The 54,790-nt window shown below is 43.7% G+C and carries 53 protein-coding genes, 1 tRNA gene, 1 other RNA gene and 4 pseudogenes; 36 read left to right on the top strand and 23 right to left on the bottom strand.

Features of this window, described 5'->3' with window-relative positions; all coding sequences use genetic code 11:
- Positions 1-120: 120 nt before the first annotated feature.
- The 4 genes from LYNGBM3L_RS05360 to LYNGBM3L_RS37890 all read left to right on the top strand — a co-directional run bounded on the left by LYNGBM3L_RS05360 (position 121) and on the right by LYNGBM3L_RS37890 (position 3,138).
- Positions 121-513 carry a hypothetical protein gene (locus LYNGBM3L_RS05360; protein WP_044492303.1) on the top strand — a complete coding sequence of 131 codons (393 nt, stop codon included), beginning with the start codon at positions 121-123 and terminating at the stop codon, positions 511-513.
- Between the two features lie 147 nt (positions 514-660).
- Positions 661-1,103, top strand: an RNA gene (gene rnpB / locus LYNGBM3L_RS34655) — RNase P RNA component class A.
- 89 nt (positions 1,104-1,192) lie between these two features.
- On the top strand, positions 1,193-1,906 hold the full coding sequence (gene rnc, locus LYNGBM3L_RS05350; RefSeq protein ID WP_008179978.1) for a ribonuclease III: 714 nt from the start codon (positions 1,193-1,195) through the stop codon (positions 1,904-1,906).
- A complete protein-coding gene (locus LYNGBM3L_RS37890) occupies positions 1,903-3,138 on the top strand; it encodes a Gfo/Idh/MocA family protein (RefSeq protein WP_008179976.1) in 1,236 nt (411 codons plus the stop codon). The genes rnc and LYNGBM3L_RS37890 overlap by 4 nt, the downstream gene beginning before the upstream one ends.
- 39 nt (positions 3,139-3,177) lie before the next feature.
- Here LYNGBM3L_RS37890 and LYNGBM3L_RS05340 read toward each other — a convergent pair whose 3' ends face one another.
- From LYNGBM3L_RS05340 to LYNGBM3L_RS05330, 3 genes are all read right to left on the bottom strand, one after another.
- Positions 3,178-4,203, bottom strand: coding sequence for a tyrosine-type recombinase/integrase (locus LYNGBM3L_RS05340; RefSeq protein WP_008179974.1), 1,026 nt, complete (start codon positions 4,201-4,203; stop codon positions 3,178-3,180).
- Between the two features lie 289 nt (positions 4,204-4,492).
- Positions 4,493-4,933, bottom strand: a complete 441-nt coding sequence (locus tag LYNGBM3L_RS05335) for an NUDIX hydrolase (protein WP_008179972.1) — start codon at positions 4,931-4,933, stop codon at positions 4,493-4,495.
- On the bottom strand, positions 4,923-5,375 hold the full coding sequence (locus LYNGBM3L_RS05330) for a hypothetical protein (protein WP_008179970.1): 453 nt from the start codon (positions 5,373-5,375) through the stop codon (positions 4,923-4,925). Before LYNGBM3L_RS05330 ends, LYNGBM3L_RS05335 begins: the two co-directional genes overlap by 11 nt.
- A 190-nt stretch (positions 5,376-5,565) precedes the next feature.
- Between LYNGBM3L_RS05330 and folD the strand changes: the two genes are divergently transcribed.
- The 3 genes from folD (at position 5,566) to LYNGBM3L_RS05315 (ending at position 8,408) form a co-directional block, all read left to right on the top strand.
- Entirely contained in the window at positions 5,566-6,429 is an 864-nt protein-coding gene (gene folD, locus LYNGBM3L_RS05325; RefSeq protein ID WP_008179967.1) for a bifunctional methylenetetrahydrofolate dehydrogenase/methenyltetrahydrofolate cyclohydrolase FolD, read from the top strand.
- Between the two features lie 371 nt (positions 6,430-6,800).
- Positions 6,801-7,730: a geranylgeranyl diphosphate synthase CrtE gene (gene crtE, locus LYNGBM3L_RS05320; protein WP_008179964.1), complete on the top strand. Its 930-nt coding sequence runs from the start codon at positions 6,801-6,803 to the stop codon at positions 7,728-7,730.
- Between the two features lie 222 nt (positions 7,731-7,952).
- A complete protein-coding gene (locus LYNGBM3L_RS05315) occupies positions 7,953-8,408 on the top strand; it encodes a divergent PAP2 family protein (protein WP_008179962.1) in 456 nt (151 codons plus the stop codon).
- 59 nt (positions 8,409-8,467) lie between these two features.
- Here LYNGBM3L_RS05315 and LYNGBM3L_RS05310 read toward each other — a convergent pair whose 3' ends face one another.
- The 5 genes from LYNGBM3L_RS05310 to LYNGBM3L_RS05290 form a co-directional block, all read right to left on the bottom strand.
- On the bottom strand, positions 8,468-9,115 hold the full coding sequence (locus LYNGBM3L_RS05310) for a hypothetical protein (protein WP_008179960.1): 648 nt from the start codon (positions 9,113-9,115) through the stop codon (positions 8,468-8,470).
- Between the two features lie 54 nt (positions 9,116-9,169).
- Positions 9,170-9,493: an MgPME-cyclase complex family protein gene (locus LYNGBM3L_RS05305; protein WP_008179959.1), complete on the bottom strand. Its 324-nt coding sequence runs from the start codon at positions 9,491-9,493 to the stop codon at positions 9,170-9,172.
- A gap of 22 nt (positions 9,494-9,515) precedes the next feature.
- The gene (locus LYNGBM3L_RS05300; protein ID WP_008179955.1) at positions 9,516-10,238 is read right to left on the bottom strand and encodes a pyridoxine 5'-phosphate synthase; all 723 of its coding nucleotides are present in this window, start codon (positions 10,236-10,238) and stop codon (positions 9,516-9,518) included.
- A 241-nt stretch (positions 10,239-10,479) separates the two neighbouring features.
- A complete protein-coding gene (locus tag LYNGBM3L_RS05295; protein ID WP_131827221.1) occupies positions 10,480-11,391 on the bottom strand; it encodes an acyl-CoA desaturase in 912 nt (303 codons plus the stop codon).
- A 227-nt stretch (positions 11,392-11,618) separates the two neighbouring features.
- Positions 11,619-11,846 carry a DUF167 domain-containing protein gene (locus tag LYNGBM3L_RS05290; protein WP_008179952.1) on the bottom strand — a complete coding sequence of 76 codons (228 nt, stop codon included), beginning with the start codon at positions 11,844-11,846 and terminating at the stop codon, positions 11,619-11,621.
- Positions 11,847-12,371: 525 nt separating this feature from the next.
- Here LYNGBM3L_RS05290 and LYNGBM3L_RS42465 point away from each other — a divergent pair.
- The 5 genes from LYNGBM3L_RS42465 (at position 12,372) to LYNGBM3L_RS05270 (ending at position 16,397) form a co-directional block, all read left to right on the top strand.
- Positions 12,372-12,504 (top strand) — tRNA-OTHER (locus LYNGBM3L_RS42465).
- 418 nt (positions 12,505-12,922) lie between these two features.
- A complete protein-coding gene (locus LYNGBM3L_RS05285) occupies positions 12,923-13,765 on the top strand; it encodes a YaaW family protein (RefSeq protein WP_008179951.1) in 843 nt (280 codons plus the stop codon).
- Positions 13,766-13,896: 131 nt separating this feature from the next.
- Positions 13,897-15,093 carry an O-antigen ligase family protein gene (locus tag LYNGBM3L_RS05280; RefSeq protein WP_229414315.1) on the top strand — a complete coding sequence of 399 codons (1,197 nt, stop codon included), beginning with the start codon at positions 13,897-13,899 and terminating at the stop codon, positions 15,091-15,093.
- 218 nt (positions 15,094-15,311) lie between these two features.
- A complete protein-coding gene (locus tag LYNGBM3L_RS05275) occupies positions 15,312-15,926 on the top strand; it encodes a J domain-containing protein (RefSeq protein ID WP_008179949.1) in 615 nt (204 codons plus the stop codon).
- A gap of 198 nt (positions 15,927-16,124) precedes the next feature.
- Positions 16,125-16,397 carry a DUF3143 domain-containing protein gene (locus LYNGBM3L_RS05270; RefSeq protein WP_008179948.1) on the top strand — a complete coding sequence of 91 codons (273 nt, stop codon included), beginning with the start codon at positions 16,125-16,127 and terminating at the stop codon, positions 16,395-16,397.
- Here LYNGBM3L_RS05270 and LYNGBM3L_RS39780 read toward each other — a convergent pair.
- Positions 16,394-16,591, bottom strand: a complete 198-nt coding sequence (locus LYNGBM3L_RS39780) for a hypothetical protein (RefSeq protein WP_131827220.1) — start codon at positions 16,589-16,591, stop codon at positions 16,394-16,396. The two genes, LYNGBM3L_RS05270 and LYNGBM3L_RS39780, sit on opposite strands and share 4 nt — an antisense overlap.
- A gap of 549 nt (positions 16,592-17,140) precedes the next feature.
- On the opposite strand from LYNGBM3L_RS39780, the pseudogene LYNGBM3L_RS50125 reads away from it, so the two are divergent.
- Positions 17,141-18,408, top strand: a pseudogene (locus LYNGBM3L_RS50125) (RNA-guided endonuclease InsQ/TnpB family protein).
- A gap of 45 nt (positions 18,409-18,453) precedes the next feature.
- On the opposite strand, the gene uppS reads toward LYNGBM3L_RS50125, so the two are convergent.
- From uppS to lysA, 3 genes are all read right to left on the bottom strand, one after another.
- On the bottom strand, positions 18,454-19,203 hold the full coding sequence (gene uppS, locus LYNGBM3L_RS05260; protein WP_044492301.1) for an undecaprenyl pyrophosphate synthase: 750 nt from the start codon (positions 19,201-19,203) through the stop codon (positions 18,454-18,456).
- Positions 19,200-20,120, bottom strand: a complete 921-nt coding sequence (gene cdaA, locus LYNGBM3L_RS05255; protein ID WP_008179944.1) for a diadenylate cyclase CdaA — start codon at positions 20,118-20,120, stop codon at positions 19,200-19,202. Before cdaA ends, uppS begins: the two co-directional genes overlap by 4 nt.
- Positions 20,121-20,303: 183 nt before the next feature.
- A complete protein-coding gene (gene lysA, locus LYNGBM3L_RS05250) occupies positions 20,304-21,725 on the bottom strand; it encodes a diaminopimelate decarboxylase (protein WP_008179941.1) in 1,422 nt (473 codons plus the stop codon).
- Positions 21,726-21,798: 73 nt separating this feature from the next.
- Between lysA and rimI the strand changes: the two genes are divergently transcribed.
- From rimI to LYNGBM3L_RS05220, 6 genes are all read left to right on the top strand, one after another.
- On the top strand, positions 21,799-22,392 hold the full coding sequence (rimI, locus tag LYNGBM3L_RS05245) for a ribosomal protein S18-alanine N-acetyltransferase (protein ID WP_044492300.1): 594 nt from the start codon (positions 21,799-21,801) through the stop codon (positions 22,390-22,392).
- Positions 22,393-22,532: 140 nt separating this feature from the next.
- On the top strand, positions 22,533-25,001 hold the full coding sequence (locus tag LYNGBM3L_RS05240) for an ATP-dependent Clp protease ATP-binding subunit (RefSeq protein WP_008179937.1): 2,469 nt from the start codon (positions 22,533-22,535) through the stop codon (positions 24,999-25,001).
- A 355-nt stretch (positions 25,002-25,356) separates the two neighbouring features.
- Positions 25,357-25,560 (top strand): DUF751 family protein, encoded by a 204-nt coding sequence (locus LYNGBM3L_RS05235; RefSeq protein ID WP_008179935.1) that lies wholly within the window; start codon positions 25,357-25,359, stop codon positions 25,558-25,560.
- Positions 25,561-25,645: 85 nt separating this feature from the next.
- The gene (rbfA, locus tag LYNGBM3L_RS05230; protein WP_008179934.1) at positions 25,646-26,044 is read left to right on the top strand and encodes a 30S ribosome-binding factor RbfA; all 399 of its coding nucleotides are present in this window, start codon (positions 25,646-25,648) and stop codon (positions 26,042-26,044) included.
- Positions 26,041-27,801, top strand: coding sequence for a glycoside hydrolase family 3 N-terminal domain-containing protein (locus LYNGBM3L_RS05225; RefSeq protein WP_008179932.1), 1,761 nt, complete (start codon positions 26,041-26,043; stop codon positions 27,799-27,801). Before rbfA ends, LYNGBM3L_RS05225 begins: the two co-directional genes overlap by 4 nt.
- 821 nt (positions 27,802-28,622) lie before the next feature.
- A complete protein-coding gene (locus tag LYNGBM3L_RS05220; protein WP_008179930.1) occupies positions 28,623-28,865 on the top strand; it encodes a DUF4327 family protein in 243 nt (80 codons plus the stop codon).
- Between the two features lie 386 nt (positions 28,866-29,251).
- On the opposite strand, the gene LYNGBM3L_RS05215 is transcribed toward LYNGBM3L_RS05220, so the two are convergent.
- The 4 genes from LYNGBM3L_RS05215 to hemJ form a co-directional block, all read right to left on the bottom strand.
- A complete protein-coding gene (locus LYNGBM3L_RS05215; RefSeq protein ID WP_008179929.1) occupies positions 29,252-29,644 on the bottom strand; it encodes a hypothetical protein in 393 nt (130 codons plus the stop codon).
- Between the two features lie 13 nt (positions 29,645-29,657).
- On the bottom strand, positions 29,658-29,828 hold the full coding sequence (locus LYNGBM3L_RS42855; protein ID WP_154659683.1) for a hypothetical protein: 171 nt from the start codon (positions 29,826-29,828) through the stop codon (positions 29,658-29,660).
- A 34-nt stretch (positions 29,829-29,862) separates the two neighbouring features.
- Entirely contained in the window at positions 29,863-30,210 is a 348-nt protein-coding gene (locus tag LYNGBM3L_RS05210) for a hypothetical protein (protein WP_008179925.1), read from the bottom strand.
- A 205-nt stretch (positions 30,211-30,415) separates the two neighbouring features.
- A complete protein-coding gene (gene hemJ / locus LYNGBM3L_RS05205) occupies positions 30,416-30,997 on the bottom strand; it encodes a protoporphyrinogen oxidase HemJ (protein WP_008179923.1) in 582 nt (193 codons plus the stop codon).
- A 332-nt stretch (positions 30,998-31,329) separates the two neighbouring features.
- On the opposite strand from hemJ, the gene LYNGBM3L_RS49705 reads away from it, so the two are divergent.
- The 4 genes from LYNGBM3L_RS49705 to LYNGBM3L_RS42850 all read left to right on the top strand — a co-directional run bounded on the left by LYNGBM3L_RS49705 (position 31,330) and on the right by LYNGBM3L_RS42850 (position 32,971).
- On the top strand, positions 31,330-31,581 hold the full coding sequence (locus LYNGBM3L_RS49705; RefSeq protein WP_081431937.1) for a transposase family protein: 252 nt from the start codon (positions 31,330-31,332) through the stop codon (positions 31,579-31,581).
- On the top strand, positions 31,532-31,849 hold the full coding sequence (locus LYNGBM3L_RS33645) for an ISAs1 family transposase (RefSeq protein WP_131827219.1): 318 nt from the start codon (positions 31,532-31,534) through the stop codon (positions 31,847-31,849). The genes LYNGBM3L_RS49705 and LYNGBM3L_RS33645 overlap by 50 nt, the downstream gene beginning before the upstream one ends.
- Before the next feature lie 359 nt (positions 31,850-32,208).
- On the top strand, positions 32,209-32,469 hold the full coding sequence (locus tag LYNGBM3L_RS05195) for a hypothetical protein (RefSeq protein ID WP_008179918.1): 261 nt from the start codon (positions 32,209-32,211) through the stop codon (positions 32,467-32,469).
- 28 nt (positions 32,470-32,497) lie between these two features.
- Positions 32,498-32,971 carry a hypothetical protein gene (locus LYNGBM3L_RS42850; RefSeq protein WP_008179916.1) on the top strand — a complete coding sequence of 158 codons (474 nt, stop codon included), beginning with the start codon at positions 32,498-32,500 and terminating at the stop codon, positions 32,969-32,971.
- 327 nt (positions 32,972-33,298) lie between these two features.
- Here LYNGBM3L_RS42850 and LYNGBM3L_RS46980 read toward each other — a convergent pair.
- A pseudogene (locus tag LYNGBM3L_RS46980) lies at positions 33,299-33,449 on the bottom strand (transposase); the annotation flags it as partial.
- A gap of 319 nt (positions 33,450-33,768) precedes the next feature.
- On the opposite strand from LYNGBM3L_RS46980, the gene LYNGBM3L_RS05185 reads away from it, so the two are divergent.
- The 3 genes from LYNGBM3L_RS05185 to LYNGBM3L_RS42845 all read left to right on the top strand — a co-directional run bounded on the left by LYNGBM3L_RS05185 (position 33,769) and on the right by LYNGBM3L_RS42845 (position 36,052).
- Positions 33,769-35,157, top strand: coding sequence for an RNA-guided endonuclease InsQ/TnpB family protein (locus tag LYNGBM3L_RS05185; RefSeq protein ID WP_008179915.1), 1,389 nt, complete (start codon positions 33,769-33,771; stop codon positions 35,155-35,157).
- A gap of 185 nt (positions 35,158-35,342) precedes the next feature.
- On the top strand, positions 35,343-35,756 hold the full coding sequence (locus tag LYNGBM3L_RS05180) for a PilZ domain-containing protein (RefSeq protein ID WP_044492299.1): 414 nt from the start codon (positions 35,343-35,345) through the stop codon (positions 35,754-35,756).
- Positions 35,757-35,905: 149 nt separating this feature from the next.
- The gene (locus LYNGBM3L_RS42845) at positions 35,906-36,052 is read left to right on the top strand and encodes a hypothetical protein (RefSeq protein WP_154659682.1); all 147 of its coding nucleotides are present in this window, start codon (positions 35,906-35,908) and stop codon (positions 36,050-36,052) included.
- Positions 36,053-36,158: 106 nt separating this feature from the next.
- Here the strand turns inward: LYNGBM3L_RS42845 and LYNGBM3L_RS48375 are convergent, their stop codons facing one another.
- Positions 36,159-36,284 carry a hypothetical protein gene (locus LYNGBM3L_RS48375; RefSeq protein WP_267871986.1) on the bottom strand — a complete coding sequence of 42 codons (126 nt, stop codon included), beginning with the start codon at positions 36,282-36,284 and terminating at the stop codon, positions 36,159-36,161.
- Between the two features lie 527 nt (positions 36,285-36,811).
- On the opposite strand from LYNGBM3L_RS48375, the gene LYNGBM3L_RS05175 reads away from it, so the two are divergent.
- From LYNGBM3L_RS05175 to LYNGBM3L_RS33635, 5 genes and pseudogenes are all read left to right on the top strand, one after another.
- Positions 36,812-37,024 carry a HetP family heterocyst commitment protein gene (locus tag LYNGBM3L_RS05175; protein ID WP_008179910.1) on the top strand — a complete coding sequence of 71 codons (213 nt, stop codon included), beginning with the start codon at positions 36,812-36,814 and terminating at the stop codon, positions 37,022-37,024.
- Between the two features lie 382 nt (positions 37,025-37,406).
- Positions 37,407-38,099, top strand: a complete 693-nt coding sequence (locus LYNGBM3L_RS05170) for a PilZ domain-containing protein (protein WP_008179908.1) — start codon at positions 37,407-37,409, stop codon at positions 38,097-38,099.
- Between the two features lie 908 nt (positions 38,100-39,007).
- A pseudogene (locus LYNGBM3L_RS37885) lies at positions 39,008-40,141 on the top strand (IS630 family transposase).
- Between the two features lie 174 nt (positions 40,142-40,315).
- Positions 40,316-40,813, top strand: coding sequence for a hypothetical protein (locus LYNGBM3L_RS33640; RefSeq protein WP_048815169.1), 498 nt, complete (start codon positions 40,316-40,318; stop codon positions 40,811-40,813).
- 50 nt (positions 40,814-40,863) lie between these two features.
- The gene (locus LYNGBM3L_RS33635) at positions 40,864-41,334 is read left to right on the top strand and encodes an IS66 family transposase (RefSeq protein ID WP_008179902.1); all 471 of its coding nucleotides are present in this window, start codon (positions 40,864-40,866) and stop codon (positions 41,332-41,334) included.
- 118 nt (positions 41,335-41,452) lie between these two features.
- Here the strand turns inward: LYNGBM3L_RS33635 and LYNGBM3L_RS42840 are convergent, their stop codons facing one another.
- A complete protein-coding gene (locus LYNGBM3L_RS42840) occupies positions 41,453-41,602 on the bottom strand; it encodes a hypothetical protein (protein ID WP_154659681.1) in 150 nt (49 codons plus the stop codon).
- Between the two features lie 361 nt (positions 41,603-41,963).
- On the opposite strand from LYNGBM3L_RS42840, the pseudogene LYNGBM3L_RS37880 reads away from it, so the two are divergent.
- A pseudogene (locus LYNGBM3L_RS37880) lies at positions 41,964-43,063 on the top strand (IS701 family transposase).
- Positions 43,064-43,178: 115 nt separating this feature from the next.
- A complete protein-coding gene (locus LYNGBM3L_RS05140; protein WP_008179897.1) occupies positions 43,179-43,697 on the top strand; it encodes a choice-of-anchor E domain-containing protein in 519 nt (172 codons plus the stop codon).
- Between the two features lie 875 nt (positions 43,698-44,572).
- On the opposite strand, the gene guaA is transcribed toward LYNGBM3L_RS05140, so the two are convergent.
- Positions 44,573-46,216, bottom strand: coding sequence for a glutamine-hydrolyzing GMP synthase (gene guaA / locus LYNGBM3L_RS05135; RefSeq protein WP_008179893.1), 1,644 nt, complete (start codon positions 46,214-46,216; stop codon positions 44,573-44,575).
- Positions 46,217-46,646: 430 nt separating this feature from the next.
- A complete protein-coding gene (gene cbiD / locus LYNGBM3L_RS05130) occupies positions 46,647-47,786 on the bottom strand; it encodes a cobalt-precorrin-5B (C(1))-methyltransferase CbiD (protein WP_008179892.1) in 1,140 nt (379 codons plus the stop codon).
- A gap of 777 nt (positions 47,787-48,563) precedes the next feature.
- Between cbiD and LYNGBM3L_RS05125 the strand changes: the two genes are divergently transcribed.
- Positions 48,564-49,823, top strand: a complete 1,260-nt coding sequence (locus LYNGBM3L_RS05125; RefSeq protein WP_008179890.1) for an RNA-guided endonuclease InsQ/TnpB family protein — start codon at positions 48,564-48,566, stop codon at positions 49,821-49,823.
- A gap of 3 nt (positions 49,824-49,826) precedes the next feature.
- Here the strand turns inward: LYNGBM3L_RS05125 and LYNGBM3L_RS05120 are convergent, their stop codons facing one another.
- Positions 49,827-50,750, bottom strand: coding sequence for an alpha/beta hydrolase (locus LYNGBM3L_RS05120; RefSeq protein WP_008179887.1), 924 nt, complete (start codon positions 50,748-50,750; stop codon positions 49,827-49,829).
- A 531-nt stretch (positions 50,751-51,281) separates the two neighbouring features.
- On the opposite strand from LYNGBM3L_RS05120, the gene LYNGBM3L_RS05115 reads away from it, so the two are divergent.
- A complete protein-coding gene (locus tag LYNGBM3L_RS05115; RefSeq protein ID WP_008179885.1) occupies positions 51,282-52,493 on the top strand; it encodes an RNA-guided endonuclease InsQ/TnpB family protein in 1,212 nt (403 codons plus the stop codon).
- Positions 52,494-52,544: 51 nt separating this feature from the next.
- Complete coding sequence (gene moaA / locus LYNGBM3L_RS05110; RefSeq protein WP_008179882.1) at positions 52,545-53,531, top strand: GTP 3',8-cyclase MoaA; 987 nt, start codon at positions 52,545-52,547, stop codon at positions 53,529-53,531.
- A 384-nt stretch (positions 53,532-53,915) separates the two neighbouring features.
- Here the strand turns inward: moaA and rpsD are convergent, their stop codons facing one another.
- Positions 53,916-54,524 (bottom strand): 30S ribosomal protein S4, encoded by a 609-nt coding sequence (gene rpsD, locus LYNGBM3L_RS05105; protein WP_008179879.1) that lies wholly within the window; start codon positions 54,522-54,524, stop codon positions 53,916-53,918.
- Positions 54,525-54,790 lie beyond the last annotated feature (266 nt).

Here is a 54,790-nt window from a genome sequence, read left to right as displayed (position 1 = left end):
GTAAGCAGAAACTTGATGAAATAGAACGTGAGCACCCCGCATATGAATCGGTGATGTCAAAAGTTTTGGAGGACGCTTTTGCTTCATCATCTTCAAATCTTATTGGTAAAGGAGAAGTGAGTGACTGGATCAAATCCCTTCTCGATTGACACTGAAAACTCACAGAATTTTTATCGTTCTTTGAAAAAACTTGCCAAAGATCACAAAGTTCACAAAAATAGCTTTTTTTTGCTTGTCACGCAAGTCCTAGACAATTTAATAGAGAACCCATATCCTAGAAATTCCCGTCAAGAACCTTTCCCAAAAACGAGTAAGTTACCTGAAGGATGGACATTTCATAAGCTTGAGTTGAAGTTTGGCCAAGGCGCTTCTGGACAAATCAGATTGATGTATTTAGTTAATACAAGTAAATCAGTTATCAAACTTGTTTGGATTTACAGTCATAAACAGTTCACAAAACGCCCTGATGACAAAGATCTTAGGAGTGTAATCCAACAAATTCTAGAGGATTAGCTTTTGCGTTCGCGCAGCGGCTCCAACGTCCCATCGCATTTCCCTAGTTGCTGCTCCTGGGACAGATAATGCTCTGTGCCTCTAAATTGACTCTAACTCCAGCAGCTAACAACCAACTGCTAATCAAGTCTAAACTAGAGTAGAGAGAAAGTAGGCGCAGGTGGTTGCGGATTCGCATTTTTCTGCGAGTCTGAGGAAAGTCCGGGCTCCCGAAAGACCAAACTTGCTGGGTAACGCCCAGTGCGGGTGACCGTGAGGATAGTGCCACAGAAACATACCGCCGATGGGAAGGATAAAGGTAGAAGGCTCCAGGAAGAATAAATTCTTCCGGCCTTTTTCCTGATTCTTTCACAGGTAAGGGTGCAAAGGTGTGGTAAGAGCGCACCAGCAGCATCGAGAGGTGCTGGCTCGGTAAACCCCGGTTGGGAGCAAGGTCGAGAGGAACTACGGTTGGTCTTTTACCAGTTCCGGATATGGAGAACCGCATGAGGCGTCTGGTAACAGCCGTCCTAGATAGATAACCACCCTCTTTAGTAGCTTTTTCATTGTTGCTAGGGAGAACAGAACCCGGCTTATGTCCGACTTTCTCTCAATTTAGCTATTAGTCGTTAGTAATGAGTACTCCCAGCAGACTCTGGTTAGTCACAAAGGACTTTCCGACTCACGACAACAGACACCCATGACCATCAAAGATCCCCGTCGTCAGAAACAATTAGAGAAGTTAGTTCAAAAGTTAGGACTATCTAAAACTACAGCTGTGAATTGGTCGTTGCTAGATTTAGCACTGACTCATTGTAGTATCTCAGCAGAAGACAACTATGAGCAGTTGGAGTTTGTTGGTGATGCTGTAATACGTTTAGCTAGCTCAGAATGGCTATGGGAAAATTATCCCAACTCTTCCGTTGGTGAGTTTGCTGCCATTCGTTCCGTACTGGTAAGCGATCGCATTCTGTCTCAACTCGCTCGCAGCTATGGTCTAGAGCGTTATTTACTCGTTTCCAATAGTGCCGCTGGGGACAAAGTTGGCGAAACATCCCGCTTAGCTGATGCCTTTGAAGCAATATTGGGAGCATTATATTTAAGTACCCATACCCTAGAATTAGTCCGTCCTTGGCTAGACCCTCACTTACAAAAACTCACTACTGAAATTCGTCAAGACCCTGCCCGCCAAAACTACAAAGATGCTCTTCAGGAATGGACTCAAGCTCACTACAAACTGCTCCCAAAGTATCATCTGACCGAAAACCTACAAGTGCATGGGGCAAACAACCGCTTCACTGCCCAAGTCTGGCTACAAAATCGACAATTAGGTGAAGGTACAGGAAGATCGAAAAAAGCTGCGGAACAAGCAGCAGCCAAACAGGCATTTCTGGAATTGAGAGGCGAAAAATGAAACAAACCGGAGTAGCGATATTGGGAGCAGGTCGCTGGGGCAAACACTTGGTCAGGAATTTCTTGGCACACCCTGATGCTTGCTTAGTGGCAGTGGTTGATCCATACCCAGAAACCTTGGCAGCTATTAAAGATAAATATAACCTAGCTCCTGAGGTACGTTTGGCAACAGATTGGGAATCGATACGGGATCTCCCGACAATTGAGGCAGTAGTAATTGCTACTCCAGCAGTTACCCATTACACCATAATTAAGGATGCTCTAAACCAGGGGAAACACGTCCTAGCAGAAAAACCCTTAACCCTTGATGTGGCTGAGTGTCTAGAATTGTGCCACCTGGCTCAAGAAAACCAGCGACAGCTCATGGTTGACCATACCTATCTATTTCACCCAGCGGTCAAGCGTGCTCAAGAAGTTGTTCACTCGGGATGCTTAGGAGACTTACGCTATGGATACGCCGCCCGTACTAACTTAGGACCAGTACGTCAAGATGTAGATTCTCTCTGGGATTTAGCCATTCACGACATTGCTATTTTCAACCATTGCTTAGGACAGCTACCTGTTCAAGTCCAAGCTAATGGTAGGGTGTGGCTACAGTTTCAAAAAGAGTTTCAAGTTAGCCAGTTGCCGGTTGAAAAAGAGTTTCAAGTTAGCCAGTTGCCCGTTGAAAGTTCTGAAGATAACCAAGGCTGTAGTCAATCACTTACCCCTCAACAACCTGCTAACCTACCCTACGGGAACGCCAAAGGCGAACAACCTGCTAACCTTCAACCTGCTAACCTTCAACCTTCAACCCCTCAACCTTCAACTCCTCAAGGACTAGCTGACTTAGTTCAGCTCACACTTAGCTATCCCACTGGCTTTCAAGCATTTATTCATCTGTGCTGGCTCAATCCAGATAAACAACGGCGGCTTGGGATTGTAGGAACACAGGGAACCTTGATTTTTGATGAAATGGTTGCCCAAGCACCCCTAACTATCCAACATGGTTATTTTGAACAGAACGGGAGTACTTTATCCCTGCTGGTCAACATCGTGAAGTTCTTGATCTCGAATCACTTGAACCACTTTATTCAGTATGCGATCGCTTTCTTAACAGTGTCCGCTTGTCCCAACCTTCATCAATATCTTCTGGTCTGGGTTGGTGCTCAATTGGTACAGATTCTGAGTTGTTTAAGCCAATCCCTTCACCAAGGAGGAGTTCCAGTCACTGTTCCCCAGTTGCCAAAATAATTAGTTAGCTATTCATTTCCCCTCTAGATGATCACATGATCACGATAGGTTAATTCCCAGCTTCAATGCTGGATTATTTTCCCAGCGATCTGCGACATGGGCATAAATACAAGTTGTTCTGGGATCGGCATGTCCCAACAAATCTTGCACTTGCCGTAACTCAGCACCAGAACGCAGAGCTAAGGTACCTGCCGTATGTCTCAAGCTATGGGCTGATATAGTTCTTCCTGGTGTTTGCTTAAGGTTAGTTTGCTCTAAATAGCTATCTACAACTAGCCGAATCCCCCGCCGGGAAATCCGCTTGCCACCCGCCCTGTTTCCAACAGCTATAAATAAAGGACTGGATGGTTTGACCACTTCCCCATTTTCTGCCCTTGCTTCGAGATAAGCCATTAGCAAGTCAGCAAGATCTGGTGTTAATGGCACTATTCTAATATTACGCTTCCCTTCGACCCGAATTCCCAGATTACCCCCCTGCTTAACTACATCAGAGACATTTGCTCGATGTAACTCAATGCTACGGGGACCTTCCAATATCATGATTGCCAGCAGAAGTTTATCCCGCTTTGCCTTAAGGCTACCATCATTCACTATCGCTCCTAACAACTTCTCAACTTCAGGCTTTTCCAAATAGGTAATCCTTGCCGCCGGGTCCAGCTTTTCCCGTGGCGGTTTCACCCCAAGAGCTGGATTGATCGTAATCAGTCCTTTTTCCACAGCAGCTTGATAAAAACGCTTGACAACTGATAACTTTAGTGATACCGTTGCTGGCTTAAATTTTTTAGTTTCTACCATCCAGCGGCGGTAACGCTTAATGTCGTCTTTAGTAACTGCGGCTGGATGAAGATTTATGCGATCGCACCAGTTCACAAATTGCTGAACCTGGCGGCGGTAGGTATTAACAGTATCAGCCGCAGCATCTCCTGCTGCCACATCGATATCCAGGAAATCAGCAAAAGCCTCCAGTAGGTTTGCTGTAGTAATGGTCAGGTGGTCAGCTTGAGGGGTGATGTGGTTTGGGGTATGAGTATCCACGGTGCCATTAATGTGAAGTTGCTCGCGCATTTAGTACTATTATAGCCTATTTAATACTGATAAGCACTGTTACCGGAATTATTTAACCAATTAAAGGCAATTCATCAATCGCTTTTTAGTCGCGGTTGTGCAAAGAAATGCCCAAGATCACAAAAAGGACAACAAGCATGCTCGATCGCGCAACGTGACCTATGGTCAATCATGCTGTGTTGTCCGTGAAAGGTTGAAGGTTTAAGGTTATCCAGTTGTTCGCCTTTGGCCCTGGGTTTAGGGTAGGTGATCTGGTTGTTCTTGCCCAGGTTTCCGGTTAAAAGGGCGCTTATACCAAGCTCGATCGCTTCTCCAGAAAATCCAGTAGAATACGCTGATGAGCAGGACCAAGGGGTCGCACTTGACCAGCCTTGGCAGAATAAGACTCCCCCTGGCGAATCTGCTCAGGAGTCAACAACCCCATATCCCAGCCTTCCCCTAAGACCAATTGTGAGACTTCCACGGTCAGGGGTACTGCAAAAACATGACGTAACACATGGGGTTCAGGATAATGGCCAAACAAAGATGCTGAGGGTAGTGCATAGCTAATTTCTTCCAGCAATTCCCGCCTGAGAGCTTCGATTGGGGTTTCTCCGGGTTCTATGTGCCCCCCAAATAAACCCCACAAACCGGGGTAAAGAATACCAGGAATATTGTCCCGTAGCTGCATCAGAAACTGACCTTGCCGATAGAGAATAGCGATCGCTACTTGAACTTGCTTACTGCTCATCTGTGGGTCTTGGAAGTAAGGGGGACTTGGGTTGATAGACTTGCCGTTGTAGCTGCTCAAGCTCTTGAATAAAGAATTCACCCAAATCTTGTCCAGCAATGGGAATGCTTTGAAATTGAGCCTTACCGTGGATCAAGACTTGATCACCGATATTGGGCAAAGTTCCCTGAGAGACTACCCAAATGGTACTAGTTGCATCTTTGAGTTCATAAGCATTCGCATCTAAAAGTGGTGCTTGATTAGTAACTTTACCCCGAAGGTAGACTGTATCGATAGTATTCTGATTTTGTGGTATTTCACCGATTTTTGTGACCTTTACACCAGGGTAGCTAATATTAAGCTGATGAATGCCATTATGGGCTAAGGGACTACAGCCAACAGTCCCGGCTCCTACAAGTAAAACCCAAAACGGTAAAAGAGTTGACCAATACTTAGTTGGCATATTGAAATCCTATGATGTTTTCAGTTGTCAGTTGCCAATGAACTCTGTTTGGAGGAGTGAAAAAGGAAGTAGGTTGAAACTTGAATGTTCGTTCCCCAGCCTAAGGTAAGTCGCTCCATGCATCTACAATGTTCTAACCCAAGTAGGCAGCATCTGTACACCCGTCTACACTGTTTAACCCAATTGACCAATGACGAACATACTCGATGGTAAGACCATAGCTAAAAAAATTCAGACCCAGCTGCAAGAACAGACACAGAAGCTGATGTTGAAACATGGACGACCTCCTGGATTAGCAGTGTTGATGGTAGGTGACAACCCTGCTAGCGCTGCCTATGTTCGTAATAAGGAACGTGCCTGTGCTAAGGTGGGCATTGCTTCATTTGGTCGTCATTTTCCCAGTAACACCTCCCAAACAGAACTCGAGGAAACCATTAACTCGCTCAATCAAGATCAGCGTGTAGATGGAATTCTGCTCCAGCTGCCCTTACCCGACCACCTAGATGCTGTTTCATTACTGCACCAAATCCATCCGGATAAAGATGCTGATGGATTACACCCTGTTAATCTAGGTCGTCTGCTGCGGGGAGACCCTGGTTTACGTAGCTGTACACCAGCAGGGATAATGCGCCTGTTGCAAGAGTACCAGATTAATTTGTCTGGTCAAAAGACAGTAGTGGTAGGACGTAGTATTTTAGTAGGTAAACCCCTAGCACTGATGCTACTAGAAGCCAACGCTACAGTAACAATTGCTCATTCGCGCACCCAAGATCTGGGGGAGCTGACACGTCGCGCTGATATTTTGGTAGCAGCTGTGGGACGACCTCAACTGATTACCAGTGACATGGTAAAACCAGGTGCTGTCGTAATTGATGTTGGTATCAATCGCGTTAGTGATCAACAAGAAAAATCTCGTCTTCTGGGAGATGTCCACTTTGACTCTGTTCAGGAAATAGCCCGATATATTACCCCTGTCCCTGGTGGCGTCGGACCGATGACAGTGGCTATGCTACTAAATAATACGATCCTTAGTTATACAAAGAGGTATTCTTGAACAGTTTTGCTCTCGTGAAGATTGACAACAATCAATCAAACCGTTGTTTATGATTAAAATAATTTCATGTCACAGCAGGCCTGGTCAACAAAAGAACTAATTAAGAAGACTGAAAGCTATAAAATATAAAACTATTATAAATCTGTGTTGTAAGTTTTACGAACATATTAAATGTTGGGTTTGAGAGGGTTAGACTCTAGTTTAGCGCTACTGATAAATTTCATAAATTTCAAAACTCGACAATCCTAATTAGCATCAGTAAAGAGTTTTGTTCATCAAACGAGAAGTAGGAGAATTAGACAAGGTAGTTTCAAGAAGACCCCCAGCCCCGTAAAATTGTTAGAGGAATCAGATAATCAAGGAATCAAGGCATGGTAGCGACGGAGGGGCGACCTACCCCCAAGAGGGAATCCCCAAGTTTAGACTTACTAACTTACTTAAAAGAGCGAAAGGCTCTAATTGAGTCAGCTTTAGACCAGGCTCTGCCCCGAATGGAGCCGGACAAAATTTACGAGGCAATGCGCTATTCTCTGTTGGCTGGAGGTAAACGCTTGCGCCCGATTCTGTGCCTAGCTACCTGTGAGCTGATGGGTGGCACGGTGGAGATGGCAATGCCAACCTCCTGCGCTCTGGAAATGATCCATACCATGTCATTGATTCATGATGACCTACCAGCAATGGACAATGACGATTACCGTCGGGGTAAACTAACTAACCACAAAGTATTTGGTGAGGACATTGCCATCCTCGCAGGTGATGGTTTATTAGCTTATGCATTTGAATATGCGGCGGCTCAAACTAAAAATGTACCAGCTCCCCAAGTTTTGCAGGTAGTTGCTTGGTTGGCTAAAGCAGTCGGAGCATCGGGATTGGTTGGGGGTCAAGTGCTTGATCTCGAATCAGAAGGTAAGTCGGATATTAAAGAAGAAACCCTCTCCTTTATCCATACTCATAAAACTGGTGCTTTGCTAGAAGCCTGTGTAGTTTGTGGTGGAATATTGGCAGGGGCAACGGCAGCTAACTTACAAAGGCTATCCAAATATGCCCAAAATATTGGTTTAGCATTTCAAATTGTCGATGACATCCTAGATATAACTGCTACCCAGGAGGAACTAGGTAAAACAGCAGGTAAGGATATTAAAGCACAAAAGGCTACTTATCCTAGCCTATGGGGGCTAGAGGCATCAAAAGCCAAAGCCCAGGAGCTGGTGAATGAGGCAAAAGCTCAAATTGAATCCTTTGGGGAAAAGGCTCAACCCCTGATTGCGATCGCTGACTTTATTGTGAATCGCACTCATTAAGGTACTTGGTATTGGGGTAAGGCCAACGAAAGTTAAAGGATGAAGTCTTTAATCCTAGCCTACAGGAACACCAAAAACAAATATACTTCATCCTTAATTATACCCTAGAAGGGACGCTATCGGGGGAACATACTTCATAACTTCATACTTGATCCTTCATCCTTAATCGTTTCCCCAATGCTGAGTTACCGATGACCAATGACCAATTTAAAGTAAATAATTATGCAGGACTTTAGCGACATCCTAAACAACCAGGTGTTGCTGGTTGCGCTCATCGCTTGTCTGGTGGCTCAACTATTTAAATTTTTGGTTGATCTAACCAAAAATCGCAAACTTAATCTTCGGATACTGGTGACTGCTGGTGGAATGCCTAGTTCTCACTCAGCATTCGTCACTGCCTTAGCATTTGGTGTAGGACAAACGGTGGGATGGGCTTCTCCAGAATTTGCGATCGCTTTAGTGTTTGCCATCATAGTCATGTATGATGCTGCTGGTGTCAGGCAAGCTGCCGGTAAGCAAGCTCGAATTCTCAACCAAATTATCGATCAGTTTTTTAGCGAAGACAAAGAGTTGAAAGAAGACCGCCTTAAGGAATTATTAGGTCATACACCCTTTCAGGTGCTTGTTGGTTTGGTGTTAGGTATCGCTATTTCTTGTATAGCAGCAACGGCTTATTAATCATGTTAATTAGTAATTTTAATTAGTAATTTGCCATTAACTAGTTCAAGCGGAACTAGTTAAAAGCGAACCACCTTACGTTTTAGTAGGGTAACTCGGCGACTATCAACAACCATTGCCCAAAACCCCCCTGCGCTCAGTCGCCTTAAGATTGAGTTAGCTTGGGTTTCACTAGTTGTGTGTACTGTCAGTAAGTAAGGTCGCTGAGCATAAGAAACCAAGCCAACATTGACGCCCAGTAGTTGCTCTAGTCGGGATGCCACTTCTGGTTGATTGAAGTAGTCCACCAGAACTGCATAACCATCACCCAATCCCTGAGGAGTATAACCTTGTATAGTAGCAGTCTGTATAGTATTAGGCTGGCTTGACGGTGGAGATTGAACTACAAAAGCTGAGTATCCAACTACCTGATCCAGATAGCGTGCCCAATCTTTAGCATCGTTAATCCCTCTGAAACCCCCAACGCGAGTTACTATGTCTTCCAAATATTGACAAAAATTAGTTTTTGCAGTGTTGGGTAAAATTCGTTGAATTTGTTCGTGATTTTTCCTAGTTCGGCTAAGCACTAACAAAATGTACTCACCGTTTTGTGGTGGTTGGCATTGAGGAGTTATTGGTTGAGCATAAACCGAATCAAAGACACCAGCTAAAGCAGCCAGTGCTATCGATAAAATTTGTAAAATAAACTGTATTGTTTCCCTGGTCATAGATGATTAGAAAGTAGACCCATAGCCACTGTCTTGGAAGCAAAAAACTAACCATCAAACTGATGCCAGAGACGCTAGAGGGTCAGGTATACTATCTGATGGTGCCTGAAATTCACCAGTTTTGACAAATTCTAGGCGCAGCTTTAACCAGGTGATGAACTTAGGATTAGTAGAAATTATCGCCGTTGCTGGTTGCGGACATTCCTGCTTGACCTGGGACATTTGGGAACTTTCCAAGAATGCTGGCTGGTTGACTAACCAAAAGTCTATTTCTTTTTCCTGTTCATGGTAGTGCCTGGTACGTTCCCGAAGTACTTCCTCCAATGGTTCTTCTTCAAGGAATTGTTGACTGGCTAAAACGTAGTAGTAAGTTTGCATAGTTTCAGTTACTGAGGAAAGCTCAAAATTTACCTTGCATCGCTTGTTTCATTTCTCTGACCGCCCGTTCTATACCCACCAGAGATGCCCGAGCAATGATGCTATGACCAATATTGAGTTCTTCCATACCTTCGATACAAGCAACCGGGTAAACATTCCAGTAGGTAAGACCATGACCAGCATTGACTCGTAAGCCAGCAGCAATCGCTTGTTGGCATCCGGAGGCCAAAACTTTTAATTCTTTAGCCTGACTGACTTCATCAGTAGCTTCTGCATAACTCCCCGTGTGGAGCTCAATAAATTTAGCTTTTGTTTTAGCAGAAGCATCGATTTGGGCGGGATCAGCGTCTATAAATAAGCTAACGGGAATGCCAGTGTTCTGTAACTGGGCTACAACCTCAGTAAGGCGAGGCATTTGCCCTGCTACATCTAGCCCTCCCTCGGTAGTCACTTCTTCTCGTTTTTCTGGTACGAGGGTAACGTAATCGGGTTTGACATCTAGAGCGATCGCTACCATTTCATCGGTAGGTGCCATTTCCAAATTCAGATGAGTTCGCACCGTTTGTCTTAACAGAGCAATGTCCCTATTTTGAATGTGACGTCGATCCTCTCTTAGATGTGCGGTGATGCCATCCGCACCAGCAAGCTCTGCCAACACCGCTGCTGCCACTGGGTCAGGTTCTACAGTGCGCCGTGCCTGACGAATTGTGGCAATATGGTCGATATTTACGCCCAGTGTTAGCACGAATGTTTTTCTCCTGGATTTGACATCCTAGCCACGACCATAGCGCAGCTTGGTCTTGAATTCCAAGGCTTTAAAACCTTAGCTTTGAGCAACATAGCCTTTTCTAGTTTAACAGGGGGAGGGAACATCTAGAGAGATTATCTATCAAGTGTCTACAAGACAGTACCCCGTGAATTAGAAAGCCCCTCGCGAGGGGCGTGCGCAGCGAAAGGTAGTTCACCTGAAATTCTTAATCCTGGGATTAGATGTTTCTAGGTTGCAGTTGGTCTGAGGATGGTAATTTGACATTCCAGGCCAGTCCTAAGCGCTGAAGCAGCAGGATGAAGAACCAACCCAGGTCAAGTTGCCACCAATAATGTCCAAATCTTGCTGAGTTGGGAAAAGCATGGTGATTATTGTGCCACCCTTCACCAAGGGTCAAGATGGCGACGATAGGATTGTTCTTGCTCATATCAGAGGTAGTAAACAGCTCGTTTCCCCACAGGTGGCAAACTGAGTTGACACAAAAGGTGATTTGACGAACCAGAAAAATCCGAAATGCTCCGCCCCAGATTAAACCACCTAAGACTCCTGAGACAGAACCAGTCAAGACTCCACCCAGGAAACCAGGAATTAACAGGGACAGCAATACCCAAAAGACGTAGAGGTTGTCTATTCTTCGGATCAGCTTGTCCTTGATTAGGTCAGGAGCATACTTATAGGGAGGCTGCCAATCCACATTCACAATCCAAGCAATATGGGAATGCCAAAACCCTTGGATAAATCCCCAAAATCCTCCCTGGTGAAGATGGGGTGAGTGAGTGTCTCCGTCTTGGTCAGAGTAAATATGATGGCAGCGATGATGGTGAACCCAGCTAGTGACTGGTCCTTGAGCTGCCATACATCCAGCAATGGCTAAGAATGCCCTTATAAAGGGTCCAGTATGAAAGGCACGATGGCTAAAAAGCCTGTGATACCCGACGGTAATCCCGATGAAATTCAGGATGTACATCCCGAGAAAAAGACCAATATCGAGAGGCTGGACGTTCAGTTTCTCAAGGAACATAACTACTATCGCAGCGATTACTCCCACAGGGGACATGGCGATAACGATAGTAACTACAGTTTTCTGAAGTGTGCTGACTTGTGGGGCAGTAGATGAAGAGATTGACACTTGTGTTGTTTCGATAAGATACTAATACACCAAAACTAAGCATATCCGATTGCTTGTCAGTCTGGCTCTGTTTGGACTCTAGCTCCGTGCTTAGCACGAAGGCTATCAACTGGGATTTTTGGATTTTGGATGGTTGTATTTTCGGCTAAATCCTCCAATTCCAGGGATTTAAGTTACATTTGGGCTAATCCTGACGGTATTGGTCATGGGTGACCTATTGCAGCTAGCTAGGCATTGGTGTTGATTTCAATCAATTTATTCCTTGAGGATAAACCTGACTTAATTTGGATACGAGACTTTGGTACTTTAAACCTTTGAGCCAGCAACTCAATTAACTCCTGATTGGCCTTGCCATCTACAGGTGGTGACTTCAAATGCACCTTGAGTGTCCCATCGTCTGAGTCTTCTATCTTTTGATGTTTAGAATTGGGTTTAACTTGAACTCGCCTCTTCATCAATGAAAGTTTCGTCAAAATCTTCTGGCTTCTGGGTATCGGAAGTTTTAATGTAGTCACCGTTTACCAGAGTAGCATACTGATCCGGATCGGCTCTGGTAAGTGTAAAGACTTCTGTTGCGATCGCAACATAACCCTAATTCGAGCCAAACCATTGGAGTCAAACGACTGCGCCAATCGCGGTAAATTTCTTGACTCATCTTGCCCCTAAAAACTTGAGGTTCTTCAGTACCTACTATGCTAAATTTATAGTTTACCCCCCCCCGAAAAGCTTACTGTGTAAGGGTTATGAGGCTATTTAACCATAAATTTTTCCCATATAGCTGCCTCTTCCTCCTGCTCCGAAGTCCCTGCTCCGAACGCGCCCCGCGTGGCCTACGGCCTCAGTCCCTTTGGCAAAGTGTTAATTTAGCATAACAAGTACGGAAGAGCCAAACTTGACGCTTCATTTTTTATATTACAAATGTCATATAAAAGTAACTCAAGCAACTCATTTAGCAATCTGGTTTGGGTTTAGCTTGTTCTGTAACGGGTAGCTCAATGGGAGAGCGCCAATTTTGCCCGAAAGGGCCGAAGAATTGAGGGTTATCGTCTTCTAAACGAACCCCACCCTTGATTCACCGGAGGTTGCGGGTTCAAATCCCGCTCCGCTACACCAACAAATAAATGGGGCAGGTAGCTCAATGGTAGAGCGGATGGCAAGATCCTTACATCTTTGATTCACCCCTTGCCTGTAAAGGCTGAAGAATTGAGGGTTATCGACCATCCTTTTCTCATTCATAAGCTGTCGGGCATTTAAACGACATTGTCTTGATCCCAAGCGCGAGTGATGGAAACCCGCGTGGGGCCGACTGCATCGCTTTATTAAATCAAAAAAAAACCTGAAACTCTTTTCCGTATCTTGATGCAAAGCGCGAGTGGGACAAATCCCCCCATGAAGGCGCAGCCGTCGCTTCAGCATAGCTGCCAAAGGCCTAACAGCTTACTACATCAAAGTAGATTCAAACTCCTACTAGAAAAATGATAGGAGTAGAATAGAGGACAGCAGTAAAAACGGGGTTGTGGAGGGAAGAACGTTGGATGAGCTGAGAACTGCGTTAGAGTTAGCAACCGTTGAAGAATTACAACAAGTGACAGACATTCTATTCTGTCGTAGGTTTAATCCTTTAGATTACCTTCAGCTCCCTGACCCAATCGATATCCAAAGCCAAAACCGTGAAGCTTGGTTGGATTCCCTGGAAGACCGATTTCGCTTCTTGGCAGCAGATGGGGTAACAGTACTCAAGGGACGCACGAGTGAAGTAACCTACCGACAAGCCCTGATTCAAGTTTGTCGTTACCTCAAAATTCCTTATTCTCAACGTCTGACTACAACTGACTTGGAAGCAGAAATATTTCTTCACCTAATGGAGAAAACCTGGAAACGCTTACCAACCCAAGAGCAGCAATCCCTAACAGTACAGGTACAGAAATGCTTAGCTAAGTCAAAACTCCCTGAACCCTTACCTGTACAAATCCAGCACAATCCTATCGACTTTTTACTCAAAGGTGGTAGCGCCCTAGCATTGACCTCGATTCTAAAGCCAATAATACTGCAACAGGTGGCACGCCAGTTTGCCCTGCATTTCGCTCGCTATCAGGTGGCTAAACAAGCCCTAGTGAAGGGGGGTTTGGCAGCAGCAGCTCAGTTTCAGAACTACTTGACAGTACAAACAGCACGACAGGGAATGGCACTCAGTGCTGCTCGTTATGGGGTTACTCGGAGTGTTTTTGCCTGCCTAGGTCCGATCATGTGGAGCTATTTCTTCGTTGACTTAGGCTGGAGAGCGATCGCAACCAACTACGGTCGGATTATTCCAACAATCTTAACCTTAGCACAAATTCGCCTGACTCGTGCTGAGTGCTGGGAACCAGTTTAGATTGATAGTAGTGGTTAGTGGTTAATTGGTTCTTGGGAAAGAATAGACATCCAAACAATCACCTACAAATAGGTTGGAAGTGCGCTAAGCTGGGAACTCTTATCTTTCCCCTATTTCCAGCTTTAGGCGCAGTGGGGTTAGTTCTAGCTGTGGGAGATACTTGGCGGCAAAAGTACACCAGTATAATCTCAAAACCCCTAAACTGGGGATTGGCTATTTTGAGTATCTGGCTGCTCATTACTGCTAGCTTAGCATTTAACCCCACAGAAGCGTTCCTAGGTTTAGGGAATTTTATCCCCTTCTTCGCCGTTTTCGCTGGTTTGTCTACCCTAATCAAAACCCCAGCACAGCTGAGGCAATTAGCCTGGATTCTAGTTATTCCTTCCCTAGCAGTAACTATAATGGGTTTTGCTCAGATGGTTTTGGGTTGGACTAGCCCAAAACTATTATCACTAGTCTTTGGTTCAACCTTGGTAGCTAACGGGAATCCTCCAGGTCGGATGGATTCAGTGTTTTTGTATGCCAATATCCTAGCCGCTTATCTACAAATACCATTAATTTTAGGGATAGGGCTGTGGATTGAGAGGTTTCAAGCTAGGCGTTGGAGCTGGCATCGATTCGATTATCCGCTGTTGTTCTTGAGTGTGGTGGTGATCGGTAATGCGATCGCACTAGTTTTGACCAACTCCCGCAATGCTTGGATAATCGCTGTTTTGGCTTGCCTTGCCTTTGCCCTTTACTTAGGTTGGTACTGGCTGGTCACAGCAGTTACTGCTGCTGTTGGTAGTGTTCTGTGGGCATCATTTGGTCCAATGCTAGGGCGTCAATGGCTGCGTAGTATTGTCCCAGCATACTTTTGGATGCGATTGTCTGACCAGTTGTATCCCGACCGGCCCATCGCTACCTTGAGGACAACCCAGTGGCAATTTACTTGGTCAATGATTCAGGAACGTCCCTGGTTGGGTTGGGGGTTACGCAATTTCACTCCTCTTTACCAGTCACAAATGGAAGTCTGGCTTGGTCATCCCCATAATCTACCTCTAATGTTGACTGCTGAAACTGGCATCCCAGGCACACTGATGTTGAGTGGATTAGTTGGCTGGATTATGGTTGAAGGTATCCAACTATTAAGGGTTTGGTCAACCGTTGCGACCCCTACCACTAGACAAGATTGGCATCAAGACAACTTAATTCTGTTCAGTTATCTGGTGGCTTTTGGCAGCTGTACTCTATTCAATCTGCTGGATGTAACTCTGTTTGATTTTCGGGTTAATACCTTGGGATGGCTGTTGTTGTCAGCAATTCGTGGCGTGGCATGTCACATTTAACCTACCTGAGTTCTATATAAGGGAATTGGCTAAACCTTAGTTGAAAAGGAGTCGTCTAAGCACGAGTCAGGATAACCGCTCCCATGCTCCTTAGAATACACGAAGTTAACCTTGGTTTACCGGAATTGTCGGGTTTTGTGTGAGGATTAAAAGCTCAGCATCCTTCCAGATGTCACAATAATCGAAAGCGTTGTCTAACCAGTTAGGATAAAACTGCGGTGGCAAAAGATCGGGTCAGACAAAACATTAGGAATCCCCAAAGCTCAAACCCCACGAGCTATTACGAAATACTGGGATTGCACCCTAGTGCATCACCCATAGCTATCCGACGTGCCTATCGGCAACTCAGTAAGCGCTATCATCCTGATACAACCGACTTACCCACTGAAAGTGCCACGATTAAATTCCAAAAGCTGAACGAAGCCTATGCTACCCTGAGTAATCCAGAGCGACGAGCAATGTATGACCAAAAAATTGGTTATTCCCGCCTCAATGTTATTCAGCCACCCCCTAGTTTAAACAATCCAGTTAATCAAAAGCCACCAAGATCCTCGTCCTCAGCTTACCTTGATCCCACTGACCGCCCCCTTTCAGCTGGGGAGATTTTTGTCCTATTCATTTTAGGACTAACCTTTTTAGGCTGCTTACTACTAGCCATAGCTATTGGATTAACCCAAGGTGAATCTGCTCTGCTAATTTCTAAACCCAGTGGTCATGATTTGCTTACCTTACCCGAGATTAATTCTATTCAACAGGCGAAACCTGATAATTTGGATAGTCAAATACCGGTTAATAACCAATCAGCCCAAAATCTCCAGATAAACCATTCCTAAGAATAACTGATCAAGAATAACTTAGAATATTAATTCTAGTTAATCCCTTATAATTCTAGTTAATCCCTTATAATAGGGTTGATACCATAAATTTTAATTGTGTTAATTGTTAATTTAAAATTGTCAGGTGACCATTGACAATTTTAAATTTTATACTGATGTACCACCAATAATTATAAATAGTTAATCGGACTCGATATGACACTTCCGCCAGGTGATACCCCCTTGTATAACCACCCTCTACCTGAAATAGAGAGGTGGCTGAAAAGACTAGGATGTGAACAAGACAGTAAGGATCTACATTGCTGGCGTGTTGATCGACCTACCTGGAAAGCCGAACTTTGCCTTGAGGTAGAGGAGTTAATCGTGCGCTACCTCAAGTCTGGGGAAGATGGACAAGATATTCAACGATCGTTCAAGTATTCCCTCAGCCGCAAAGATATAGAAGATGCAGTTTTCTGTGGTCCTTAGTCGGTGAAGGGTCTGCTTGAGTTGAAAGTTAGAAGGTTGTTCGCGTAGCGTGGCCGAAAGGCGAAGGTTAGAAGGTTGAAGGTTGAAGGTTGAAGGTTTAATGTTGAAGGTTTAATGTTGAAGGTTAGAAGGTTAGAAGGTTGAAGGTTGAATGTTCCAACTATAGCAGTTTTCAATGGGGTGAGGTACCCCACCCTTTGGGTTTGAGGGAGTAGGGAGTCGGGTCAATGAAAATTGAATGTACCTCATAACTATGAGAAATGCTATAGCTTTTATAAGCTATAACCTTGAACCTGAAACCTACTCTACGGTAACGCCAAAGGCGAACAACTAAAAAACCTTTAACGAAAAAACCTACCCTACAAGGGACGCCAAAGGCGAGCAACTAAAAAACCTTTAACCATCGTTCAACTCCAAGGGGACTCCCGTTATACCCGCGCATGAAGCGCGGGAGACGGGGCGTATAAAGTGCTCCCGCAGGTGACCCAAACAGCCCGGAGACGAAACCTTAAAATAAGGCAGCCTTAATCATGGAGGCGCGCTTTCCATAGGCGAATTAAATTCGCCATGGGTCGCGCCTCAAAGTTTTAACCCTTTTCAGCCAAGCCTCCCAACCATAAAGGCTGCCCCAGCGAGGGATTGCTCGCTGGGGTAACTTCTGACCCTTGGGAATTGGAGACTGGATCTGTTGCGTGTTCTGTAGATTCCCGCTATAATAGTAGTGTCGGGAGCGGGAATACTGAATGCTAACTCAAGTTAATAATCTTCGTTTGGACAAGCAACAGTCTGATGCTCTCAGGCAGATGTGTCACTTGAGCAAAAATATGTTCAATGTGGGACTTTATAATGTCCGTCAATACTTTTTTCAAGAACGGAAACATCTACGATACGAAAGTAATTATCACCACTCAAAAGATAATGAAAACTACAAATTATTGCCGACTGATATTGCTCAACAGACCTTAAAGATTGTTGATAGATCCTTTAAGTCTTTCTTTGGTCTGATCAAACTTAAATCTAAGGTCGGTTACCAGAAAAAAGTCAAGATTCCAAATTACCTTCCCAAAGACGGGTACTTCATTCTTGTTATCCCTATCCTATAAGGAAGCGTGACTGGAGTAAACTGCCGGAAAAAAACTGGGTATTTACTGTCCCTATGTCTCGCCAGTTCAAAAAAGACTATGGAATAGTTCAGTTTACTATTCCAGAAAGGCTTAGATCTAAAACAGTTAAAGAAATCCGAGTTCTTCCTAAGTAGAACGCTAGGTACTTCGATGTTTGCTATTGCTATGAGGATGACCCTGAAACCCAAGTTGAGCAAACTGGTGAGGTCTTAGGAATAGATTTGGGGCTTGATAATTTTGCTACGTGTGTTAGTACTACTCAGAAGTCATTTATTATTGACGGTAAAAGAATCAAGTCTGAGAATCAGTTCTATAACAAACGCAACGCCAAACTTCAGTCTATTAAGGACTTGCAAGGTATTAAAACCTTAACCAATCGACAGGCTAGGCTATTAAGAAAACGTAATCACAAAATCAGAGATTTTACCAAAAAAGCCGCTAGATATGTTGTAAGTTGGTGCAGACAGAACAAAATCAGCAAGATTGTTATCGGGTACAACCCTGACCTAAAACAGAGGGTCAATATGGGCAAGCGAAACAATCAAAAATTCACCCAAATTCCGATTTATATGTTCAAAGACAAGCTGGAAAGCCTCTGTCAACGGTATGGGATTGAGTTGATCGAACAGGAGGAATCTTACACCAGTAAAGCATCTAGCTTGGATAAAGATGAATTGCCTGTATGGAATGCTGATAACCCCAAAAGTTACACATTCAGTGGGAAAAGAATAAAGCGTGGATTATACCGGACTAGTAAAGGTTGGCTGATCAACGCCGATTGCAACGGAGCATTAAACATAATTCGTAAACATACAAGTAAGCCTGATGATTTTATTGGAGGGTTTAGAGGCTGTTTGGCTCAGCCATTAAGAGTTTTATGCTCTTAAGAATCCCTCACTATAATCGCGTGATTTAGTGAGGGAGTGTCAATCTTAGACTTTTCCAAACCGACGTTCGCGCTGCTGATAAGTAGACAAAGCACGGTGAAACTGTCCACGGTCAAAATCCGGCCATAGGGTATCTGTGATGTAAAGTTCCCCATAAGCCATTTGCCAAAGCAGGAAATTGCTCAAGCGCATTTCCCCACTAGTGCGAATTAGCAAGTCTGGGTCACAGACATTGGCAGTGTAGAGATGGCGTGAAAATAGGGCTTCGTCAATGTCATCTGGTTGGATGTGACCAAGCTGTACCTGAGTAGCAATGGCTCGACAGGCTTGTATAATTTCCTGGCGTGCTCCGTAGTTAGTAGCCACAGTAAACTGAATGCCAGTATTATTGAGAGTTTCATTCATAGAGTGCTCAATTTGTGCTTGCAACGATTGCGGTAAGGCGGTCAAATTTCCCACAAACTGAATCCGAACATTCTCCTCCATCATTTCTTGAAGTTCTCTAGCCAAAACCCGCTCAAACAAGGTCATCAGAAACTCCACCTCTTCTAAGGGGCGTCCCCAGTTTTCTGTAGAAAATGCATAGGCGGTCAGGGCTTTGATTCCCCAATCATCACAACAACGAAGTAGTTTTTTGAGAGCCTCCACCCCTTGCCGATGTCCTATAACCCGAGGTAGTCCTCGGCGTTTTGCCCAGCGACCATTGCCATCCATAATCACTGCCACATGCCTAGGCAAACGGTCTGGTGAAAGGTCGCTTGGTAATTTGTTTAGGATAGTTTGCATAGCAGTTATTTTTTCTCTTGAGACGTTGATGATGGAAGACGGAGGAAACGTGAAACTAGCACCCGTCCCTGGGACTTGAATTGGCGACCTAGGTTGCGTAGACCTGGAGCAACTACCTCACGATCCACGACTGGGGAAAATCGTTCCTCTAGCAATTGTTTGAGTTTTGTGCTAGTTAGTGGTCGGTACAATCCTCCTTTTTCCGCCAAAGAAATTGAACCCGTCTCTTCAGATACAACAATACAAAGGCAATTTTCGACACGTTCTGTAATTCCCATCGCAGCCCGATGGCGGGTCCCCAGCTTCCGAGAGGCTGTGCGCTCAGAAAGAGGCAAAATTACCCCCGCAGCTACAACCCGAGAGCCACGAATTAATACCGCTCCATCGTGTAACAACGTAGTTGTTTGGAAAATGGTTTGCAGTAGTTCTTTAGAAATTTCAGCATTTAGCTGAACACCCGGTACAGAAACATCCCGCTCATCAATTGGACCATTAGTTTCTAAAGTTATCAAAGCGCCAACTCGATTTTGAGACAACTCTTTGACCGCGTCTACGATTTCATTGATTACACTGTCAGGCTTAGGAGTGGGACGTCGTTGTCCTTGAAACAACTGCACAATCTCTCCTCTACCTAACTGTTCAAGAAATCGACGAAACTCTGATTGGAAGATGACAGCCATTGCCACAGCTGAGCCAACCACCAACTTTTCTAGCACAAAACTCAATAGCGTCAACCCTAACCTATTACTTACTGCTGCGGCTAACATCAGGACAATTAGCCCTCGAACCATCCATAATGTGCGGCGCTCCCCAATGATGAGGAGCACAAGATAAGTAAGGGCTAGAACCAACCCAACATCGATGCTGTGAAGCAACAATGACTGAGCCCAGCTATGGTCAGTAACAGGACCCGGCAACGGAGGCATTGAACGTTCAGGAAAGAATTAAGGATGGAGATGGAGTCGAACTGGCTTGATTTTAGCGTCAGCCAAGTGATTAGCTCTTAAAAAGTTAATGGTTAATGGTTAATGGTTAATGATTGGCGGTTACCCAAAAGTCAACCACCAACAACCAATAGCTTTTAGCTTTTAGCTTTTAGCTTTTAGCTTTTAGCTAATTTCTGCTCTGGGTCTGAGTCGTTCGGGCAAACGATCTAGGCGAATTAAATCTTGGTAAGTTTCCCGCTGCACAATCACTTGGGCTTCTCCGTCCTTGACTAAAACTGCTGCTGGTCTGGGTAACCGATTGTAATTAGATGCCATGCTGTAATTGTAGGCACCAGTAGCCATTACCACCAAAATATCTCCTGGCTGAGTTTGAGGTAGGGTGGCATCTTTAATCAGAATGTCCCCTGATTCACAATGTTTACCAGCAATTGTGATTTTTTCGGTCAGGGGAGCTGACATCCGGTTGGCAACGACAGAGCGATAAACGGATTGGTAGGTAATGGGACGCGGATTATCTGACATACCTCCATCAACTGTCAAGTAAGTCCGGATTTCGGGGATGACTTTAGAACTACCCAAAGTGTAGGCGGTGACACAGGCTGGACCAACAATGGAACGCCCGGGTTCCGATAGCAGTTTCGGTAGGACGAGTTGCCGAGAAGTGCAAGCAGCAACAACGGAGTCACAGACTCCCTTGACCCAATCATCAATACTAGGGGGGTCATCGGATTCTAGATAACAAATCCCTAAGCCTCCTCCTACATTTATCTCTTGTACTGGCAAATCGTAGTCAGCCGCTTTAACAATACACTCCACTAGCACTTTCGCCAGATCTTGATGGGGTTGCCTCTCAAAAATCTGAGAGCCAATGTGGGCGTGTAAACCAACAAAGTTGAGGGTTGGGTGTTGGCTGATAAAGGTAAAAACTTGATCCCAGGTATCGGGATCAAAGCCAAACTTACTGTCTAGGTGACCAGTGCGGATGTAATCGTGGGTGTGACACTCGATCCCTGGGGTCAAGCGAATCATGATCCGGATATTCTCTTGTGGTAAAGAAGCCAGGGCTTTTAACTCCAGCCAGTTATCCACTACGATGGTGCAGCAAATCTCGGTAGCTAGCTCCAGTTCACTGGTAGATTTATTATTGCCATGGAAATAGAGTTTGTCAGCACTAACACCAGCTTGTAGAGCAGTGTAGAGTTCACCACCAGAAACCACATCGATTCCGAGGCTTTCAGAGTTTGCGATCGCACAAATTGCTAAACAATTCCAAGCTTTAGAAGCGTAGAGAACCAGGGATTCTCCGGGGTAGTAGTTAGCAAAGGCTTCCCGATACTGATGACAAGCAGTTCTAAAGGTTACTTCGTCCACAATGTAAAGGGGGGAGCCAAATTGCTCGACTAGAGTCGTCACATCGCAACCACCAATTTCCAAGCAGTCACGGCTGTTGACTTTGGCGGTTAGAGGTAGCAGTTTCTGATTTGGTGAGGGGTTTGACCCACCATTGTTTGGGTCTGGAGTGATAGATGAATTGAGATACTGAAGCCCTGAATTGTGAACCTCAATGGGTTGAGTCGATAGCATTATGTAATTATTTTCCTGATTTTGCTTTACAGTTGGAACTTGCGTCTCGTTAATCAGTGTACAATTGAAGGCTGTGACTGTCTTAAAACTTAAACCCCTCAAAGCAGAGCACCTAAGTGCCGCAGTGGCACTAGATCAGCTGTGTTTTGGTGGACTTTGGACTCGGTCGGGTTACGAGCGAGAGTTGGATAGCCCCAACAGTCAGTTGTTGGCTTTGGAAGCTCCTCCAAAAGGGGGCAAAAAACCAACTTTGCTTGAAGGCACAGGTGTTCCCATCACCTCATTACCCAATTGGCTGGTAGGCTTAGGTTGTTTTTGGTCAATTTTGGAGGAAGCCCATATTATCATTCTGGCAGTGCATCCTGACTACCAACGTCAAGGTTTGGGTCAATTATTGCTTTATTCCTTGCTAAAGGAAGCTAAACAGCGTAATTTAAAGTGGGCAACCTTAGAGGTGAAACCATCTAATCAAGCAGCACTGGCTCTTTACCAAAAGTTCGGCTTCACTAAAGCTGGACGACGTAGAAATTATTACAAAGACACTGGGGAGGATGCTCTGATTCTATGGCGAGGGGGTCTGAAAACCCCTGAATTTGAAAAAACAATGGCCGATTGTTACGAGGAAATTAAACAGCGCTTGGCAGAGATTGACCTGGAAATTGGTTAATGGCTAATCGCCAGAAATGGCTGGGAAGTAAGTAAATAACTGTTTCAATTGCTGCGAGTTGTGTAAAAATCAACAGTGGGCTGATTTACCTGTGCTAGAATCAGCTTACACGGGCATGCAACAGGTGATGGGAATACGCCATGTTTGAACGCTTTACAGAAAAAGCCATTAAGGTGATCATGCTGGCTCAGGAAGAAGCACGTCGCCTAGGTCATAATTTCGTAGGCACAGAGCAAATCCTCCTGGGTTTGATTGGAGAAGGAACTGGCGTAGCTGCCAAGGTCCTCAAATCTATGGGCGTAAATCTCAAAGACGCTCGGATTGAAGTTGAGAAAATTATTGGCAGGGGTTCCGGCTTCGTTGCTGTCGAAATCCCGTTTACCCCTAGAGCAAAGCGGGTTCTAGAGCTATCCCTAGAAGAGGCTCGCCAGCTAGGCCATAACTACATTGGTACAGAACATCTGCTACTTGGGCTAATACGGGAGGGAGAAGGCGTAGCGGCTAGGGTTTTGGAAAACCTAGGAGTAGACCTGTCTAAAGTCAGAACCCAAGTTATCAGAATGTTGGGTGAAACGGCGGAAGTCACAGCAGGAGCCTCTCAAGGTCGTACAAAGACTCCTACTCTCGATGAGTTTGGCTCGAACCTAACCCAGATGGCTAGTGAAGGCAAGCTAGATCCAGTAGTAGGACGGGAAAAGGAAATAGAACGGGTAATCCAGATATTGGGACGCCGTACCAAGAATAACCCAGTATTGATCGGAGAACCAGGGGTAGGAAAAACTGCGATCGCAGAAGGCTTAGCCCAACGAATCGCTAACAATGATGTTCCAGACATTTTGGAAGAAAAGCGAGTCGTTACCCTCGATATTGGCTTACTGGTTGCTGGAACCAAATACCGGGGTGAGTTTGAAGAACGCCTGAAAAAAATTATGGATGAAATTCGTCAGGCATCTAACGTAATCCTGGTGATTGACGAGGTTCATACCCTGATTGGTGCAGGTGCAGCTGAAGGGGCAATTGATGCGGCAAATATCCTCAAACCAGCCTTAGCAAGGGGAGAATTGCAGTGCATTGGAGCGACAACTTTGGATGAGTACCGCAAACACATTGAGCGGGATGCAGCCCTAGAACGTCGTTTCCAACCAGTAATGGTCGGTGAACCGTCAGTAGAAGAAACTATTGAGATTCTATACGGCTTGCGGGAGCGCTACGAGCAACACCACAAATTGAAAATTTCCGATGAGGCTCTCGAAGCAGCAGCAAACCTCTCAGACCGTTATATTTCCGACCGTTACCTGCCAGATAAGGCCATTGACCTGATCGATGAAGCAGGAAGCCGAGTGCGTTTGATTAACTCCCAGTTGCCCCCAGCAGCAAAAGAGCTAGATAAAGAACTGCGTCAGGTCCTCAAAGAAAAAGATGATGCGGTACGCTCCCAGGACTTTGATCGAGCTGGGGAACTGCGCGATCGCGAAATGGAAATAAAGGCGGAAATTCGCTCAATTGCCCAAAGCAAGAAGAGCGAATCTCGGGGTACTGATGAAAGCCCAATTGTAGATGAAGAGGACATTGCTCACATTGTTGCCTCTTGGACTGGTGTGCCGGTACAAAAACTGACTGAATCAGAGTCAGAGAAACTACTTCACATGGAAGATACCCTGCATCAGCGCCTGATTGGTCAGGAAGATGCGGTTAAAGCCGTTTCCCGAGCAATTCGTCGAGCAAGGGTAGGCTTAAAGAATCCCAACCGTCCTATTGCCAGTTTTGTATTCTCTGGACCTACAGGGGTCGGTAAGACAGAATTAGCTAAGTCTTTGGCAGCTTACTTCTTCGGGTCTGAAGAAGCCATGGTGCGCCTAGATATGTCCGAATACATGGAGCGCCATACCGTTAGTAAGTTGGTAGGTTCGCCTCCTGGATATGTGGGCTACAACGAAGGTGGTCAACTAACTGAGGCAGTGCGTCGTCGTCCTTACACAGTAGTGCTGTTCGATGAAATTGAAAAGGCACACCCAGATGTGTTCAATATGCTACTGCAAATCCTAGAGGATGGCAGGTTGACTGACTCCAAGGGTCGGACGGTAGACTTTAAGAACACCCTGCTGATCATGACCTCGAATATCGGTTCCAAGGTTATTGAAAAGGGTGGCGGACAACTGGGCTTCGAGTTCAGCGATAATCAAGCGGAATCCCAATATAATCGAATTCGGAATCTAGTCAACGAAGAACTTAAACAGTACTTCCGCCCAGAGTTTCTGAATCGTTTAGATGAGATTATCGTCTTCCGTCAGTTGACCAAAGAAGAAGTCAAGGACATTGCCAAGATTCTGTTAAAAGAAGTGTTTGGTCGTCTGTACGAACAAGGCATTACTCTAGAAGTCAGCGAGAAGTTCAAAGACCGTTTGATCGAAGAGGGTTACAACCCCAGCTACGGGGCCAGACCATTACGTCGAGCAATCATGCGGTTGTTGGAGGATGTGCTGGCAGAAGAAATTCTCTCCAGTCGCATTAAGGAAGGAGATATTGCCTATGTTGATGTCAATGAAGAGGGTAAGGTACAAGTCAGTCGTAAGGAAAACCGAGAGCTTTTGCCTCAAGGAGTTGAGTAAATGATTGTAGGGTAAAGCCCCTAGTTATCCTGTGCTAACTCCCCTTAATCCCCCCCTTACTAAGAGGGGGGAATTTTTTGGCATTGTTTATTACAAATTACCAGAATAAGTACGGAAGAAGCTAAAAAAGTGCTACCAGTATTAAAGTAAGCTATCAGCCGTCAGCTATCAGCTATCAGCTAGCAAGCGCTTTAACTACACGGGGTCGGATGAGTAAAACGAACAGGGATTTTCAACCAGCGATACCAGCACCCCCCAGCTTGTTTACTACCTCCTGTTGATGAGTCATGATAGCTAAGGGTTGATAGCTGAATGCTTACGTATTAAAAATGGCACGATAATAGTTTATAGGATAATGGAAGACTTTTTTAAAAATGTATCTCGTTACCCACGCTATCTAATCAGTATTACTCTAGGGATATTCTATTCCCTGTTTTTGCTGGTAAAACCACTACTGAACCGCCCCCTAACTGCGATCGCATTAATTGGCATAGCCGTGGGAGTTTCTCTATTCTTGGTTTTCACCCTACGTGGCATGCTCGGCTTCAGTCCGGTTTAGATTAGGTTTAGACTAGGTTTAGACTAGGTTTAGACTAGGTGCGCGCAGCTTTCGATGATGCCCATACTTTAACAAAGGGAACGTCATGACTACAAATCGCCGTGTTTTTCGGGTTTCCTCCCTAATTCAGCAGGAGGTTAGTCAAATGTTGCTTAACGATATCAAAGATGACCGGGTCGGTAGTGGGATGGTTAGCATTACCAACGTTGATGTCTCTGGCGACTTGCAGCACGCTAAGATCTATGTCAGCATCTATGGCACTGATGAGGCAAGATCTAAAACAATGGCTGGATTAAAATCAGCTACAGGTTATGTCCGCCGAGAACTAGGTCGGCGGATTCGCCTGCGCCGCACACCAGAGGTGATGTTTATTGAAGACCGTGGTCTCGAAGGAGGCGATCAGATGCTGAACTTACTGAATCAGCTTTCTCAAGAACGCCAGAGCAAGCAACTCGAAGACGATATTTCTGGAGCACAAGCTTGAATTCTCTCCCAAAGTCACTGCCTGATCTAAATAACCTTTCCCTAGCAGAACAGGTGGCGCAAATGGTAGTGGTTCGAGCATCCGGCTACCTATTTGATCACCAAATTCAGTATCCGATTTGGGAACCCCCAGCCCAGCAATTGCAGCGTTGGTTGCAAGAGTTGGGTATTGGGGGTGTTATTTTACTAGGCGGGAGTGCTGTGGAACTCGCCCTTAGGTCGAAACAACTCCAAGAGTGGGCAAAAATTCCCTTACTGATCGCTGCTGATATTGAAGAAGGTGTGGGTCAAAGGTTTGCCGGTGCCACCTGGTTTCCCCCACCGATGGCACTGGGAGCCATTGCCCAAAACGATCCTGAGCCAGCTTTGCAGTATGTCCGTACTATGGGAGAAATCACCGCTACTGAAGCGTTGGCCATTGGGATTAACTGGATCCTGGCACCAGTTGTTGATGTCAACAACAATTCCCAAAATCCTGTTATCAATGTCCGGTCGTTTGGTGATAACCCTCAAATCGTTAGCCAATTGGCTTCTGCTTTTATCGAAGGAACCCGACCCTATCCAGTCTTAACCACTGCCAAGCATTTTCCCGGTCATGGCGATACCGCGACAGATTCCCATCTGGATTTACCAATCTTGCCCCACTCACCACCGCGACTAGCTACGGTTGAATTGCCTCCCTTTACCAATGCGATCGCTGCTGGGGTAGATGCCATCATGACCGCTCACCTCCTAATTACAGCTTGGGATGACCAACACCCCGCCACCCTCTCTGAGCGAATTTTGACTCAACTGTTGCGCACAGACTTGGGATTTGAAGGACTGATTGTGACTGATGCTCTAGTGATGGGGGCAATTGCTAATCGCTATGGTGCCGATGAAGCCACAGTCATGGCTGTAGAAGCCGGTGCTGATATTCTCTTGATGCCCGTTAATCCCGAAACAGCAATTGAGGCAGTCTGTCAAGCAGTCGAACAAGGACGGATCTCACGGCAGCGGATTCAGGCATCAGTAGAGCGCATAAGTCGTGCAAAACGTAAAGTGGGCTATCACTCTCAAAGAGAGGGTTTAGACGAACACTCCACTGCACAACAAATAGCATCTCTACAAAACCCCCTCTCACAACCTGTCCTGGAGTCGGGCTTAGACGATGATCCAGCTCAACAACCGATAACATTTCAACCCAACCCCAATTGGCTCTCGCAACTAGCTCAACCAACCACAATCACGACTGTAGCCGATATTCTCCAGGCTTCCCAGATAACTAGAGGTTTTCTAGCTTTATCATCAATACCCAGCAGCAGTAATCAACCGTTACGTAATCTAATTTTGGTCGATGATCTCTTAGCTTGTGACTTTTTGGGACAGCATACACCAGCAGTCGCTTTACCAAGAAGGCTGGGTTACAAACTCCAACTGGTTGATAGTCACACGACCCTACCTTCGGAAGTAGTCGATAATCCTGTTGGTGCTAAAACTACTCTGCTACAGCTATTTATCCGAGGTAACCCGTTTCGGGGTAGTGCTGGATTGACAGCAGTAGCTAGGGCATGGCTTAAGATGTTGTTGAAAACTGGGGATTTACAAGCTCTCGTGATTTACGGTAGTCCTTATGTGTTAGAGCAGTTCCTGCCAGAGTTGCCACCGGAAACACCATATGTATTTTCTTACGGGCAGATGCCAGCAGCTCAAGCGATCGCTCTTAAAGCATTGTTACCCGAAAGCTCAACAATAGATACTTTTGTGAGATTTATTTAATTTTTAGGGAGTTTTAAGATAATTTTTGCCAATTTGCCCCTCTACAGCTTGAGCAGAGGACAAGATGAAGATGAACTACTCCAAAACCTATAGTAATTAGACATTTTAAAATAACCACTAGTATAACAGAAGCATATAGCCCTGGTCAAGTAATAGGAGTTGACAAAATCACCAATCCAATATAGAAAACCACCGATAATTCCAGCTGTACTCCTATCCCCCATCCCCGGATTATTAAGAGACTATTTATAAAGTAAATCTTAAGACAGCTAGAGTAATGAATATGGGTGGGTTAAGGCGGACAGCTCTGTTAAAGCGATGCAGCGAGGTAGCGCGGTCAAAGGAGGCCACCCCATGAGCGACTACCGGTGCGCTCATGGGGGTTTCCCCCACTCGCGCTTTGCATAAAGAGAGACTTGATCAGCTTTCACAGTACTCGCCCCCTATCCCACCCTAAGCAAGGATTTAAGCTTTATTTAACAAACAGCCAATAAAATATATCCCATATTCTGATTACTTAACCAATGGTATCTGGGGGTGGTCAGACGGGTTTGGCAGCCAGGTAGTCCTTAGAGAGACAGGGGGTTTGAGAGAAAGGTAGCTCCTACAGCCAATGACCAATGGCTCAGTCATAACCCAGTAGGCATTTTAGCTGTCCATGGGTTAGACTTTGACAACTTGCCCAAAGTATTGGAAGATCCTTATCAACAAATCTTGGTCAATGGTAACTTCTTATACTGAAATAATTTTATTTCACAGTAAGTAAATTTGGATTAATATAATCGTATCCCCGTTTTTTAGATCAAGCTGATAAGATATCCATGAGTGTTAACACAGTGCCATCTACCCCTTCTATCCGTTATTCAATCGATGTGATCCAAGACGAAGCACGTCGCTTAGTGGATAAAGGATTTGTCAGTCGTCAACAGCCCATTTACGTTCTTTGCCAATATATTCCAGCTCGAGAATGGCTGTGTGTGGAGTGTGAGCTAGAGCAGTGCGAATTCCTGCTAAGAGACCGTATTGCTGACCTGATCGGTTCTCAAAAATGGGAAAATGACTAAGCGACCTCAGTCAAACGGCATAGAAGCTGATCCTAAGACAAAAAAGTGCGATCGAGTAGGTAACTAACAAAACCCCATCAATGCCACCGATAAAGGCTATAGTGACTTACTAGATGGGTTGGGCAACCGTCAGCGGTTGAGTATATATCAGCAAACTTCAGGGAATAGTGTTGGGGAGTAACAAAGCTGCCATTTGTAATCAAAAGCCTTGAGTTGATGGTATCTCAGCCCTGAGTGGGTAAATCCATTAGATGGGAACAGAAATGTCAGAGATTGAGCGGAGTTTCTGTTTCCCGTGGTTGATTTCTAGGCTATTAGTCTCCCACTTTAGTCTCCCACTCAGACCTGAGTTTTTTCACGCTCCGTGTCAATCTAACTATTTCAATCTAACTATTACTGTCTGATTTACGCAATTCCTCTAACTCCTTACGAAGATCAGCAAGTTGTGTTGTCAGTTCCTCAATATCATCCTGTGCATTGGACTGAACAGGATTGCTAGATGATGCTGCAGCAGGATCACTGGAGGTACCAGTTGTCGGTGTACCCACGGGATTACCTGGTTGATTCCACATCTGCTCAATAAAACGTCGGGCTTCAAGTTCAGTAGTCTCTCCTTTTTCCGCCCACTCAGTCACCTGTTGATTGAAATCTGACTGAAACTGAGCCAGACTTTCTTCACGCTTTTGAGGGTCTTGCAGGGTTTCAACGAAAGAGGCTGTTGCCCCCAAGGAGGCGCGAAACCCAGTTTGCAGTAATTCCAGGAGATTGTTGGAGTTCATTTATACTAACGATTTACCATAAATTTTTTCTTAAGGACGTCCCACGGACGTGCAGTGCATCTGCTATGGAAGAGCCGAAACGGTTAACAAATTCTTCCCCATCTTCACCATCTCCGTCTGTTGCCCCTATCCCACCTGTTGCCTCTGACCTTAGTTTCTTGAGAGACATTAGGCAGGATGTCACGGGACAACAATTGCTGGAAATGACACCCCAGCCTTCAGCTGACTTGTTCCAAATACAGGTTAACATCTTCTACTACACGAGTCAGTTCAGCTTCCGTACTCAAGCGGATGCGATCATCTCTGAGGGTAATTAAGACTTTAGCAGCAAACGGAGAAGGATAGATATTGGGATTGCAGAAAATCTCAAGAAAGACATCCCCAGTAAATTGGTACTCCATCGGTTGTTGAGGCTTGGGTCTACCACCACTAGATACCTGAGCAGCAGCTTTCAGACTCTGCATCAGTTGGTAAAGCTGACGTTGCAATTTTTTGGCAGCATCGGCGGTGAATGGAAAAGACACCGAACCATCATTAAGATTTAATTTAAGTGGTATAGCGGACATAAGGCAACTTTAAGATGTTATGGATTGTTTGTTAATGGTGGTTGATAAGTTAAGTCGGTAAAAATAAACAAAACATGTGACCCAGCCGATGCAGTTCACGTCAACGGTTAACGGTAAACTTCCAGGGCAAAAACATTAAGCCCTTATTATACTTTCCTGTGGGGACTAACATCGGTCCCCAATGACTATTAATCAAAGCTGATAATCAAAGCTGAGGCTCTGCTTGGGACGTGGTAGCCAAGCTTTTCTCTTTGTCCCGCTTCCGCTTTTTGGCATACAACTGAATTGAGGCAGCCATTGCTATAATCATCGCAAGAATTAACCAAGACGTAATATCTGTAGGCAAACTGTTCTTAAACACTGCCAGTAAAACAATTACCATCAGTAAGACAGTAGGTGCCTCATTGAGAGCACGGAACTGCTGACCAGTCCAACTGCATTGATTGGCAGCCAGCTGTCCCATAATCCTACCGCAATAGAAATGATAGACCAGTAAAAGGGCTACAAAAGCCAGCTTGATATGTAACCAACCTTGCTTGAGCACTTCTGGTTCTGTGACCAGTAAACCAATTGCCATCGCTACCGTTACCACCATACCTGGGGTAGTAATTATGTGATAGAGACGTTTTTCCATAATCTCATACTGATTTTTGAGAATGGTTTGGGCAGGTTCCGGCTCCTGTGAAGCCTCTGCATGATAGACAAACAGACGCACTAGATAAAACAGACCGGCAAACCAAACCACTACACCAATGAAGTGAAACGCCTTGAACCAGAAATAAGCCATAGATTGTGTCCTCCATTATTACAACAGCGTCATGCAGCTCAGCAGTGTCTACCCTCATGACTTCAGCTATAGCGCGTGTCGCGTATCAGCTATCAGCTTCTTGAGGGAAGTCCCAGGAATAATCATGTACTCACTGTCCTCAGCCAAATGCCTAAGTTTTCCTGGCTTCAAAAGCTTAGTAGACCAGAGCTGATCGCTAAATGCTTACGATTATCTCATAAAGATCTAGGTAGCAGGAAACCCCGTGTCTAATGACCCAGGGCTGTTTCATTATAGAGCAAAAAGGTGTATATTGAAGCAATAGCCGGAAAAACCGGGCTAAATTCCCTTATATCCCATGGATCATCGAAAAAAGCTTAATCGACTATCTCAAACAAATACCTGATCATCGAGATCCTCATGGTCTTCGTCATCCTCTCTGGCTGGTGCTTCTAATCATAATTATGGGAATGATGAGTGGTTATTGGGGTTATCGACAATTAGGTAGATTTGTGGAACGTCATCGAAGGGAATTGATTAATAGACTTCAAATTCATGCATGCTCGTGTTCCTTCTTATTCAGTGATCAGAAGAGTCATGGTTAATTTAGATTACGAAGAACTCCAACTTGTATTTAATAAATGGAGTCAACACTATGGTGTTATTCCCTCTTCAGAATGGATATCCATAGATGGGAAGAGCCTCAAAAATACTGTTAGTAACTACGATAACGCGAAACAAAACTTGATCAGTTGTGTTTCGGCTTTTGCTCATCAAAGAAGATTAGTCTTAGGGGTAAAAATGATGTCGAACAAACAGGAAAGCGAAATTTACGTCGTTCGAGAATTAATTGACTTATTAGATTTAACCTGAGGGGGTGACATGAGCCCTAAAAACATTAGTATATAAGGCTTTGATGCCAATGACCTCATCGAAGATACAGTCAGAAATTAACCCTCGATTCATTTTCTGGAAGTTCAACCCCTTATAACTACGTCCAATATCAGCCCAAAACAGAATGTATATTTTTGTAACTTATAGGCTGAAATTATTATCCAGTAAGGATTTCAGATTGCATGTCACCCCCCAGAGATTTAACAGGTTTTGAAGTTCCCGTAGAACAGTGGAGCCTTTATGGGTGATCGGTTATGCAGAAAAGGGTTAAATCTTTTGTAATAAGGCTCCACTGTTCAAGGTTTCATCTCCGTAGTTTTTAGTTTTGATGCTCTTCATTGTCAAAAAAAACTCTGGCAGCCATCGTCGAGTCAGGGAATGACTATCTAGTTAAAGTCAAAAAAAATCAACCCAAATTATATCAACAAATAGAAACGGAATCAAACCAGCTTACACCACGACAAAAAGTGACCCATTATGAAAAAACTAGAAACCGTAATACAAATCGTCTTATTGAAGTGTTTGATCCACCCGAAAACCTTGACCCCAAATGGATTGGAGCTGGTTGTGTGATTAAAGTCTCTGAGACGAAACCTTAGGTAGTGGAGCCTTTATGGTGGGCAGGCTATGCATAGAAGGGTTAAAACTTGGCAGATTTTGGCTCCACTACCTTACGGTAACTTCAAACGCAGTGGAACTCGTGGAAATGAGACTTATAGAAGCATCAGTTATTATCTTTGTTCAAAACCACCATTATCTCGTGGTTTGGCCAATGGAATTAGAGGACATTGGCTCATTGAAAATTCTCGACCTTGGGTAAAAGACGTCATCTATGAAGAAGATATTAGTCCGCAAACGTCAGGACAAGCTCCTTTAAACTTATCTTTGCTCAAAACATGGGTTTTAACTCTTCTTCGAGCACATGGCTTTGATTCTATCAAGGCAGCAATCAGTGAAGCGATGCAGCGCGGTCTTGGGGAGGCAGCGCGGTCTTGGGGAGGCAGCGCGGTCTTGGGGGTTTCCCCCATGAGCGACTGCCGTGGTCTCCCCCATGAGCGACTGCCGTGGTTTCCCCCACTCGCTATTGCATCAAGACAATGAGCCATAATTTGAGATATATCCTCAGTTTTTGTACTTAAGATTAATTATATCTGATTATCTTCTATTTTCTAGAGAATGAAACAGCCCTGGTGTCTAATGACCGGGGAGGAATGCCACCTAGTGGCTAAAGCCACCAGGGTAAGCGCAAGAAAAAATGGCTCATCATGTGCATTGGTCGGATATCGGTTGCTCGTGGCTCGAAACCCCTATAATCTCGTAGAACTTTACTCGCAATAGAGTTAATTTGTTGAGAATGATCCCGTTTTTTTATCAATAAGCCACAGCTTATTGATTCTTGCGCTTACCCTGCTAAAGCCACCTAGTAAGCTAACCGTGATCAGGATCGTTAATGTACCTTTGAATGGTTTCAGTACTTACTTTCCCCGCTGCCCTTAAAAAAATAACTGTTTGTCCAGAAAGATGGAAGTTTATTAAGATCGGTAAACTCTTTTATTAAGTAGTTAGCACTTCTCCCTTTCAAATCTACCTTTCAAAGCTATGACTACCTGGTGAATCGCATTTTGATGATATATTTATACAGATAAATTTTTAATATTTTTCTACTTACAATTACCATATCTTTCTGTAAATAATTTTGAAAAAATGTGGCTAAATTATCTTTATTTTTGCAGATAAATACTTTATTAAAATTTTTATTTTCTAGGATAAATGGACTAGATAAGTAAATTTTAAGTTTAATTTTTATAGCTTTTTTTAAAAAAACAAGTTTATCGGAATTTAATGTCGCTACCAGTGTAGATTCTAATCGATATAACGAGAATAATTAACGATATATAATGGCTCAAGCTAATAAGAGCATAGGAGTACAGCAAATAATGCTGTACCCGGATAAAGAAACAAAGGCAATCTTGGAATATTTATGTGAACAGTCAGGAAAGCTTTATAATATGGGGGTGTATTTTGCTCGTCAAACATTTTTCAAGACAGGTTTAATATTGACTGGAAAATTTGACTTAATCTATGAACCAAGTGTAGGAAAAACAAAGATATCTAAGTCACTTCCTTCGACTCCAGCCCAACAAACACTATTAAGTGTCACGGAAGCATTTAAGTCTTACAAAAAACTAAGAGACCTATGGTTCAAGGGAAAGTTGCAACATAGACCAAAACCTCCCAGCTACTTAAAAGGCTCAAAGATGTTCAAGGTTACTTATCCAAATTCAGGTGGTCAAAAGCCAAAACTAGTTAATGGACAGGTTAAATTTTATCTTGGTTTGACTGTTAGGCGCTGGTTTGGGATTAAGAATTTTACCTTGCCTTTTCCAAGTAATTTAAAAGGAAGAAAAATAAAGGAATGGACTATACTCCCCAAAAATGGCGTCTTCTATCTAGAAGTGTCTTATGAAATCCCAGTTCAGAACAACCAGAGAAATTTAGCCAGCAATGAAGCATTAGGTATAGATGTTGGAACCGCTGATAATTTAGCAGCGTGTGTTGACACCCTAGGCAATTCGTTTTTGATTGATGCCCGTGCAATGAAGGCTTTTAACCAATACTGGAACAAGCAGGTGTCAAGCAGAAAAGAGGGTAAACCACAAGGCTATTGGGATAGTTGGCTTGATCGAGTAACTCGGAAGCGTAACCACCGCATTAAGGACGGCATCAATAAAGCAGCTAAGCTAATTATCAATCACTGTTTAAAATACGGTATAAATACGATTGTCTTGGGATGGAACGAAGGTTTAAAAAGTAATGCTAATATGGGGCGATTGAATAACCAAAATTTTGTTCAAATACCTCTTGGCAAACTCAAAGACAGATTAAGACAATTGTGTGAAATCCATGGGATTCGATTAGAAGTAACTGAAGAAGCTTACACAAGTAAAGCTAGTTACCTTGATGGAGACTCCCTGCCTAAATTTGGCGAAAAACCAAATGGGTGGAAAGCATCAGGAAAGCGTATTAAGCGTGGTCTTTACCGTAGTGGCGATAATTCAGTTGTAAATGCGGATCTAAATGGTAGTGCAAATATTTTAAGAAAAGTAGCCAGTAAGCTAGGTATAGACTTAAGCCGACTGGGTAGACGGTCTTTGACAACCGTAGCGAGAATTAGGTTGTGGGCGCTACCACAGTCTAATCTGTCAGCAGAATCCCCGCGTCTAATGATCGGGGAGTGTCAAGTCTTCTTAAACTCATACAAAAACCATACAGAGTCAAACAGATAGATGAACCATAGCATAAACCTGGGGTTGAGACAATGGACAAATAAAGACAAATAAAAGCGATGCAGAGGTGCGACCCATGGCGAATTTAATTACGGGTCAAGCGCACCTAAGCGGTCTTGGGGTAAACCCCCACTCGCGCTTTGCATCAAGACAGGCAAACGTTTTACTTAATCAATGTCAAGGGTATGATTAATGCCAGCAGCATGCAAGAAAAAAGAAGATCACCTCGCCAACAGACTTCCATTTCTTATCGATTGGCTGGTCTCTTCTCAGCTCGTCAGCCAGTCGTTAATATTAGTCGAGGAGGTTGCACCATTTACAGTGAAAAAGCTATCCCAGTCGGTCAAGTTATAAAAATACAATTTTTTTGGCCACAAAATTACACAGTGAATGCTACAGTTAAAGTCATGTGGTGCCAAGAATCTAGAGGAAATTCCCTAGCAAACTATAGAGCTGGTTTACAGTTTACAACAGTCTCACCAGAAAGTATAGATTGTCTTTTGGGTCTGCCAGCAACACCTATTTCAACGCCTCAACTTCAGCTGAATAAGTTACTAAAAAATTATCCGGCTAAGACTTCTAACACCTGCTCTACCTAATCCTCATACTAAATTGCGCTTCCAGAAAAGATATTACCATTTGAACAGATGACGGGTGATGGGGTTAATGATTAATAGGGCAAGCAGTTACTACTGATTAATTTTAAGTATTAATTTTAAGTATTAATTTTAATTCAACTTGGTATAAGTTGCAATCAAAGATAGTTGATGTCTTGATGCAGTGGCTGATGGAAGTCCCCCCCCATGAGCCACTGCATCGCTTTGTCAAGTTGCTGATCAGGAGTGAACATCAAGAACAGTCAACCTTCAACTATTATACCATTTTCAGTGATTGAGGCTAAAGATGATTTACTGGTAATTGGGAAGAAGGAAATTGGGAATTGACCAAGGAATTACCGATTAGCTATTACCACGAAACAGTATGTATAGCAATTATCATAGCTATGAGGTACACAATTTAGGTATTTTAGGTAATAGGTAATAGGTAATAGGTAATAGGTAATAGGTAATAGGTAATAGGTAATAGGTAATAGGTAATAGGTAATAGGTAATAGGGATGCGCTGCATCTTCAGGTGCGACCCGTGGCGAATTTAATTCGCCAAGGTCAAGCGCACCTAACAGGGAATCAGCTTCAAAGAATACTGTACCTCATAACTGTGATAAACGCTATATTTATAACAAGCCTACACAGAAATTGGAATTATCTGATTAGTTATTTATACTTATTAACCTAGAGGGGCGCTTGTCGCCCCTCTAGTATCCAATAAGTTAACTGCCATGGACTTTGTCAAGGTTCATGGCAGTTTTAATGGACTTTAAATTTTGTTTTTAATGAGTAATTATAACATTTTTTGGATGCTCATATACCCAAAAAAAAAAGTATACATAAACATACATAAATCCTACTAAATCAAACCTGAACGCAAACCTAAACGCAAACCTATGCTCGAAAGAATAGATTTATACACAGCAGGATCGGTAATCTTACCATCTGCTATCATTTCAGCACTTCACCTAGCACAACTTCCTTAGGAGTTGCTAAAGTGAAGTAAACCCTTTGCTTAGCTGCATCTACCTTTATATAGATAGATTTATGAGTACTGAACAATTAAATCAAGTTATAGAAGCAATTATTTCTGGCAAGTATTCCTGGGCTTGTGTATTGATATTACGGTTTTCTGGCTACAATCCTTTGCAATATATGCCCTATCGAACTTACAATCGGTTAATCAAACAAAACTATAACTTAGGCAACCGGAATAAAACTGCATCCTCTCAACCATCAAAAATTCTCAAAAGGTGTTAATCATCAAGACAACCAAAATAAAAAATTACTAAAAAATCCTAGATCCTAGGCTCTAGACTCTAGGTATTAGGTATTAACCATCAGGCATTAAGTACTAAAACCATTACTCATTAACCATTAACCATTAACCAAACACCAAACACCGGGTGCATCTCAATGCATGCAAAAACACTCAGGACAATAGAAGACTAATATCATGTTATGACAATTACCCTTAATAAAAATCCCCCTATCTCCCCCTCTCCCCACCCTCCCCACACTTCCCGCGCCTGGGTCCCACACTTCCTTTAGTTATAGATTTACAAGTAACAGATGCACCCCAAACACCAAACCCCTAACCCCTAACTCCTAACTCCTAACACCTATCTTTCAGGAGATTAATTTGACTAACACTCATTTACTCAAAGAGCGTAGGAAATTTCCGCGTCATATCACCTTACTAAATTATCAGATAGAAGGACTGATTTCAGATCAAAATGATTTAGTAGTTAATCTGAGTCAAGGCGGTGGCAAAATTTACATTAACAAACCATTAAAAACTGGGGAGCATAAAAAAATTCAGTTCTGCTTACCAGGAATAAGTTACACAGCTACTTCTATGGTGAAAATTGCCTGGCAAAGGAAAATTGGTTTAGATTCACCAGCTAAATATGAAGCAGGAGTGAAGTTTTTAGATATCTCACCAGTCAAGCTTAATACACTATTAGAACGGAAACAACTTATCTTCAGCAATCACTTTCAGTTCAAAGTATTACTGAAAACGTTTGCTGCTGCTGCCTGTATAGTTTCTGCACTTGCTCAGTCAGCTAGTAGTCAAACCGTTGCACCAGGCTCTATTCTCAGTATTTTGCTGGAGGGTCTTAATGATCGTATCTCTTGGGTAGCAAGTCAAAATCCCACTGATGAAGCTAGCTTCAGCTGGGAGCAATCTCCTAGGCAGCATCCGATTGGATTTAAGTTTAATCAATCTTTAGTGAGTGTTGATGATTTAGAGTCTGCTCCTGAGCCAATAACAATGGCTAGTTTGGTCTTATTAGGTGCTACATTTCTGATCCCATGTCGTCACCTAGAGTAATAATACCAAGTTAGATTAATTATCTATTTTGGCAGGATTATATTAAGGGTTAAGGTTATGAACTTAAGCTTTCTGTTTTTATTTGCCCTATTTTCACAAAAAATTCCTGATAAACCAATGGGGGTTGTTAAAAATTAATCATTTTAGTTATAGCAATTAATTTAGTTTAAAATTATTAATTTTAGTGAGGATGTGCCATTATTTAGCTACAATATAGATATGAGCACTTAGGTTAAATCCCCTGCCTTCAGGCAGGGGATTTCTTAATGGTATTAATTAGTTTAGAAAGTAAATACAAAATAATCAGTTAACTATTGACCCATACTCGAACATGAACACACCAGGTAGAAATTCCAGGTTGAAGCTTGTTTGCTTGTTCGCGTAGCGTGGCCGAAAGGCCAAGGTTCAGAAGATAACCTTTAACCTAGCAACCTATAGCAATCCTATCTGATTCGTGAAAGAAATGGGCTGCTTTAAGGCAGAAGGCAGAAGGCAGAAGGCAGAAGGAACAGGGTGCATCTCAATGCATGCAATTAGGCAAAAATTATAATAAAATCTCCGCGCCCCCGCCCCACACTTCCCGCGCCCCCGCCCCACACTTCCCGCGCCCCCGCCCCACACTTCCCACACTTTCCTTATTTTTTACAAATATGAGATGCACCCGAAGGAACAGGAGTTGGAGCTAGTTTTTAAAAAGTCCAGTGATTTTACAAATGATTTAGGATTGCTATAGTAACCTGGTAATAGCTTTTCCGTTTACATCTGAATTGTAAACATTGATGGAGGCATGGGGGGATGGGAAGAAAGTTAATTGAGGCAAATGCAAGTTGTAAACAATTCCGATGCTAAGCTGTTCGGCATTTAAATTGGTATAATAAAAATTAATAAATAACCCAATAATAGGAAATATGCCAGCAAAAAATTATCTGACAGCAAAAAACAATACTTCAAAAAGCCTTAAAAATAGAAGAAAATGGAAATATTAGAGAACGTATTTTAATTTTGCTGTTGTTGAATAGTGGAAAAACACAGTTAGAAATTGCTGAAGTTTTGGGTTGTTCAAAGAACACAGTCTGTTATTGGTGTGTCCACGGAGATCCAGATGACTTAGAGAGTCTTAAAGATAAAAGAATGAAAGGCAATCACCAAAAAGCAACAAAACAATATATAGAAGTATTATTAGAATTAGTCGAAAAAGAACCCGAAGAATTAGGATATGAATTTGGTCGATGGACAGCTCAAAAATTAGCCGTTCATTTAGAAGATACAACAGGCATCAAGTTAAGTGGGTCTCAAGTTCGTAGGATACTAGTCAAGAAAAAATATGTTTACCTTTGGTCAAAGTATAGCTTAGATTCTAAAAAAGACCCTAAAAAAAGGGAAGCATTTAAAAAGAAACTAGATGAGTATTTAAAAATAGAAAAAGAAAGCCCAGAGCGTCTTCAGGTATGGTTTTGGGATGAAAGCGGATTTAGTTTGAGAGTCATCAGAAGAAAAAACTGGTGTAAAAGAGGAAAGCGAAAAAAAGTTAGAGGAGACCGTTCGCGCAGCGTCGGGCTTTGCCCGAAAGGCAAGGGAGAGTTAATGTGATGGGAGCTTTGCGATATTCAGATAAAAAAAGATTTGTAGATTTCCTCAAAAAAAGCAATAGTCAAACTTTTTATGAAGTTTTAAAAACCTTTTATAAAGAGCTAGAAAATGAATGGATGGAAGCGGGTAATCAACTAGAAGACTTTGCTAATAAAGGACCGAAAATCGTCATTATTTTAGACAATGCTAGTTTTCACAAAAAAGCCGAATATATTCATAAAATAGAAGAAGATATGCCGAATATTTATTTAGAATATCTTCCCGAGTATAGTCCTGATTATAACTTAATTGAATTGGTTTGGCATTCAGCAAAAGAATATATTGCCAATCGAGTTTTCAAATCAATTGAAGAATTAGAATGTTTGTTAAATCATCTTTTAAATGAAGGAGGGTTAATTATAAAATGGGTACGAAAAATAAAAAACAAAGGCAATGCTGTTATCACAGTTTAAATGCGCAACAGCTTATCAGCAATTCTGGACATTATGGCCCGCAACTAGTGGGATATATCTTGCACCAGTACTATCACAATCGAGTGACGCAACCAAAGATTCATGAGCAGCTACTGGAATGGGGTATCGAGATATCGGTCGGTCAAATCAATTCATACCTCAGGGCAAAGATAGATGTGTTTCACACTCTCTCAGGCATCGGTTTTAGGGGCAGGATTAAAATGCTCAGAGTATGTTCACACGGATGATACCGGAGCACGACACAGTGGGAAAAATGGGTATTGCACGGTGATTGGTAATGAATGGTTTACTTTCTTTGCGAGCACCCCCCGCAAGACTCGACGCAACTTCTTATCAGTATTACAAGGCAATGCCCCGATTTATGTACTCAATCAGGATGCCCACCAATATTTAGCTTCCTATCAGTTAGCCGACAAGCATATGAACCGATTGAGCTTTGGTTCAACGGTGCTAGGGAATAGCCCTGAGCAATGGCAGGACTATTTAGAGTCGATTGGCATTGTGCAGACCAAAGTGGCACAGAGGGTCACCGAAGCCGCTCTGCTGGGTGGATTAATCGAGAGTGGCATTAACCGAAAATTGTTGATTCATGCAGGATGGAGCCAGACAGTTCAATATTCTCATTCATGGGTTGTGTTGGGTTCATGCTGAACGAATCATCCGCAAATTAGAGGGGAGTACCGCTGAGTTTCGAGAGAACATTGAGGAAGTCCAAACCCTTCTATGGGAGTACTACCAACAGCTTATTTGCCTATCAAGATCACCCGAGTGCCGAGCAAAAGGAGTACCTATCTGTTCGCTTTGATGAAATCTTTGGTCGGTGTTATCTGCACCACCCCACTCTGAGCAACGCATTGAACCAATTTAGACAAAACAAGGAGCAATTGCTCCGGGTGCTCGACTTTCCCAATATTCCTCTGCACAATAATGCCGCCTTTTCTGACATCCGAGAATTTGTGACCCGTCGAAAAATCAGTGGTGGCACTCGCTCTGAGGCCGGACTTCAAGCCAGAGATACCATGATTGGTCTGAAAAAGACCTGTCGCAAATTAGGGATTTGTTTTTGGGCGTATTTACTGTCCCGCTTGCGAGGGGATGACAAAATCCCCCCCTTACCAGATTTGATTCGACAAAAGGCTATAGAGCGTGGACTGGTGGGTAGCCCTGCCTGATAATTTGCTGATCCAATTTATCAACCAGCGATTATTGAGAAATTGCCTATTTTTTGATGATGATTTTAGATAAAAAAAATGTAATTGACTGATTTATCCACCATGACTAACCCTATGGCTATCCCATAAAGCTACGGTTTACTCGTCCAATTGCATCACTATTATGGTCAGCTTGTAGAACTTTTTTGAGCTGGTTTGGCAAGCTCAACAGAGTCGCAGTGGTAAGTACCTGGAAATAAATAAAGTTAACGTTGTCAATAATTGTCAAGGCATTGAATCCCTTTATGTTTATTTTTGCCTTGTATTAAGTTACATTTTATTAACAGTTAAATTGAATTTAATCCTACTACTTAACCGCTTAACACCATCTATAATTACAAACCCGTACAACTCCGGTAATTCCTAAATAAATTTTCAGCTTTTTGTCGGAAATCAGGCAATTTATGCCATCGCTAGATTTGCTTAGTTCAAAGAGAGACAAATTAGCTCTCCACAGGACTTACGCAATTACGCTATATATAGCGTGTCAATTCGAGGAAAAACCAAATTAATCCCTAAAGGGGAAAAACAGATAAAGTAAATGATAAGATCAAGGGAGAAACCAACTAAAAAAATAATGGGAATAAAGATTGGACAAGCTAGATTACTGTCAATATTTGTTGAGTAGCCAAAACAATTACACCATAACTAATTTGGCAGAGCATCTACCAAAAATAAGTCATGATCAAATTAACCGATATTTAAAAAACGAAAAAATTAATCCTAAGACGTTGTGGTTAAATGTCAAAGAATATATTGAAGTAGATGAAAATGGCTATCTAGTATTTGACGATACAGTTTTGGATAAAAACCATTCCCATAAAATAGAATTGGTGCGAAAACAATACAGTGGAAATACTCATAGTGTGGTTCGAGGAATAGGAGTAGTAAATTGTATATACGTTAATAGTAAAACCGGTAAGTTTTGGGTGATAGATTACCGGATATATGCTCCAGAACAGGATGGAAAAACCAAACTAGACCATGTAGAAGACATACTCATAAATTGTTTCATAAGAAACTCCCCTTTAAAAGAGTATTAATGGATAGTTGGTATGCCACTCAAAGACTAATGGCCTTAATTGATAACTGGGAAAAAATCTACTACTGTCCCTTAAAAAAGAATCGATTGGTGGATGAAACAGGAGGTAAGGAAAAATCCCAAAGAATTGACTCATTGGAGGGTCGTGAGTTAGATGTCAAACCAGGGAAATTGATTAAACTAAAAAAGTTTCCTGACCAGAAAAAGGTGAAGTTGTTTCGGGTTACTATTTCTACCAATAGAACGGAATACATTGCCACAAATGAACTAACTGCCTCAGATATTGAACAGGTAAAATCCACTTGTTCTTACCGTTGGAAAATAGAGGAGTTTCACCGGGAACTTAAACAAGCGATGCAGCGCGGTCTTGGGGAGGCAGCGCGGTCTTGGGGGTTCCCCCCATGAGCGACTGCCGTGGTTTCCCCCATGAGCGACTGCATCAAGACATTGACTGGCAGACAATCTTGTCAGTGTCGTAAATCTCGAATCCAAAGAAACCATATTGCTTGTGCTATTTTGGTGTGGAATTTTCTGAAAAGACTAGCTTACTTGACTAAATGTACAGTTTATAAAATTAAGCCCCAAAGTTTATATTCATATTTAACTAAAGAACTTAAAAAACCTTCTTTAGTTATGAATTTAGTCTGATCAGAATCTACTCCATATCTGGTGTCTTTGCGTAAGTCCTGTCTCCAGCTAAATCCGAAGTTGGAGTGACTTTTACAGAGATATGACCAGAAGACCTTAATCACTCGTTAGTACCATGACTCAATCCACAGCAAAAACCTATTCCCGTCTGAAAGTATTTCTAGCAACTACTGCGACTACTTTGGCTGGTATGCTGGCGACTACTGGTGCAGCTAATGCAGCTAGTATCACCCATACTCAGACCATTGAATGGCGACCGACAACTGTTGATAAATTTTTCATTCTCCCCAAATTCGATGAGGCTTTGGGGACTCTCGAAAGTGTCACGATTGACCTGATCGGATTTGTCCAGGGAAATGCCCGTGCGGAAAGTCAGGAAGGCGCTCCAAGTACAGTAACCTTGGATCTGGCATCTAAAATTGCCTTAATCTTGAGTGAACCTGATATTACCCTAGTTGAGGTGAAGCCCCTAGTTTTAGAACAGGTTGGTCTCTCTAGCTATGACGGTGTACTTGATTTCGCAGGATCTTCTGGAGTCACATTGCCTGAGCGTACCGCTTCGGATAGCACAAGTAATACGTTTATGTCTGGGCTAGGAAGAGTTGAAAATTATTTATTATTGCTTTTGCCATAGTGTATCAACCGAAGTTCCACTAAACTGGAAACTTCGGTTTTATGTTGTTTAGTGATTATAGTCATTTCAAATAACAATGGAACACTTTTTCGTATGAAACCCTTTTATAGCAATAAATAGTTTTCTCAATATAAATTGAAATCACTATAGCTTCCGGCAAAAGAAGCCCCACAACGAACATGCGCAGCATGAGTGTTTAAAGTTACCGTAAGATCGGGTCGCTTTTATGGTTAGTCGGTTATGGGTAAAAGGGTTAAATCTTTTGTAATAAAGCGACCCTATCTAAGGTTTCGTCTCCAGGGATGAATTTTGCACAGAGTCTTTCACTTTAGACCAATCGATGTGTTATACTGGAAATACTGACTTTCAAAGCCGTTCGCGTAGCGTGGCCAAAGGCCATAAATGCTGGAAAGTTGGTCAAACATTATTAAACAAAAGACCAAGAAAACAGAGCGGCAGCGATGCAGCGCGGTCTTGGGGAGGCAGCGCGGTCTTGGGGGTCCCCCCCATGAGCGACTGCCGTGGTTTCCCCCACTCGCGCTTTGCATCAAGAGAGGGCAGTCCGTTCTTAAAGCCCAGCGCCTCCGCGCGCAATAGCTGGATTGGCGCTTGTTGCCCACACTGAACTCAAAGAGTCAGTGTGGGAGCTGTCACTCATCTGGTAAGCATTCAGCTATCAGCTATCAGCTATGAGCCATTGGCCTGTGGCAACGCTACTGTTCGCGCAGCGTGCGCGTAGCGCAATCGATGTTTTTGAATAAAATAACCTGTTCGCGTAGCGTGAGCCTTTGGCTCAGCGCTTACGTCATCTGACCAATGAACAATGGCTAATCACTAATCACTAATCACTAATCACTAATCACGCTTTGAAGAAACTATTCCCACTCTATGGTTCCAGGAGGTTTGGAGGTAATATCATATACTACCCGATTAACTCCCTTGACTTCATTAACAATTCGGTTGGAAATAGTTTCAAGTAAGTCATAAGGTACTCGTGACCAGTCAGCGGTCATACCATCTTCACTCGAAACAAAGCGCAATACAATCGGATGAGCGTAAGTGCGCTTGTCCCCCATTACTCCCACACTGCGTATTGGGAGCAACACGGCAAAGGCTTGCCAAAAGTCGTTATACATCCCCTGTCGGTGAATTTCATCTCGAACGATGAAATCAGCATCCCGCAGAATATTCAACCGTTCTGGGGTCACTTCACCAATGATGCGAATCGCCAATCCTGGTCCGGGGAAGGGATGTCGGCGCACAATCGATTCTGGCAAGTGGAGGTCACGACCAAGTTGGCGCACTTCGTCTTTAAATAGCTTGCGTAATGGTTCTACCAGCTTGAAGCGTAGGTTTTTGGGTAAGCCTCCGACATTGTGATGGCTCTTGATTTTCACAGCTACCCGCTCACCGGTTTTGGGATCAACGTTGGTATGGGCTGATTCAATTACATCCGGATAGAGGGTACCCTGAGCTAAATAATCAAATGGACCAAGACGTTGGGATTCTTCTTCAAAGACGCGAATGAATTCGTGACCGATGTGGCGACGCTTTTCTTCTGGGTCAGTGACACCAGCAAGGCGAGCCAAAAAGCGATCGCGAGCGTTCACATACTCTACTCGAATACAAAATTCTTCCTGAAATAGCTTCACTAACTGCTCTGGCTCGCCTTTGCGCATGAAGCCTTGGTCAATAAACATACAAGTTAGTTTATCCCCAATTGCGCGATGGAGTAAGAAGGCAAGGGTAGAGGAATCTACTCCACCAGACAAAGCCAACAGAACCCGTTTTTCCCCAACCTTGGCACGCACTTCTCGAATCGCTTCCTCAATAAAAGCAGCAGTGGTCCAAGTGGGTTCACACTCGCAGATGTTGTAAACAAAGTTACGGATTAGGGCAAGACCATCGGTTGAATGCACAACCTCTGGATGGAATTGCACGCCATAAAGTTTTTTATGATAGTTAGCGATGGTCGCACAAGGGGTATTCTGAGTATGGGCAAGGACTTCAAAGCCATCTGGCAAAGTCACACAGGAATCTCCGTGGCTCATCCACATGGTTGAGTGGTCTCGCACATTGCTCAGTAACTCAGTGGGGTGATCAATGAGTAAGGCGGCTTTACCATACTCAGCTTTCTTGGCTCTGGTAACTGTTCCGCCTAGTTGTTGCACCATCAACTGCATCCCATAGCAAACCCCTAGCACGGGTATACCGAGATTCCAAATTTCTGGGTCACATAGGGGGGCTCCATCGTCATAGACGGAATTGGGACCTCCAGAGAGAATGATGCCCTGGGGATGAAGCTGCTGTAGCTGTTGAGCTGTGGTCTGATAGGATAGCACCTCGGAGTAAACGTTAGTCTCGCGAATGCGACGAGCAATCAGTTCCGAGTATTGAGAGCCGAAGTCCAGAATCACAATCATCTGGCGATTCAACTGCTCTGCTAGAGAGGCTACAGCCAATGCCTCTTTCTGGTAAGATAGTTTGTTGGTCCTTAGGGTTACTGCTGTGTTCGTCATGTTTAGTTGTGTGAATGTACGAACAGGTCGCTGCCTAGGTGTGCTTCTGGGCAGCATAAATTGATTGCTATGAACAGATAGGTTGAAAGCTGATGGTTTCCGTAAATTAATCCTTCAACGCCCCAACACTTTGATGTGGATGGTAGCGCTGGCATTAACCAGTTAGTCTGAGTCGTAGACTCTCATCGACGATACAGAACTCAATCTGTTTACGGTTATTTCAGTTTCCACTCCCACACGCACTTCATAGACCTGCCTGGCAGTGGTATGTCTGTTGACAATCTCGTGACTTCTAGTCAGAAGATTTTTCAGGGTTTCAGTCTATATGTCCTGAAATGCGAAGTTTCAGCTGATAATCAGGTTAATTTATCATACATTGGGTTCGGCTACAAGATCCGCCCGCCAATATATTAAGATTTATAAAAATTTATCACAAATTTGAAATCAATGTCCAACCTGTGGGACTGGTAACAATAATTTTGCGTCCGCGATCGAACAATACAGAGCCCACCTGGATATGCTGCTCACTGTGTTTGCGGATGTAGTCAAAGCAGCGTTGGTCAATGGTCAATGCGATCGCATGATAAACCTGATTTACCCAATCAGTGCCCTGAGTCTGATCCCATTGACGCAGACAATTGAGAGCAGCTTCAGTGGTTTGACTGCCAAATACTTGCCTGATCAGTGGGGTTGGTACTCCTAACTGCGCACAGTGAGCGGTGAGTATTTCCAGTCGTCCATCAGCTAGGTGGTGGTGAGTATGAAAAATTCCTCCTGCCAGTTTAATTAACTTACCATGATAGCCAAATAACAAAAGTTCTGGCACCTGGGAGTATCCAGCTGCTACCAACAACGGTCCGAGCCAATTGGCTGTTTTAACCAGCCGCTCGGGATTAATCCCCAAGCCTCGCGCCAAATCTAAGCCATTTTCTCCGACACAGAACACTAGTGTTGTCGAATGTGAGGAGGCTTGCTCTTTTAGCAATTTGCTGGCTTTTGCTTTTAATTCCTCCTGGTAAGCAGCTAATTGACCAGGAGCACTCAGAGGCTGGGAAATGCCAGTAGTTCCTAGTAGGGAAAGTCCTTCTACTACACCAAAGGCAGAATTAGAAGTACGCTGTGCCAACTTCCGCCCTTCCGGCAAGATAATCGTCACCTGAATTTTCTCTGACGGTGCTAGCAGACAACTCAAGTTATGGTGCAATAGTTTCTCGGCATAAGCATAGATGGCTGGTTTGCCTCCGGCATTGATTTGTCGTCCAATTCCTTCACCCCCTAATAACTGTATCGATTCAGTTTGCTCCGAGGAACCCCATTCTACGACTGCCCAAATTGGGGTATTACGGGTAAGGTCAAGGTTATCACCAGGGTTAGAGTGAGTAATAGCTAGCGCTACCCCTTCTCGAATCCTAGCCACTTGCTCAATGGGAATGTCTACGGTTTCAGGAGGGTTAATTAAGTCCACTGAAACCGTTTCCAAGGGTTGGCCGTTGCGTAACTGATGGAGGGCGGCTATTGCTGAGGCACAGGCGAATACCGGTAAGGTATATCCAGATTGAGGTAGGGACATATCAATTGGTACTTACAACTATTTCTTTTCCTAAAATGTGAGTCCGTCAGCATATTCTAGGCATTACCCGGTGACTTTGGCTTCTGAGGTCAATCTTGCCGACCTATCCCTTGCGGCTAACTACCTACTCTAGTATCGACCTTCATCAGAGCAAATACAGAGGTTACTTCGTTCCTGATAACCATTGATTGGACTTTTAGGGCGGTACTGTTCACCGAGGATAGTATAGTGGAATCTCTAAAAGGAGTAGAACTTTTAGTCAAAATCCCATTGACTTTTGTCTGTGGCGATTGCTGCCTATTGCGCCACGTGAGCATGACGATGATTTAAACATACCTTCGGTGTGTACCCATGAGTCGAAGCCTGTTACTAACACCACATGATAGCTGGCAGTGCTTCACTACTTGACCCCGCTTTATCAGTAAGCAAGTTATGTCTTACTAATAGGGGTAAGGCTGTCACTCGGATTCCGCTCCGGCTGGGCTAACACCTGCATGGTTATCAAGTTGTAAGGGCTCATGTGTCAAGGGCAGCAAATCCCCCATACCCTGATCGGGTAAGGTTTCTAGCTAACGAATCGCACCTACTCCCTACTCCCTGTTCCCTTTGCTATCAGAAAATGTCGTGATTCATCTCACCGCTATAATCTTTGATTTAGCGGTGAGATGAATCACGACTAATAAATTAACAACGGGATAGCGTTACGGTTGAAAGTATTGGTGTATCTAATTCTACTCAGAATATCTGGTTTTGATAGAATCATGTTAAAATAGGCTAATGTTGACACTAACCTACGAGTACAAGCTAGTCCCGACAAAAGATCAGATCGCAATCATTGAAGAAATGTTAGCGGTCACAAGAAAGGTTTGGAATTATGCCTTAAGGGAGAGAAAGGACTGGTATAACAGTAGAAAGTGTTCGATAAATTCTTGTTCGTTACAGCAAGAATACATCATCCCAGCGAATGCACCTTATCCGGGATACAAAGAACAGTCAGCAGGTTTAACCAAGGCTAAAAAGTCTAACCCCGAACTGAAGCGTGTTAACGCACAAGTCCTACAACAAGTGCTTAAGACACTGGACAAAGCATTTACAAGCATGAAGAATCAGGGACATGGGTTCCCACGATTCAAAAATAAGTATCGAATGCGGTCTTTTGTCTTCCCTCAGTTTAAGGCTAATCCCGTAGTCAATGATTTGATTAAATTACCTCAAATTGGGATGGTCAAGATGCGATTATCACGACCAATACCTGAGGGGTTCAAAATCAAGCAAGTGAGAGTGGTTAGACGAGCCAGTGGTTATTTTGCAATGATTGCTTTGCAGAGTGACGTAAGTGTTCCTGATACACCAGTATGGGGGCATCCACTGGGGATTGATGTTGGGTTAGATAAGTTCTTAGCAACTTCTGATGGTGAGTTAATTGAACGTCCAAAGTTTTTAACAAAACTACACGGCGAGTTGAAATTACTGCAACGTAGACTGAAGTTAAAGAAATTGGGTTCAGCGAATCGACATAAACTCAATCATAAAATTGCTAGACTACATCAAAAAATCACAGATACCCGAAAAGACTTCCACTTTAAGTTAGCTGATCATTTGTGTGACCAAGCGGGCATGATATTTGTTGTTGGCGAAGCCTGTCCGAAGGACATAGACTTAGACTTTAGAACCTGGGCAAAAGGAATGCTGAGTAAGCATACTCTTGATGCAGGTTTTGGTCAGTTCTTCAATATTCTGGCTTGGGTGTGTTGGAAACGGGGTATATATTTTGGCAAGGTCGATTATAGGTATACGAGTCAAATTTGCCCCAATTGTGGGGCACATACAGGCAAGAAAGATTTATCTGAACGACTCCACAAATGCCCTGAATGTAGTTATGAAATTCACCGAGATGTTGCAGCCGCCCAAGTGATTTGTCAACGAGGTATCGCTGCGGTCGGGCAGACCGTGGAGGAAATTGACTGTGTAGGCGTTCTGTCAGGGGTTGGTAACAACCTAGATAAGTGCCGCAAAAGCAGTAAACCTAAGTCGTGAGGTTTAGGAATCCCTCGTTATAATCTCCGATTTAACGAGGGAGCATGTCAAAGTCCCAAGGGTTTGATATAAGGCTTGATTATGTATCCAACCTACAAAACCACTGTAGAGACAGTCTCCTTCAGGGCTAGCCACAAATACATGGTGTATTAGTAAAGGATTCTTCCAAGTCCGAATGGAAATGCCATTTTTAAATGTTATATAGGTCTTGGCTCGGTGAAAATCTCTACCATGACCATCAGTCATACCTGGGACTGAGTGTAATTGTTGAATTAAGCTAGTAATAAAGTCTCCTGGTGGAGGAGGTTGTGTGATAACTGGATTCGCCCAAAATTTCTGGATTTCTGCTGCGACTAAAGGATGATTTTTGAGAGCAGCATGATGCACATTAGGTAAACAAACGAATTGACTACGAGAAAACTTGGTTGTCTCTATTGTAATCGTGCCGTCGCTACCGTGATCACTATCACCAGCTATTACTAATGTGGGAATCACTGCGCCAATGGACTCTGCTAGTTGTCGGCGGTTGATACCTAAATCCTTTGCGATACCAATACCAATGCCCAAGGGGTCAATAATTCTAGCTACATCTGCACCACCAATAGGAGAACCAATCAACACTAAGGATTCTACTTGTGACCACCAGTCTCGGTGACGGCTGAGGAGTTCTAGCCAAATTAAGCCACCCATGGAATGACCAATAATTCGGATTGGTGTCTGGGGATAAGTGACAATGGTATCTAAGACAATGTGTTCGAGTTGGTTGATTAGGGGTTCTATCCAGAGCCAAGTTTTGAACCAACCGAGATCGGGAGTAATGATGGCAGTGCGGGATGTGGCTAAGGATTGGGCAAGGCGTGCCATCGCTTTAGAGTTATCCGCCCATCCGTGTTGTGCGTATAGAAGAAAATCTGGTTTGTCGGTCATTTCCCCTAAATCTGGAATACTGGTAGTTTCTTATCGATTTTAGGTAGGGGAGGACACCATGAGTAACCAATTGTGACACTCCCTTGAGGGACACAGAATAGGCTTTGCAAGAAAAGGAATGCACCCTAACAGTTGCAGTATCACTGGATTCTTGGAAAGAGATGCTGCATAGCATTAGCTACAAGGGCTGAGGGACATATTCCGGAATAGGTATAACCTATTAAGCAGGTACACAAAATTAATTACACATTTTCCAAAACTCAAAGCCTTGCAGGGTAAAGGTTACAGAGATTTGGAGTAGGCGATTAATTCTGTGTAAGTGCTTACTCGAGTTCCCAACACTGAAAGCCCCGCGTCTAAAGACCGGGGATGAAAGTGACTAGCGACTAAAGTCGCGTAGAAGAGAATCTTGATTGATACTTGAAAGTTTTATACGATTCTGTTAGTATAAATATATATCGAAAGAGGTCGAGATTCGTTCGGGTAGCGTGACCGTTCGGGTAGCGTGACCGAAGGTCAAGGTCAAGGTCAATGATTATACTAGAGTTTAAAGCGAAAGGTAAAGAGTCCCAATATTCAGCAATAGACGAGGCGCTCCGGACGGTTAAATTCATTCGTAATAGCTGCATTCGTCTATGGTTAGACAATAAAGGGACAGGGAAAAGTGACTTTAGTAGGTATTCTAAAATCCTGGCTAAAGAGTTTCCCTTTGCTAATGAATTGAACTCTACTGCCCGTCAGGCTGCCTCTGAGAGGGCATGGTCATCGATTGTTCGCTTCTACGATAATTGCAAGAAAAAAGTCCCAGGTAAAAAGGGTTTTCCCAAGTTCCAAAAACATGCTCGGTCTGTCGAATATAAGAAGTCAGGATGGAAATTATCCCCTGACAAGAAATCAATAACGTTCACGGACAAGAAGGGGATCGGAAAGCTTAAGCTCAAAGGTACCTGGGATTTATGGCGCTTCGACAAAAAGCAAATCAACCGAGTTCGGATAGTTAAGCGAGCTGATGGGTACTACGTTCAATTTTGCGTTGCAGTTAACGTAAAAGAGGAAATAGAGTACACAGGTGAGATGATTGGGCTGGATGTAGGACTTAAAGAGTTCTATACAGATTCCAATGGTCACTCCGAACCAAATCCCCGATTTTATAGAAAAGGGGAGAAACGCTTAAAGTTTTATCAACGTCGAGTTTCTCGAAAAAAGAAAGGCTCATCCAATCGCAGGAAAGCGGTTAACAGATTAGGCAGGCAGCACCTTAAAATAAGTAGGCAACGTGAAGAACATGCTAAGAGACTGGCACGTTGCGTAATCCGGTCTAACGACCTGGTCGCCTACGAAGATTTAAGAGTTAAAAACCTGGTTAAAAACCACTGCCTTGCTAAGTCTATTAATGACGCTGGTTGGTATCAATTCAGGAAATGGTTGGAGCACTTTGGGACTAAGTTAGGCAGGGTAACTGTCGCAGTAAACCCCGCCTATACCAGTCAAAACTGCTCTGAGTGTGGCGAAACTGTCAAGAAATCCTTATCTACTAGAACTCATGCCTGTAAATGTGGGTGTGAACTTGACAGAGACCATAATGCCGCTATCAATATCCGAAATCGAGCCATAAGTACGACGGGGCACGTCGGAACTTGGGTCATAGACCCGAAGGCTTCAGGAGATCTGACCTCTACTGTTCTTGGTTCCGGCCAGGTTCAGCAAGTCGGGTCGTTGATTGAAGAATCCCCGCGCCTTTAGGCCGGGGAGTGTCAACAAAACCCTTTGAAACCCCATGATCCGGTGCAATATATGAATACTGTAGACTATCTCCGGATTAGCTTGATTGACCGCTGCAACTTCCGTTGTCAGTACTGTATGCCTCAAGGAGCAGAGCTTGACTATATCCTACGGCAAGAATTACTCACTGATCAAGAACTGCTGACTCTGGTCAAGGAGGTGTTTATCCCGGTCGGATTTAGAAAGTTTCGCCTCACGGGAGGTGAACCCCTATTGCGTCCAGGTGTAGTGGAGTTAGTCAGAGCGATCGCATCTTTACCGGAAACACAAGATTTAGCGATGACTACCAATGCCTTTTTACTGGCTGGTATGGCAAAGGAACTCTACCAGGCGGGTTTACGGCGGATTAATATTAGTCTGGACTCCCTCAATCGAGAGACATTTGACAAAATTATCGGCAATCGGGGACGTTCGCGCTGGGAACAGACTTGGGAAGGGATAAAAGCTGCCCATCAGGTTGGATTTGACCCGTTAAAGCTGAATGTGGTGGTAATTCCAGGAGTTAATGACCAGGAAGTGCTGGATTTAGCTGCTCTAACCATTCACCGCTCCTGGCACGTTAGATTTATCGAGTTTATGCCCATCGGGAACTCCCAGCTATTTGGTCAGCGGGCGTGGGTACCTTCGGAAGAATTACGGCAACGGATTCACTTACGCTGGGGTTTGATAGAATCCAGTGTCCGGGGTAATGGCCCAGCTGATGTGTTCCAGATTCCTGGTGCCAAGGGCACCCTGGGATTTATTAGTCAGATGTCAGAATGTTTTTGCGATCGCTGCAATCGGATGCGTCTATCTGCTGATGGTTGGCTGCGTCCCTGCCTACTTAATGAACAAGGTCAAGTTGACTTAAAAACTGCTCTACGCAGCGGCGTTGATACCGCTGACTTAAGAGAGCAGGTCAGACAGTTGCTGATGATTAAACCAGAAATCAATTTCAAGGAGAGAGACTCTGGTATCGATGGTTCATATACAAGGACGATGTCACAAATCGGCGGATAGTTTTTTAGGTTGCAGGTTAGCAGGTTAGCAGGTTGAAGGTTAGTCAAGTTGAAGGTTGAAGGTTAGTCAAGTTGAAGGTTGAAGGTTAGTCAAGTTGAAGGTTGCAGGTTAGTCAGGTTGAAGGTTGCAGGTTAGTCAGGTTGAAGGTTCCAGGTTACAGGTTAGCAGGTTAGCAGGTTACAGGTTACAGGTTAGCAGGTTCCAGGTTATAACCTTCAACCTACCCTACAGGAACGCCACAGGCGAACAACCTGTTAACTTTCAACCGTTGTCAACCTTCAACCTGTTAACTTTCAACCGTTGTCAACCTTCAACCTGTTAACTTTCAACCGTTGTCAACCTTCAACCTGTTAACTTTCAACCGTTGTCAACCTTCAACTCGGGTTAGACTTTCCTGGAGTAGTACTCAACCACCAGTAGCTCGTTAATTTGTAATGCCACCCATTCCCGATCAATAATCCCATTCACCTTCCCGGTGAAGGTGTTCTTATCAAACTCTAAATGGCTAGGAAGGTTTGCTAAGCCAGGAAATTCCAAGTTACGTTCTACTAGACGGCGGGATTGATCACGGTTTCTAACCGCAATCACATCGCCAGGGCGACACTGATAGCTAGGAATATTGACTACTGTACCATTTACTGTAACATGACCGTGACTCACGAGCTGACGAGCCGCTGGGATGGTACCTCCCATACCCATGCGGAAGACTGTGTTATCCAGTCGCATTTCTAGCAGTTGCAGCAAAGCTTGTCCAGTGGAACCGGTGGCTCGACGAGCTTTACGGACATAGCGAATTAACTGCTTTTCAGTCACTCCGTAGTTATAGCGCAGTTTCTGCTTTTCTTCGAGACGGATCGCATATTCTGAGCGTTTCCGACGGTTTTGACCATGTTGACCTGGGGGATAGGCACGGCGCGGCGTTTTACGACTTAAACCGGGCAAATCACCCAGACGGCGAACGACCCGCAGACGCGGGCCTCTATATCGAGCCATATAACTTCCTCTTTACTATTTTGTGTACTATCTTGACTAAAGATTTCCCAAAACTATTATCATACAATTTATTAGGGCCGTGGGCATAAGGAAATTGCCATGGGGAAGATTCCGGGCAGGTGTTAGCTCAATAGCCCTATCTACGGGAATTTCCATAGTGCAAACCACCTGAGAAGGTCAGCTATCAGCATTCAGCTATCAGCATTCAGCATTCAGCGATTGGCCTGTGGCCACGGTACTGTTCGCGCAGCGTGCGCGTAGCGCAA

It is taken from the genome of Moorena producens 3L (assembly GCF_000211815.1).
Taxonomy (GTDB): Bacteria; Cyanobacteriota; Cyanobacteriia; order Cyanobacteriales; family Coleofasciculaceae; genus Moorena; species Moorena producens.
The sequence above is the reverse complement of the archived record's forward strand: the minus strand, read 5'-3'. Positions and strand labels throughout refer to the sequence as shown.

Coding starts and splice junctions, on each gene's coding strand:
- moaA (WP_008179882.1), top strand. CDS start 52,545: ATGAATACTGTAGACTATCTCCGGATTAGCTTGATTGACCGCTGCAAC.
- lysA (WP_008179941.1), bottom strand. CDS start 21,725: ATGCTATCGACTCAACCCATTGAGGTTCACAATTCAGGGCTTCAGTAT.
- LYNGBM3L_RS05185 (WP_008179915.1), top strand. CDS start 33,769: ATGGCTCAAGCTAATAAGAGCATAGGAGTACAGCAAATAATGCTGTAC.
- cdaA (WP_008179944.1), bottom strand. CDS start 20,120: ATGCCTCCGTTGCCGGGTCCTGTTACTGACCATAGCTGGGCTCAGTCA.
- cbiD (WP_008179892.1), bottom strand. CDS start 47,786: ATGTCCCTACCTCAATCTGGATATACCTTACCGGTATTCGCCTGTGCC.
- LYNGBM3L_RS33645 (WP_131827219.1), top strand. CDS start 31,532: ATGCATGCTCGTGTTCCTTCTTATTCAGTGATCAGAAGAGTCATGGTT.
- rbfA (WP_008179934.1), top strand. CDS start 25,646: ATGACTACAAATCGCCGTGTTTTTCGGGTTTCCTCCCTAATTCAGCAG.
- rnc (WP_008179978.1), top strand. CDS start 1,193: ATGACCATCAAAGATCCCCGTCGTCAGAAACAATTAGAGAAGTTAGTT.
- LYNGBM3L_RS05290 (WP_008179952.1), bottom strand. CDS start 11,846: ATGAAGAGGCGAGTTCAAGTTAAACCCAATTCTAAACATCAAAAGATA.
- LYNGBM3L_RS05220 (WP_008179930.1), top strand. CDS start 28,623: ATGAGTGTTAACACAGTGCCATCTACCCCTTCTATCCGTTATTCAATC.
- LYNGBM3L_RS05240 (WP_008179937.1), top strand. CDS start 22,533: ATGTTTGAACGCTTTACAGAAAAAGCCATTAAGGTGATCATGCTGGCT.
- LYNGBM3L_RS05215 (WP_008179929.1), bottom strand. CDS start 29,644: ATGAACTCCAACAATCTCCTGGAATTACTGCAAACTGGGTTTCGCGCC.
- LYNGBM3L_RS05175 (WP_008179910.1), top strand. CDS start 36,812: ATGAGTACTGAACAATTAAATCAAGTTATAGAAGCAATTATTTCTGGC.
- LYNGBM3L_RS05235 (WP_008179935.1), top strand. CDS start 25,357: ATGGAAGACTTTTTTAAAAATGTATCTCGTTACCCACGCTATCTAATC.
- hemJ (WP_008179923.1), bottom strand. CDS start 30,997: ATGGCTTATTTCTGGTTCAAGGCGTTTCACTTCATTGGTGTAGTGGTT.
- rpsD (WP_008179879.1), bottom strand. CDS start 54,524: ATGGCTCGATATAGAGGCCCGCGTCTGCGGGTCGTTCGCCGTCTGGGT.
- LYNGBM3L_RS05310 (WP_008179960.1), bottom strand. CDS start 9,115: ATGACCAGGGAAACAATACAGTTTATTTTACAAATTTTATCGATAGCA.
- LYNGBM3L_RS48375 (WP_267871986.1), bottom strand. CDS start 36,284: ATGCAGCGCATCCCTATTACCTATTACCTATTACCTATTACCTATTAC.
- guaA (WP_008179893.1), bottom strand. CDS start 46,216: ATGACGAACACAGCAGTAACCCTAAGGACCAACAAACTATCTTACCAG.
- crtE (WP_008179964.1), top strand. CDS start 6,801: ATGGTAGCGACGGAGGGGCGACCTACCCCCAAGAGGGAATCCCCAAGT.
- LYNGBM3L_RS37890 (WP_008179976.1), top strand. CDS start 1,903: ATGAAACAAACCGGAGTAGCGATATTGGGAGCAGGTCGCTGGGGCAAA.
- LYNGBM3L_RS05330 (WP_008179970.1), bottom strand. CDS start 5,375: ATGCCAACTAAGTATTGGTCAACTCTTTTACCGTTTTGGGTTTTACTT.
- LYNGBM3L_RS05125 (WP_008179890.1), top strand. CDS start 48,564: ATGTTGACACTAACCTACGAGTACAAGCTAGTCCCGACAAAAGATCAG.
- LYNGBM3L_RS05335 (WP_008179972.1), bottom strand. CDS start 4,933: ATGAGCAGTAAGCAAGTTCAAGTAGCGATCGCTATTCTCTATCGGCAA.
- LYNGBM3L_RS05120 (WP_008179887.1), bottom strand. CDS start 50,750: ATGACCGACAAACCAGATTTTCTTCTATACGCACAACACGGATGGGCG.
- LYNGBM3L_RS42850 (WP_008179916.1), top strand. CDS start 32,498: ATGCATAGAAGGGTTAAAACTTGGCAGATTTTGGCTCCACTACCTTAC.
- LYNGBM3L_RS05270 (WP_008179948.1), top strand. CDS start 16,125: ATGACACTTCCGCCAGGTGATACCCCCTTGTATAACCACCCTCTACCT.
- LYNGBM3L_RS05180 (WP_044492299.1), top strand. CDS start 35,343: ATGATTAATGCCAGCAGCATGCAAGAAAAAAGAAGATCACCTCGCCAA.
- LYNGBM3L_RS05210 (WP_008179925.1), bottom strand. CDS start 30,210: ATGTCCGCTATACCACTTAAATTAAATCTTAATGATGGTTCGGTGTCT.
- LYNGBM3L_RS05315 (WP_008179962.1), top strand. CDS start 7,953: ATGCAGGACTTTAGCGACATCCTAAACAACCAGGTGTTGCTGGTTGCG.
- LYNGBM3L_RS05340 (WP_008179974.1), bottom strand. CDS start 4,203: ATGCGCGAGCAACTTCACATTAATGGCACCGTGGATACTCATACCCCA.
- LYNGBM3L_RS05305 (WP_008179959.1), bottom strand. CDS start 9,493: ATGCAAACTTACTACTACGTTTTAGCCAGTCAACAATTCCTTGAAGAA.
- folD (WP_008179967.1), top strand. CDS start 5,566: ATGACGAACATACTCGATGGTAAGACCATAGCTAAAAAAATTCAGACC.
- LYNGBM3L_RS33640 (WP_048815169.1), top strand. CDS start 40,316: ATGTGTTTCACACTCTCTCAGGCATCGGTTTTAGGGGCAGGATTAAAA.
- LYNGBM3L_RS05115 (WP_008179885.1), top strand. CDS start 51,282: ATGATTATACTAGAGTTTAAAGCGAAAGGTAAAGAGTCCCAATATTCA.
- LYNGBM3L_RS05140 (WP_008179897.1), top strand. CDS start 43,179: ATGACTCAATCCACAGCAAAAACCTATTCCCGTCTGAAAGTATTTCTA.